55 protein-coding genes and 5 pseudogenes (1 of these 60 running past the window's edge) are annotated in these 57,671 nt (G+C 35.3%); 45 read left to right on the forward strand and 15 right to left on the reverse strand.

All coding sequences use genetic code 11. The features are described 5' to 3' along the window. Positions 1-167: 167 nt before the first annotated feature. Together rpsN and ACFW0C_RS00010 are read right to left on the reverse strand one after the other, a co-directional pair. Positions 168-437, reverse strand: coding sequence for a 30S ribosomal protein S14 (rpsN, locus tag ACFW0C_RS00005; RefSeq protein WP_378104266.1), 270 nt, complete (start codon positions 435-437; stop codon positions 168-170). 322 nt (positions 438-759) lie between these two features. Further along, positions 760-1,323 carry a TetR/AcrR family transcriptional regulator gene (locus tag ACFW0C_RS00010; protein ID WP_378104268.1) on the reverse strand — a complete coding sequence of 188 codons (564 nt, stop codon included), beginning with the start codon at positions 1,321-1,323 and terminating at the stop codon, positions 760-762. A 166-nt stretch (positions 1,324-1,489) separates the two neighbouring features. Here ACFW0C_RS00010 and ACFW0C_RS00015 point away from each other — a divergent pair, with 166 nt between their 5' ends. The 24 genes from ACFW0C_RS00015 (at position 1,490) to rfbC (ending at position 24,472) form a co-directional block, all read left to right on the forward strand. After that, complete coding sequence (locus ACFW0C_RS00015) at positions 1,490-2,995, forward strand: phytoene desaturase family protein (protein WP_378104269.1); 1,506 nt, start codon at positions 1,490-1,492, stop codon at positions 2,993-2,995. A gap of 22 nt (positions 2,996-3,017) precedes the next feature. Continuing rightward, positions 3,018-3,917: a phytoene/squalene synthase family protein gene (locus ACFW0C_RS00020; protein WP_378104271.1), complete on the forward strand. Its 900-nt coding sequence runs from the start codon at positions 3,018-3,020 to the stop codon at positions 3,915-3,917. A gap of 218 nt (positions 3,918-4,135) precedes the next feature. Beyond that, positions 4,136-5,251 (forward strand): ABC transporter permease, encoded by a 1,116-nt coding sequence (locus ACFW0C_RS00025; protein WP_378104273.1) that lies wholly within the window; start codon positions 4,136-4,138, stop codon positions 5,249-5,251. A gap of 9 nt (positions 5,252-5,260) precedes the next feature. Continuing rightward, entirely contained in the window at positions 5,261-5,956 is a 696-nt protein-coding gene (locus ACFW0C_RS00030) for an ABC transporter ATP-binding protein (protein WP_378104275.1), read from the forward strand. Positions 5,957-6,235: 279 nt separating this feature from the next. After that, positions 6,236-6,340, forward strand: a complete 105-nt coding sequence (locus ACFW0C_RS00035) for a putative metal homeostasis protein (protein WP_149314769.1) — start codon at positions 6,236-6,238, stop codon at positions 6,338-6,340. A 339-nt stretch (positions 6,341-6,679) separates the two neighbouring features. After that, positions 6,680-7,174 carry a hypothetical protein gene (locus ACFW0C_RS00040; RefSeq protein WP_378104277.1) on the forward strand — a complete coding sequence of 165 codons (495 nt, stop codon included), beginning with the start codon at positions 6,680-6,682 and terminating at the stop codon, positions 7,172-7,174. A gap of 195 nt (positions 7,175-7,369) precedes the next feature. Then, positions 7,370-7,969: a hypothetical protein gene (locus ACFW0C_RS00045; protein WP_378104280.1), complete on the forward strand. Its 600-nt coding sequence runs from the start codon at positions 7,370-7,372 to the stop codon at positions 7,967-7,969. 43 nt (positions 7,970-8,012) lie between these two features. Then, entirely contained in the window at positions 8,013-8,522 is a 510-nt protein-coding gene (locus ACFW0C_RS00050; RefSeq protein WP_378104282.1) for a methylated-DNA--[protein]-cysteine S-methyltransferase, read from the forward strand. Positions 8,523-9,070: 548 nt separating this feature from the next. Then, the gene (locus ACFW0C_RS00055) at positions 9,071-10,189 is read left to right on the forward strand and encodes a galactokinase (RefSeq protein ID WP_378104285.1); all 1,119 of its coding nucleotides are present in this window, start codon (positions 9,071-9,073) and stop codon (positions 10,187-10,189) included. After that, entirely contained in the window at positions 10,189-10,932 is a 744-nt protein-coding gene (locus ACFW0C_RS00060; RefSeq protein ID WP_378104287.1) for an NDP-sugar synthase, read from the forward strand. Before ACFW0C_RS00055 ends, ACFW0C_RS00060 begins: the two co-directional genes overlap by 1 nt. 37 nt (positions 10,933-10,969) lie before the next feature. Then, positions 10,970-12,079 (forward strand): DegT/DnrJ/EryC1/StrS family aminotransferase, encoded by a 1,110-nt coding sequence (locus ACFW0C_RS00065; RefSeq protein WP_378104289.1) that lies wholly within the window; start codon positions 10,970-10,972, stop codon positions 12,077-12,079. A 1-nt stretch (position 12,080) separates the two neighbouring features. Continuing rightward, on the forward strand, positions 12,081-12,701 hold the full coding sequence (locus tag ACFW0C_RS00070) for a sugar transferase (protein ID WP_378104292.1): 621 nt from the start codon (positions 12,081-12,083) through the stop codon (positions 12,699-12,701). Between the two features lie 17 nt (positions 12,702-12,718). Then, positions 12,719-13,339, forward strand: a complete 621-nt coding sequence (locus ACFW0C_RS00075; protein ID WP_378104293.1) for an acetyltransferase — start codon at positions 12,719-12,721, stop codon at positions 13,337-13,339. A gap of 14 nt (positions 13,340-13,353) precedes the next feature. Continuing rightward, positions 13,354-14,475: a glycosyltransferase gene (locus ACFW0C_RS00080; protein WP_378104295.1), complete on the forward strand. Its 1,122-nt coding sequence runs from the start codon at positions 13,354-13,356 to the stop codon at positions 14,473-14,475. 11 nt (positions 14,476-14,486) lie between these two features. After that, on the forward strand, positions 14,487-15,386 hold the full coding sequence (locus ACFW0C_RS00085; RefSeq protein ID WP_378104299.1) for a glycosyltransferase: 900 nt from the start codon (positions 14,487-14,489) through the stop codon (positions 15,384-15,386). Between the two features lie 12 nt (positions 15,387-15,398). After that, on the forward strand, positions 15,399-16,250 hold the full coding sequence (locus ACFW0C_RS00090; RefSeq protein WP_378104300.1) for a glycosyltransferase family 2 protein: 852 nt from the start codon (positions 15,399-15,401) through the stop codon (positions 16,248-16,250). Further along, positions 16,243-17,499 (forward strand): hypothetical protein, encoded by a 1,257-nt coding sequence (locus tag ACFW0C_RS00095; protein ID WP_378104302.1) that lies wholly within the window; start codon positions 16,243-16,245, stop codon positions 17,497-17,499. Before ACFW0C_RS00090 ends, ACFW0C_RS00095 begins: the two co-directional genes overlap by 8 nt. A gap of 7 nt (positions 17,500-17,506) precedes the next feature. Further along, positions 17,507-18,406, forward strand: coding sequence for a glycosyltransferase (locus ACFW0C_RS00100; RefSeq protein ID WP_378104305.1), 900 nt, complete (start codon positions 17,507-17,509; stop codon positions 18,404-18,406). 14 nt (positions 18,407-18,420) lie between these two features. After that, on the forward strand, positions 18,421-19,824 hold the full coding sequence (locus ACFW0C_RS00105; protein ID WP_378104308.1) for a lipopolysaccharide biosynthesis protein: 1,404 nt from the start codon (positions 18,421-18,423) through the stop codon (positions 19,822-19,824). A gap of 11 nt (positions 19,825-19,835) precedes the next feature. After that, positions 19,836-21,035, forward strand: coding sequence for a polysaccharide pyruvyl transferase family protein (locus tag ACFW0C_RS00110; RefSeq protein ID WP_378104309.1), 1,200 nt, complete (start codon positions 19,836-19,838; stop codon positions 21,033-21,035). A 4-nt stretch (positions 21,036-21,039) separates the two neighbouring features. Further along, positions 21,040-21,912: a glucose-1-phosphate thymidylyltransferase RfbA gene (gene rfbA, locus ACFW0C_RS00115; RefSeq protein ID WP_378104311.1), complete on the forward strand. Its 873-nt coding sequence runs from the start codon at positions 21,040-21,042 to the stop codon at positions 21,910-21,912. 12 nt (positions 21,913-21,924) lie between these two features. Continuing rightward, entirely contained in the window at positions 21,925-22,944 is a 1,020-nt protein-coding gene (gene rfbB, locus ACFW0C_RS00120; protein WP_378104313.1) for a dTDP-glucose 4,6-dehydratase, read from the forward strand. 14 nt (positions 22,945-22,958) lie between these two features. After that, positions 22,959-23,882 carry a dTDP-4-dehydrorhamnose reductase gene (gene rfbD / locus ACFW0C_RS00125; RefSeq protein ID WP_378104314.1) on the forward strand — a complete coding sequence of 308 codons (924 nt, stop codon included), beginning with the start codon at positions 22,959-22,961 and terminating at the stop codon, positions 23,880-23,882. Further along, entirely contained in the window at positions 23,882-24,472 is a 591-nt protein-coding gene (gene rfbC, locus ACFW0C_RS00130; protein ID WP_378104316.1) for a dTDP-4-dehydrorhamnose 3,5-epimerase, read from the forward strand. Before rfbD ends, rfbC begins: the two co-directional genes overlap by 1 nt. Before the next feature lie 83 nt (positions 24,473-24,555). Here the strand turns inward: rfbC and ACFW0C_RS00135 are convergent. Then, a pseudogene (locus tag ACFW0C_RS00135) lies at positions 24,556-25,556 on the reverse strand (IS30 family transposase). Between the two features lie 154 nt (positions 25,557-25,710). Here ACFW0C_RS00135 and rbsC point away from each other — a divergent pair. The 4 genes and pseudogenes from rbsC to ACFW0C_RS00155 all read left to right on the forward strand — a co-directional run. Further along, positions 25,711-26,289 (forward strand): annotated as a pseudogene (gene rbsC / locus ACFW0C_RS00140) (ribose ABC transporter permease); the annotation flags it as partial. A 47-nt stretch (positions 26,290-26,336) separates the two neighbouring features. After that, positions 26,337-27,227: pseudogene (locus tag ACFW0C_RS00145) on the forward strand (substrate-binding domain-containing protein). 994 nt (positions 27,228-28,221) lie between these two features. Next, positions 28,222-28,743, forward strand: coding sequence for a hypothetical protein (locus ACFW0C_RS00150; protein WP_378104319.1), 522 nt, complete (start codon positions 28,222-28,224; stop codon positions 28,741-28,743). Positions 28,744-28,827: 84 nt separating this feature from the next. Further along, on the forward strand, positions 28,828-29,415 hold the full coding sequence (locus tag ACFW0C_RS00155) for a YdcF family protein (RefSeq protein WP_378104320.1): 588 nt from the start codon (positions 28,828-28,830) through the stop codon (positions 29,413-29,415). Positions 29,416-29,681: 266 nt separating this feature from the next. On the opposite strand, the pseudogene ACFW0C_RS00160 reads toward ACFW0C_RS00155, so the two are convergent. The 7 genes and pseudogenes from ACFW0C_RS00160 to ACFW0C_RS00190 form a co-directional block, all read right to left on the reverse strand. Continuing rightward, a pseudogene (locus tag ACFW0C_RS00160) lies at positions 29,682-29,888 on the reverse strand (ATP-binding protein); the annotation flags it as partial. Positions 29,889-29,937: 49 nt separating this feature from the next. Beyond that, positions 29,938-30,432, reverse strand: a complete 495-nt coding sequence (locus tag ACFW0C_RS00165; protein ID WP_378104322.1) for an ATP-binding protein — start codon at positions 30,430-30,432, stop codon at positions 29,938-29,940. A gap of 4 nt (positions 30,433-30,436) precedes the next feature. Then, positions 30,437-30,685 (reverse strand): hypothetical protein, encoded by a 249-nt coding sequence (locus tag ACFW0C_RS00170; protein ID WP_378104323.1) that lies wholly within the window; start codon positions 30,683-30,685, stop codon positions 30,437-30,439. Between the two features lie 58 nt (positions 30,686-30,743). Further along, positions 30,744-30,920, reverse strand: a pseudogene (locus ACFW0C_RS00175) (hypothetical protein); the annotation flags it as partial. A 90-nt stretch (positions 30,921-31,010) separates the two neighbouring features. Next, the gene (locus ACFW0C_RS00180; RefSeq protein ID WP_378104325.1) at positions 31,011-31,310 is read right to left on the reverse strand and encodes a helix-turn-helix domain-containing protein; all 300 of its coding nucleotides are present in this window, start codon (positions 31,308-31,310) and stop codon (positions 31,011-31,013) included. A 210-nt stretch (positions 31,311-31,520) separates the two neighbouring features. Continuing rightward, positions 31,521-33,506 (reverse strand): DUF438 domain-containing protein, encoded by a 1,986-nt coding sequence (locus ACFW0C_RS00185; protein ID WP_378104326.1) that lies wholly within the window; start codon positions 33,504-33,506, stop codon positions 31,521-31,523. Then, positions 33,499-33,741, reverse strand: coding sequence for a DUF1858 domain-containing protein (locus ACFW0C_RS00190; protein ID WP_003142510.1), 243 nt, complete (start codon positions 33,739-33,741; stop codon positions 33,499-33,501). The genes ACFW0C_RS00185 and ACFW0C_RS00190 overlap by 8 nt, the downstream gene beginning before the upstream one ends. 146 nt (positions 33,742-33,887) lie before the next feature. On the opposite strand from ACFW0C_RS00190, the gene ACFW0C_RS00195 reads away from it, so the two are divergent. From ACFW0C_RS00195 to ACFW0C_RS00220, 6 genes are all read left to right on the forward strand, one after another. Continuing rightward, a complete protein-coding gene (locus ACFW0C_RS00195) occupies positions 33,888-34,247 on the forward strand; it encodes a metal-sulfur cluster assembly factor (protein WP_378104328.1) in 360 nt (119 codons plus the stop codon). 189 nt (positions 34,248-34,436) lie between these two features. After that, positions 34,437-36,695: a formate C-acetyltransferase gene (gene pflB / locus ACFW0C_RS00200; RefSeq protein ID WP_378104329.1), complete on the forward strand. Its 2,259-nt coding sequence runs from the start codon at positions 34,437-34,439 to the stop codon at positions 36,693-36,695. A 41-nt stretch (positions 36,696-36,736) separates the two neighbouring features. Continuing rightward, a complete protein-coding gene (pflA, locus tag ACFW0C_RS00205; protein ID WP_197558085.1) occupies positions 36,737-37,507 on the forward strand; it encodes a pyruvate formate-lyase-activating protein in 771 nt (256 codons plus the stop codon). A gap of 320 nt (positions 37,508-37,827) precedes the next feature. Further along, positions 37,828-40,470 carry a bifunctional acetaldehyde-CoA/alcohol dehydrogenase gene (adhE, locus tag ACFW0C_RS00210; protein ID WP_378104331.1) on the forward strand — a complete coding sequence of 881 codons (2,643 nt, stop codon included), beginning with the start codon at positions 37,828-37,830 and terminating at the stop codon, positions 40,468-40,470. Between the two features lie 503 nt (positions 40,471-40,973). Continuing rightward, complete coding sequence (locus ACFW0C_RS00215; protein WP_269104572.1) at positions 40,974-41,324, forward strand: hypothetical protein; 351 nt, start codon at positions 40,974-40,976, stop codon at positions 41,322-41,324. Beyond that, positions 41,321-41,578 carry a hypothetical protein gene (locus ACFW0C_RS00220; protein ID WP_378104333.1) on the forward strand — a complete coding sequence of 86 codons (258 nt, stop codon included), beginning with the start codon at positions 41,321-41,323 and terminating at the stop codon, positions 41,576-41,578. Before ACFW0C_RS00215 ends, ACFW0C_RS00220 begins: the two co-directional genes overlap by 4 nt. 39 nt (positions 41,579-41,617) lie before the next feature. Here ACFW0C_RS00220 and ACFW0C_RS00225 read toward each other — a convergent pair whose 3' ends face one another. Continuing rightward, positions 41,618-42,334, reverse strand: coding sequence for a GntR family transcriptional regulator (locus tag ACFW0C_RS00225; RefSeq protein ID WP_378104334.1), 717 nt, complete (start codon positions 42,332-42,334; stop codon positions 41,618-41,620). Between the two features lie 148 nt (positions 42,335-42,482). Between ACFW0C_RS00225 and ACFW0C_RS00230 the strand changes: the two genes are divergently transcribed. The 8 genes from ACFW0C_RS00230 to ACFW0C_RS00265 all read left to right on the forward strand — a co-directional run bounded on the left by ACFW0C_RS00230 (position 42,483) and on the right by ACFW0C_RS00265 (position 52,397). Then, entirely contained in the window at positions 42,483-43,859 is a 1,377-nt protein-coding gene (locus ACFW0C_RS00230; protein WP_378104719.1) for a glycoside hydrolase family 1 protein, read from the forward strand. 15 nt (positions 43,860-43,874) lie between these two features. Then, positions 43,875-45,242, forward strand: a complete 1,368-nt coding sequence (locus ACFW0C_RS00235; RefSeq protein ID WP_378104336.1) for a PTS sugar transporter subunit IIC — start codon at positions 43,875-43,877, stop codon at positions 45,240-45,242. Between the two features lie 136 nt (positions 45,243-45,378). Further along, positions 45,379-46,113, forward strand: a complete 735-nt coding sequence (locus ACFW0C_RS00240) for a MurR/RpiR family transcriptional regulator (RefSeq protein WP_378104338.1) — start codon at positions 45,379-45,381, stop codon at positions 46,111-46,113. A 149-nt stretch (positions 46,114-46,262) separates the two neighbouring features. Next, entirely contained in the window at positions 46,263-47,876 is a 1,614-nt protein-coding gene (locus ACFW0C_RS00245; RefSeq protein WP_378104340.1) for a PTS transporter subunit EIIC, read from the forward strand. Positions 47,877-47,914: 38 nt separating this feature from the next. Beyond that, the gene (locus ACFW0C_RS00250; RefSeq protein WP_378104342.1) at positions 47,915-49,240 is read left to right on the forward strand and encodes a 6-phospho-alpha-glucosidase; all 1,326 of its coding nucleotides are present in this window, start codon (positions 47,915-47,917) and stop codon (positions 49,238-49,240) included. 9 nt (positions 49,241-49,249) lie between these two features. Continuing rightward, the gene (locus ACFW0C_RS00255; protein ID WP_378104344.1) at positions 49,250-50,140 is read left to right on the forward strand and encodes an NADP-dependent phosphogluconate dehydrogenase; all 891 of its coding nucleotides are present in this window, start codon (positions 49,250-49,252) and stop codon (positions 50,138-50,140) included. Next, the gene (locus ACFW0C_RS00260) at positions 50,137-51,489 is read left to right on the forward strand and encodes a gluconokinase (RefSeq protein ID WP_378104347.1); all 1,353 of its coding nucleotides are present in this window, start codon (positions 50,137-50,139) and stop codon (positions 51,487-51,489) included. Before ACFW0C_RS00255 ends, ACFW0C_RS00260 begins: the two co-directional genes overlap by 4 nt. Positions 51,490-51,569: 80 nt before the next feature. Continuing rightward, on the forward strand, positions 51,570-52,397 hold the full coding sequence (locus ACFW0C_RS00265; protein ID WP_378104349.1) for an exodeoxyribonuclease III: 828 nt from the start codon (positions 51,570-51,572) through the stop codon (positions 52,395-52,397). An 84-nt stretch (positions 52,398-52,481) separates the two neighbouring features. Here the strand turns inward: ACFW0C_RS00265 and ACFW0C_RS00270 are convergent, their stop codons facing one another. After that, positions 52,482-53,309: a hypothetical protein gene (locus ACFW0C_RS00270; RefSeq protein WP_378104350.1), complete on the reverse strand. Its 828-nt coding sequence runs from the start codon at positions 53,307-53,309 to the stop codon at positions 52,482-52,484. Between the two features lie 296 nt (positions 53,310-53,605). On the opposite strand from ACFW0C_RS00270, the gene ACFW0C_RS00275 reads away from it, so the two are divergent. Further along, positions 53,606-54,145: a hypothetical protein gene (locus ACFW0C_RS00275; protein ID WP_378104351.1), complete on the forward strand. Its 540-nt coding sequence runs from the start codon at positions 53,606-53,608 to the stop codon at positions 54,143-54,145. An 8-nt stretch (positions 54,146-54,153) separates the two neighbouring features. Further along, positions 54,154-54,732, forward strand: a complete 579-nt coding sequence (locus ACFW0C_RS00280; protein WP_378104353.1) for an N-acetylmuramoyl-L-alanine amidase — start codon at positions 54,154-54,156, stop codon at positions 54,730-54,732. A 283-nt stretch (positions 54,733-55,015) separates the two neighbouring features. Here ACFW0C_RS00280 and ACFW0C_RS00285 read toward each other — a convergent pair whose 3' ends face one another. The 3 genes from ACFW0C_RS00285 to ACFW0C_RS00295 form a co-directional block, all read right to left on the reverse strand. Beyond that, on the reverse strand, positions 55,016-55,597 hold the full coding sequence (locus ACFW0C_RS00285; protein ID WP_378104355.1) for a hypothetical protein: 582 nt from the start codon (positions 55,595-55,597) through the stop codon (positions 55,016-55,018). A 158-nt stretch (positions 55,598-55,755) separates the two neighbouring features. Beyond that, the gene (locus ACFW0C_RS00290) at positions 55,756-55,971 is read right to left on the reverse strand and encodes an IS3 family transposase (protein WP_378104357.1); all 216 of its coding nucleotides are present in this window, start codon (positions 55,969-55,971) and stop codon (positions 55,756-55,758) included. A 244-nt stretch (positions 55,972-56,215) separates the two neighbouring features. Further along, positions 56,216-57,037 carry a MetQ/NlpA family ABC transporter substrate-binding protein gene (locus tag ACFW0C_RS00295; protein ID WP_378104359.1) on the reverse strand — a complete coding sequence of 274 codons (822 nt, stop codon included), beginning with the start codon at positions 57,035-57,037 and terminating at the stop codon, positions 56,216-56,218. Between the two features lie 216 nt (positions 57,038-57,253). On the opposite strand from ACFW0C_RS00295, the gene ACFW0C_RS00300 reads away from it, so the two are divergent. Beyond that, on the forward strand, positions 57,254-57,671 hold the beginning of the coding sequence (locus ACFW0C_RS00300; protein WP_378104361.1) for an MsnO8 family LLM class oxidoreductase. Its footprint extends 590 nt past the window's final position; the window shows 418 of its 1,008 coding nt (coding positions 1-418); its start codon is at positions 57,254-57,256; the stop codon falls past the right edge of the window.

The following is a 57,671-nucleotide window of genomic DNA, read 5'->3' on the forward strand; positions in this document are numbered from 1 at the left end:
GGTTAACTTTATGATAATGGAGATTCCTCTTTTTTTGTAAAAAAATATAGAACCAATGACTTTTTCAAGTCATCAGTCCTATATATTGTAGAGCCTTTTAATATTGCAATATAAATGAACCCTAGATAACAAAAATGGCTACTAGGGTATTGATCTTACTTATTAATTTAGAAAGATGCTTTTTTCACACCAGGGATTTTTCCTTGGTGAGCTAATTCTCTAAAACGGATACGACTAACTCCAAATTTACGCATATAACCGTGTGGACGACCATCAATTCTGTCTCGATTGTGTATACGGGTAGGTGAGGCGTTACGTGGTAATTTGCTTAAACCTTCATAGTCACCAGCTGCTTTTAACGCGTCACGTTTTTCTCTATATTTTTCTACGGTTGCTAGTTGTTTTTGTGCTTTTTCAATCTTTGATTTCTTAGCCATAAATAATTCCTTTCTGTACCTTGTGTTGGGAAATGCTCTGAAAATAGTGAATATAACATTCCGAAAAACTAATCGTAATCATTACGATTCTAGCTACTTACTATTAGAAAGTCAAGTAGAAAGAAATATGGCAGAAAATATGAATTCGGCTAGTGCAGGTGCCAGATGAAAAAAACGAACCGTCAAATACGGCAATGTGCAAAAATGATATTAAAGTCTATAAACAAGTAAAAGTGAAAGAGTTGATTGAGATACATTTCAATCAACTCTTTTTTTTGACCCGATAGTCGGGAGGTATTTACATATGAAACACCCTATTCAATTAGATAATTCCATGCAGAAATAAATCAACCATTTCTTCCAAAGCAATCGTTTTGGTGATTGTGTGTTTAGAAGAAATATAAGGGGCTAGTGTCACAAAGAAATATGTGGCGATTTTATCTCCAGTGAGCTGAGGTTTTAATTGCTTTTCGTAATCATCAAATAATAAGATGAACGGCCGTTTATAATTTTCTTGAAAGATTTGATATAGGATACGTCTACTTTCAACGGAAATATCTGCTTGCATATCTTGCATCATAGTATAGATATCCATATCTTGGTTATCTTGTAGATAATAAGACATTTGTAAAAGTTTACCAGCTAGGTCAAGCTGGTCATTTTCAACAATGGCTAATAGGTCAGTGTACACTTCCCCACCTATTTCATCTAAAACCCCAAGATAAAGACTTTCCTTGTTTTTAAAATGATAATACAAGTTTGGCTGTGTAATCCCAACTTCTTTCGCAATCATTCTAGTAGAGGTAGCTTTATAACCGCTAGACATAAATTTATTCCGTGCAACTTCAATAATACGTCTTCTGCTTGAAGAATCTTTTAAGGACATGATGAGATGAACTCCTCTCTATTTATTATTATAGCTTGATTCCAAAAAAAAGCCATGCATAAATCCCATATACTTGATAAGTCATACCGTAAATGGTAATCTGTTATTAATAAAACTTATCAACTGATAAAATAATAAAATGGATCTATAAAAGGGGACCAATAACATGACAAGTAAAGAAAAAATCGCAATCATTGGGGCAGGGATAGGTGGCTTGTCTGCAGCTATCCGCTTGCAGCATGCAGGCTACCAAGTTGAAATTTTTGAGAAAGAATCGTTGCCGGGCGGTAAGATGAACCAGATGGCAGTGGATGGCTATACCTTCGATGTAGGTCCAACGATTGTTATGTGGCCAGAAGCATATAGAGAGCTTTTTACCTTAACTGGTCGGGACCCGGAAGATTACATCCCTATGCAGAAGCTAACCCCGATGTATGACGTATATTTTAAAGGAGACCCTTACCGCCACTATAGCGTGAGTAATGACTTGACTGATTTAATGGCTTTAATGGAATCTAAAGATCCTCAAACTGCACTTGGTTTTCTTCAATATCTTGCAGAGATGTACCAACGATATCAAGTGGCTATGGACCATTTTATTAGGCGCCCATTTAGACATAAATCGGATATTTACAATCCTTCTATGCTGATCAATGCGCTTAAATTAAAAACATTTGACAGTGCAGAACATATGATGGCGAAATTTATTCCAAATAAAGATATTCAGCAGTTAATGGCTTTTCAAACGCTTTATATAGGCGTTTCCCCTAAAAATGGGCCTTCACTTTATAATATGATTCCAATGATTGAACTACTATACGGCATTCATTATGTTAAAGGTGGCATGCACACCGTTGCTAAAGGCTTTGCTGAATTGTTTGAAGAGTTAGGTGGCGTCATTCACTATAACACACCAGTGGATAAGATTTTAATTGACGAACAACAAGTAAATGGTTTACAAGTTGGCGAACAATTTATTCCTAGTAAAAGAGTGATTTCAAATGCTGATTTCCCATATACGATGAAACATTTAATCGATGGCGATGTAAACCGGGGTAAATATACAGCCAAGAAGATAGACCAAATGGATTACTCTTGCTCTTGTTTAATCTTTTACTGGGGAGTGAACGGTACGTTTAAAGATTTGAAGACCCATAACTTTATCATCTCAGAGGATTTAGACGATAATATGGCACGGATTTTTGACGGACGTTTGATTGACAATCCATCAATATACCTTCACGTACCTTCCCAAGTTGATGAAACTCGTGCACCAGAAGGAAAAGCTAATTTCTATCTCCTGATGCCAGTGTCAGAATTAGGCACAGCACAGTATGCTTATGACCAATCCACAGTGCAATTTTATAAAGAGAAAGCCTTGGAAACATTGGCAGGTATACCTGGATTAGAAGACCTTGAAAGTCAAATTGAAGTAGAACGTGTATTTACGCCTAATGATTTTGAATCCCACTATAATGCATATCGCGGGGCTACTTTTGGTTTGCAACCAACCTTAATGCAAAGTAACCACTTCAGACCGCAAGCAAAAGCTGAAAATGTGTCGGGTTTATATTTCACGGGTTCCTCCACACATCCAGGTGCAGGGGTCCCTATAGTCATCGAGAGTGGCAAAATTTGTGCCGATGAGTTGATGTTAGATGACGAGGGTTAGAGTTAGAGAGGAAAGGGAGATTATGGCAAGAAATCGTTTGCTTAGCGCATCTTATAAAGCTTCTGAAAATACGATGGCAGAAGCATCAAAGAGTTTTTACCAAGCTTTTCGTTTGCTACCAAAAGAGGCATTTGAAGGTGTTGCAGCTTTATACGCCTACAATCGATATGTAGATGATATTGCAGATAGCGGAGACCTCACACAAGAAGAAGCTCTGGGAAAGTTAGATGTTTTAGAAGCACAAATTCTAAATATAGAAACGAGTGAAGAGGAACCATTTGCTTGGTGGTTGGCCTTCAAAGATACGGTATCCACCTATCAAGTGTCTACGGATGCTTTATTGAAACAAATCCAAGGACAACGAATGGATATTTTAGGCCATAAAGTAGTGGATATGGCAGATTTGGTGGCCTATTCATCTAATGTTGCAGGATCAGTTGGGGAAATGCTGCTACCCTTATTAGTTGATAAAGATACGCCTATAAGTGAAACACTGCGTCAAGCAGCTATAGATTTAGGTATTGGCATGCAATTAACCAATATTTTAAGGGATGTGGGGGAAGACTATCGGGATAGACAACGCATCTATTTACCTCAAACGCTACTTGATGCCTACAATGTAGATGAAGCAATGATCAAACAGTTGTCATATGAGGCTGGCACTATTCCGCAAAAATGGATTGATTTGTGGGAGCATCTAGCTCAGATTGCTGACCAGTACTACTATAGTATTGAACCCTTTCTAAAAGACTTTAGCCAAGCAGCACAACTACCCATCCTAACGTCTGCTTATATCTACCATGGCATTGGTGATGCTGTTAGGAAAGCGAATTACAATTGCTTTACTCAAAGAAATTATACCAGTAGCGTTGAACGGGCCCGCTTGATTTACCAAGCGAAGAAGGTGTTAAAAGACACATAAATCTAGTCGCAAAACCCCTTAATAACGCGGATGAGCCCTTATTTTAGCCTATTTTTTGGATGATTAGCGTGTCAAACATGCAAACTTATTAATAGGACTAAAACAAGAATAGGCCTGCGTTTTATAGACACTAGTCATCACATCTGGCTTACAAGAATAGCTGGATTTTTGACGATGAATAAATAGATGTAACAGATAGAGAGAGGAAGCAAGTAGGCATGTTTTTAGCCATTAAAGAAATATTATATGCAAAGAAAAAGTATAGTTTGGTTGTTGGTGTCATGTTTTTGATTGCCTTTTTAGTTTTTTTCTTAATTAGTTTGGCTTTTGGTCTAGCGATGGAGAATAGAATTGGGATTGACCAGTGGCAGGCTGACCAAATCATCTTGACAGAAGAAGCAGATGGGACAATTAGTCGCTCTAATATAAATGAAGCAGATTATGATGCGGTTGATGCAGATAGTAAAGCTTCAATATTACAGACGCCAACCAATATGCATTCAGATGATATCGAAAATGATGAACAACTATCTATTTCCCTATTTGGTATTGATTTTGATGACTTTATTGCGCCTAAAGTCACTGAAGGGCGTCAGGTAGACGCTGATAACGAAGCCTTAATTGATGATAGTCTAACTGAACAATATGGCCTAACAATAGGGGATACTGTAACGATTGAAGGACAAGCTTTTGAAGTTGTGGGATTAACGACAAATACGAAATATAGTATTGCGCCGATGGTTCATATCACACAAAATGCTTTTAGAAACATCCAAGATGCTTCTTTAAATACAACGAATACATCAGATAATAGCCAAATGCCTGAAGTTGAATCAGGGCAAGAAGCGACTAATCAAATGATTAATGCGATTGTTGTACATGGTGAAGCAACAAACCTACCTGACGATCTGAAAGTATGGTCAACGGCAGATTTTATCAATAATTTACCAGGATATAGCGCCCAGCTACTTACATTTATCTTCATGATTGGCTTTTTAATTATCATTGCTGCAGTGGTGATTGGTATCTTTATTTACGTCTTAACCATTCAAAAAATTGATGTATTCGGCGTGATGAAAGCTCAAGGTATTTCAACAGGCACAATTGGTCGTTCTGTAGTTGTGCAAACCTTTATCCTTACATTAATAGGTCTAGTATTCGGCGTTGCGGTGACCGTTTTGAGCATTTATTTCCTACCAGCTCAGGTGCCAACCCAAATCAATTGGCTATTCTTTATAGCAGTTGGCGGTTTGATTTTACTTTGTTCATTAATTGGTGCCTTATTCTCAGTGAAAACAATAGTGAACGTCGATCCAGCAAGAGCAATCGCCTAGGAGGTCAATATGAGTGTATTAACAATTGAAAATGTACAGAAAAAATTTAAAGATGGGGATACGGAAATTGTGGCCCTTGAAGAAACGTCATTTACAGCAGAGAAAGGTGAATTTATTGCTATTATCGGGCCATCCGGTTCAGGAAAAAGTACTTTTTTAAGTATTGCTGCCGGCTTACAGGAGCCAACACAAGGTAGGGTCATGATTAATGATAAACCCTTTAGTGAAAAGAAAGAAAAAGAGCGGGCGCGCATTCGTTTTGAAGAAGTAGGATTTATCCTACAAGCTTCAAACCTTATTCCATTCCTAAAAGTATCTGATCAATTAAAATTAGTCGATAAACTATCTAAAAAAGAGAAAAGCCAACTAGATTTACTGGAACTACTAGGTATTGAAAAATTAAAAAATAAATTTCCAGAGCAAATATCTGGGGGGGAAAAGCAGCGTGTAGCAATTGCGCGCGCCTTATATAATAATCCTTCAATTATATTTGCCGACGAACCAACAGCAAGCCTAGACTCTAAACGTGCGATGGATGTGGTGGATGTCTTGGCCAAAATGACCAAACAACAAAATAAAACAACTATCATGGTTACACACGATCTTCGTTTAATAGCCCAATGCGATAAAGTCTATGAAATGAATGATGGGGTCTTAACCTTAAGAGAAAATAATGATACGACTAAGGATGCACAGATGGTTTGAGATGGAAGCCTGGTTAGATAGATGGAGTGTAAGAGGATAGTTCAAATAGTGGAAAAAACATTTCCTAATCTATGTTTTTCTCTTACTAGGTCATATCTTTAGCTGTCTTAAAGAATCTATTAGAAGAGGAGACAAACACCTTGTGTTTGCTCTCCTTTTTTTAATCTTTTCTAACCCTAGTTGACAGACATATTGGCAACAAGTAAAATAAATGCATAATCTTAAATCGTAACTATTACGATTTAAGAAATTCAAATAAAATAACAAGGAGGCAGAAGGATGGCAGAAAAAATGGATCTAGCTAGTGCACGGCGCCGGATGAAAAGTCCCAATCGTAAGACACGACAACGGGCACAAAAGGTATTGAAGGCTATAAAGAAATAAAAATGAAAGAGTTGATTGATATCATGTGTCAATTAACTCTTTTTGCTTTCTTATTAGCCCGAGGCCATTTTTTGATTAATTTTTGTTACGTACTCTGATAACAATATATTCTTGCAGATCCATTTAAACCACTATGATAAATACTCTCACTGGGCGACCATCGTTAAATTTCTTTACACCGAAGGCCGACTACCGGATGTCCAGGATACCATAATCTCCTATACTTCTTATCCAATGGGGTCATCTTTGTTAGTATACTTTGCAACTTATCTTGCAGGTTATACAGATAGTGTTTTAATGATAGGGCAATTTGCATTAATACTCTCCTGTATTTACGCAATGTTTTCAGTAGTCAGAGATACTAGTCGGATCCTTATTCTAGCCATGTTATTTAACTTATTTGCAGCTTTTAACCACTTTAATAAGGCAATTCGTATGAACAACCTACTAGTTGATTTCTTATTGCCTTTACTCGCATTAGCTGGAATTGCCGGAATTTATAAAATGCGCCATAATCTAAAAGGCATGAGTATCTATACCTTACTGATTGTTTCAGCCTTAACTCTAGTCAAATCAAATGCTAGTTTCTTTGCAGCACTCATCTTGATTTACTATTTATATGAAAGCTTCAGAAACCTTTCTGGGAAAAAGAGCAAATTCAAATCAAGCTTACTAATCTTATCAACAAGTGTTTTATCCTTTATGCCTATTTGGCTTTGGAACATTCATGTAAAGGCTAATTTCCCTGTGACGAAGCATGAAGTTTCAGTTACCTCGTATCAAGAGGTATTCCAAGCAAAAGATGGGACAATTATTCACCAAATTACTGATTAATTCATTGATACGATTACAAGCCTATCAACTGTTTCTACCCAAGGGATGCTACTTGTACAAGTGATTATGATTGGTGCTTATATCATCATTCACTGGGTAATTGGAAAGAAGAATCCTATCCTATAGCAATTGGCTCTAATTAATATCATTACAATTATCTATTACATTGGTATATATGTGATGTTTCTATTCTCCATGCCAACAGAAGAAGCCTTGTACCCTGCTGGTTTTGACCGCTATGCATCAAGTATGGTCATTATGGCACTTGGACTAGCGGGGATGTTTCTTGCGAGACAAATAGACTATGCTTTATATGAACAACGTATCGAGTATCGTGACTTTAAATCTTATAAAACAATCAAAACGAGAAAACTTTATCAATATGCGACAGTATTGTTATTATTCTCGTCAGCATTATTGATTATGTCAGAATCAGGCGGGTTGTTATATAACGACGTCAATTATCAAACATCAGTTGCAGGTGAAATCACTAGCATAACAGGAAATCATATGACCTTAAATGATGACCGGTACCTGATTGTTTCAACAAATAAAAAAGAAGTCGATAACTATTTCGTTGGTTTCTTCGGTAAATACTGGTTATACTCTCCTGACGTTGATGGTAGAGAAGATTTTAATATGTCATTATCTGAATTTAATGATTTAATTGCATCCTATGTCAAAATTTTGATTTTAGAAGATCACTATACTTTTAATGAAATGACTAAATTAATAAATAATAAAACCTATCAACCTGGCATATATACCAGTAAGGATATTCTAGCCAGCAACTAGGATTCTGTTATAATGTAAAGAATCATATAAAAGGAGTCATTTCATGTTATATAAATATCCTTATACATCTGAATTAGGCATTATTACATTACTAGCAAACGACCATGGATTATTGGGCGCATGGTATGAGAATCAAGAAAATTATGGCGGGCGGTTTGATTTTGATAATGTTCAATTGCTTACAGACCTTCATCAATCAACCATTATTGGTCAAGCAATTAAATGGTTAGATAACTATTTTTCTAAGCAACCGATTGAAACGATTGATTTCCAATTAATGCCCCAAGGTACAGCCTTCCAGCAGGACGTGTGGGCGGAACTACAAAAAATTCCTTTCGGCCAAACTATCACTTTAGACCAGTTAGTAGAAAGAATAAAAGCTCGTCAAACAAAAGGGCTTGGAACAGCTAATGCGATAATTGGGGCAATTAACAGCAATCCAATAGCTATTATAATTCCAAGCCACCGCGTCTTGATACCAAGCGATCAAGCAGAGAATCTACTTGCCACAAATCTTATAGGGCCAGTACTAAGAGAATCTGAAAGAAGTTAATTAAAAAGCATCAAAACCAATTGAAGAATGGCTTTGATGCTTTTTTAGTATATTGATTATGCTTCGTTAGGGAAAACAGATGTTATGGTTCGTATATTTGACAATCCACTCAAAGTGTTCGGATTTTGGGCTAAGATATTATTGTTAGAGCTTTAGTTGAATCACTAGGAAATTCACTTACAATCAATCTCGTGAGTGAATACTTTTTATGATGATTGTCTCTCGGATTATTGGTACGTACACAATGTTCTAATACCTCATGTCGCGTACAGATTTCTAATAGTTTTATCTCTTAACGTTTATTTAACCAATATATATACTAAATTGGACTTATTTTTATTTATATTATAAATTTTTTAGAATAATTTAACAATTATTTAGCAAAAAATGATAGTTACGCCTAAAAAGTGATATTTCTTTGCTATAATAATGAAGAATAACCCAAAATAGATTGGAGGTTGAGAATTTATACCAAATTGTATGAAAAGATTTATGGATGAATATGACAACTCAAATGACTTAAAATTGGTAAAATCACCGCTTCGAATTTGTCCGATGGGGCACATTCAGACTACCAAGGTGGGGCTGTAACGGGGATGGCCCTGGATGCCAGCGTGGATTTGATTTATGCACCGCGGGAAGATCGCTATGTTGAAATTCAAAGTTTAGATTTTTCGGATACAGAATTATTTTCATTTGGCCATGATTTAGAGTATATCCCTGGATTCTGGGGCTCATATATTCGTGGTGCAGTCAAAGTCTTGCAAGCAGACCACGTCTTAAAAGTGGGCTTGAACGCTGTTGTCTCAGGTAAATTGCCTATCGGTGGTTTATCATCATCATCAGCAGTTACAACAGCTTATCTAATGGCCTTATGTGACGTTAACAATATTGAAGTTTCAAAAATGGATATTATTATGTATAGCCATTGGGTTGAATCCAAATTTATTTGTTTGAAAAATGGTATTCTTGATCAATCAGCTAATGTGTTTAGTATGAACAATCAATTGATGTGGATGGACTGCTTAACCAATAAATATGTAATGATTGATAAGGGGGCAGATTTTAAAGACTTTGAAGTAATTGTTGTCTGCTCAGGTATCTCTAAAAATCTTATGGGTACAGACTTCAACAACCGTGTTGAAGAAGTCCGTGTAGCCGGATGGTTATTACTTGAATTAGCAGGTCAACCACTACCAGTTTTAGAAGATGGGAAAGTACGAAATATTCCAATCGATATATATAACAAATACAAATATCAATTACCTAACCGCTTTAGAAAACGTGCAGCACATTTCTATACAGAACAAGAATGTGTCTTAAAAGGTGCAGAAGCATACGCAAATGGCGATATAGATACCTTTGGTCAATTGATGTTTGAATCTGGCAATTCCTCTTTCTACCAACAAGAAAATGGTATTCCAGAAATTAAATTGATTTTTGATATCTTACAAGAAATAGATGGCGTAAACGGAGCCCACCCATCAGGAGCAGGTTTCCGTGGGCCTGTTATCGGTTTAATTGACCCAAGTAAAAAAGAAGACATCAAAGCAAAAATTGATGTCGTTTATCCAGATAAATTCCCAGCCATTAAAGATGTTTACGAAGTCAACTTCTGTAAGACAGATGATGGTGCAAGATTTGTGAATGTGGAGGATCACTGCTAATGAAAGCAATAATTCTAGCAGCTGGTTATGCAACCAAACTTTACCTACTAACTAAAAATCGACCTAAGCCATTATTAAAAGTTGGTAACCAGACTATATTAGATTCCATTGTGGAAAAAATAGTTGCCGTTAAGGAATTAGATGAAATATTTATCGTTACTAATGATAAGTTTCATACTCACTTTGAAGAATGGGCAAAAGAAGCTACTTATGGCATTAAGTTAACAGTAATCAATGATGGTACTTTATCGAATGAAGATCGTTTAGGTGCTTTAGGTGATATTCACTTTGTAATTGAACAAGCAAAAGTTGAAGATGATTTGATGATTGCAGCCGGTGATAATCTATTTGGTTTTTCGCTTGTGGACCTAGTTAGCTTCTACAAGGCGCACGAAGGTAATGCTATATCCATCTACAAAAAAGATGACCTTAAACAACTAATACGTGGTGACACAGCCAATATTGATGAAAATTGCAAGATAATCGGATTTGAAGAAAAACCAACAAATGTAAATTATCCATACGCTGTACCAACTTTCTACATCATACAGAAAGAGGGTCTAACACTCTTCAATGATTATCGAAAAGAAGGATACAATATGGATGCTAACGGGACCTTTATCCCGTGCTTGTTGGATCACAGTACAGTATATGGCTACGTATTTGATGAATACCGCTACGATATCGGAACACTAGAAAGTTATGAGCAAGTCCAGAAACGATTTGCTAATATCAAAGATTAATTTTATGTTGCTGCACATTATAAAGGAGAAATGAATTATGGATAGAATTTTACTAGCGTCACCTCATATGAGTGACGAAGGATACGAACGTGATTATGTAAAAGATGCCTTTGACAAAAACTGGATTGCACCACTTGGTGAAAATGTAAATGAATTTGAAAACACACTAGCTAATATGGTTGGTATTGATCATGCATTGGCTTTGGATTCAGGAACATCAGCTATTCACTTAGCCTTGAAAGCAGTAGGAGTTGGACATGATGATATTGTATTCTGTCAAGATTTAACTTTCTCAGCAACTGCCAATCCTATTATGTATCAAGGAGCACAACCAGTATTCATTGATTCAGAAAGAAAATCTTGGAATATGGATCCAGATGCACTAGAAGAAGCATTTAAAAAGTACACACCTAAGGCTGTATTAGTTGTTCACTTATACGGCGTTTCAGCACAAATTGATAAAATCAAAGCTATTTGTGAAGCCCACAAGGTACCATTGATTGAAGATGCAGCGGAAAGTTTAGGGACTATTTATAGCGGTCAATGGACAGGTACATTTGGTGACTATGGCGTATATTCATTTAATGGGAATAAAATAATTACTACTTCTGGTGGAGGAATGTTAGTTTCTAACAATGAAGAAGGTATTCTAAAAGCTCGATTTTGGGCTACACAATCTAGGGAGCCAGTATTACATTATGAACATAAGGAAGTAGGCTATAATTACCGTCTAAGTAATATTTCTGCAGGAATTGGTCGTGGTCAATTGAAAGTATTAGAAGACCGTGTGGTAAAGAAAAATGTTATTTTTAATACTTATAAAGAAGCTTTCAAAGATATACCAGAAATTGTTATGCTCGATGATCCAGAAAATGAACGCTCTAACCATTGGTTAAGTCCATTACTAATCGAATCAGAAACTGTAACACCAAAGATGATGATTGATAAATTGAATGAAGCAAACATTGAATCTCGTCCAGTTTGGAAACCAATGCATTTACAACCAGTATTTGAAGGTACTGATTTTATTGGATCAGGTGTAAGTAATGAGTTATTCGATAAAGGAGTATGTTTGCCTAGTGATACAAAAATGACTAATGAACAACAACACCGAATAATTGAAGTGATTAAAGGATTGTTTAACTGAAATGAATTATAACAGCGTTTATACTAGATATATAAAACGATTTCTTGATATTTTGATTTCGTTGGTAGCTATCATTGTACTTAGTCCAGTATTAATAATTGTAGCAATATTAGTAAGAATAAAATTAGGTAGTCCGATTTTATTTAGACAACAACGCCCAGGAATGAATGAAAAAGTATTCGATATGATGAAATTTCGCTCAATGACGGATGAAACAGATGCGGAAGGAAATCTTCTACCAGATGATGTTCGTTTAACAACTTTTGGTAAAAAATTGCGAGCAACAAGTCTAGATGAGTTGCCTGAATTGTTTAACATTCTAAAAGGTGATATGAGTCTTATTGGACCTAGACCTTTATTAGTAAAATATCTCCCATTATACAATGATGAACAAAGCAAAAGACATTTAGTTAGACCAGGGTTAACCGGATTCGCACAAGTAAATGGACGTAATGCACAAACTTGGAAACAAAGATTTGCTTACGATGTTGAATACGTTGAAAAAGTAAGTTTCGTATTTGACATAGCGGTTCTTTTTAGAACTGTTATTACTGTATTAAGGCGCGAAGGTGTTTCTGAAGAAGGCATGGCTACTAAAGAGTCATTTAAAGGTAACAAGTAGAAAGTTGGAAATATTTAATGCATGATAAGCTTTTAATAATTGGAGCTGGTGGGCATGGAAAAGTTTGTGCAGACATTGCAATGAAAATGAAAAAATGGACAGAAATTTCCTTTTTAGATATGGACATGCCCAAAAAGGAAATATTAGGTTTAAAAATAATTGATATACCGGAAAATCTTAACCAATATGTTGACAACTATGATTTTTTTATTTCAATTGGAAATAATCATGTTAGAGAACACATTGCTAGTGAGATTGGTAATTCTAATGGAGAATTAGCCACTTTAATTCACCCATCAGCAAATATTGGAATAGATGTTAAAATTGGAAAAGGTACTGCAATTATGGCAGGAGTTTCAGTTAACTCAGGTACAACTTTAGGAGTTGGAGTAATTATAAATACAAATTCTAGTGTGGATCATGATTGTATCATAAAAAACTATACTCACGTTTCGCCAGGCGTAACAATTGCTGGAACTGTTAACATAGGGAATAATTGTTGGATTGGTACTGGAGCAAATCTAGTAAACTCAATTAACATACCCCCTTATACAATTATTGGTGCTGGTGGAGTGGTAATTAATAGTATTCCAGAACAAGGCACATATGTGGGAGTTCCGGTAAATAAAATTAAATAGATTGGAAGGTCACTATGAAAGTTTTGCTTGTTGCAACAGTTTCTACAACAATAAACACATTCTTAATTCCACATATAAAAAAAATACGCGAACAAGGACATAAAGTTGATATAGCATGTAATATTACAGATAACTTAGATTCTGAATTAGTCGAACTCATCGACAATGTTTATGATATTCCATTTCAAAGAACGATTTTTAATAAAGGTAATTATGATGCCTATAAAAAGGTAAATAAAATATTCAAATCAAATAACTATGATTATTTTATAACTAATACAGCTATAGCTTCTGCAATAACTAGGCTTGCTGGTATAAAATATAAAAAAAATTTGAAGTCTATTTATATTTGCCATGGATTTAATTTTTGTAAGGGATCTTCATTATCTTCCTGGATAAAATTTTATCCAATTGAAGCAATACTTGGGAAATTCACTAATCATATTATTACAATTAATCAAGAGGATTTTGAAAGGGCTAAAAAATTTAACAAATCTGTTTTTAAAGTTCATGGTGTTGGTGTAGATACTAGTAAGTATAAAAATCCAAACGCTGATATTGTAAAAAATTTAAAAGATGAATTTAAATCAGATTCAGAAGATAAACTAATTATATCAGTTGGTGAATTATCGGTTAGAAAAAATCATATTGCTATAATCAAAGCTATTTCTGAAATTAAGAATGATAAATTAAGATATATAATCTGCGGTACAGGTCCATTACAAGAAAAACTACAAAATTATATTGATTCAAAGGACTTACAAAATAAAATAACATTACTTGGATTTAGAAAAGATATTTCAGAACTGCTTAAAATCAGTGATATGTTTGCTTTTCCATCGTTATCTGAGGGGTTAGGTATGGCTGGAATCGAAGCGATGGCTGCTGGTGTTCCATTATTAACATCGGATAGACATGGAATAAAAGAGTATGCTATACATGATATCACGGCGTATACAGCTGATCCTTCCGATATAGAGTCAATCAAAATAGGTATAAATAAAATTCTTTTTAACTCTCAATATACGCAGATGTTGTCAGCTAATGGAATTAAAAAATCCGAAGAATTTTCATTATCAAACTCAATTAATGAATTTAGTGCTGTATTTGAAAAAATTTTTAATAAAGATTTTTAAAAGGGGAAAATATGATTGCAGTATTATTATCGACATATAATGGTGAAGAATATTTAAAAGAGCAAATTGAAAGTATAACTAAACAAAGGGATGTTGAGTGGAAGCTGTATATACGTGATGATGGATCGACAGATAAAACTAAGGATATTTTAAAATCGTATAGCTCTAATTCCAATATAGTAGTTGAATATGGTGAAAATTTAGGGTACATTCAAAGTTTTTTAAAATTATTAAATGATCATATTAATGATGCGGAATACTTTGCTTTTTGCGATCAAGATGACATTTGGCAGGAAAATAAACTGATTAAGGCATATGAGAGATTATCCAAATTGCCTAAAAATAAACCAAGCCTGTATCATTCTGATTTGAAAGCAGTTAATGAAAATTTGATTCAAATAGGTTATAAATCATTTAAAAATAGAAAAAAAAGCTTAGGAAGTTCAATCTCAAGAACTTTTGTATCAGGATGTACTTCTGTATTTAATAAGGAATTGGGTGAGTCGGTCATCAAAAATTATCAACTGGTAAAAATTGGGCATGATTCCTGGTTAGCCAATGTGGCATTTTCTGTTGGAGCTGTTGTTTATTACGATGATAATTCGTATATTCTTTTCAGAAGACATTCTAGTAATACATCAAATTATAAAGCAAATTTTTTAAAGAAATTAAAAGTGGAATATAAAATGAATTGGAAGAATAAAAATTCTAAATTGGTAAATGCCCAATTGTTATTAGAAAATTATAATGAACAAATTCCTGTAGATATTAAAGAAGTATTAATAAAAATCGCTACATATAAGAATACATATTTTAATCGCGTACAACTATTATTTAGCAGAAAAATTGATACGGGAGATTGGAAACTTAATTTAATAAACAAGTGGTTAATTTTGACGGGTATATATTAGAGAGGTAAAAATGTGGATAATGTAATTGCTGGTATAGTACTTTTTAATCCCAATTTGGATAAATTAAAAAATAATATCGAGGGGATTTACAATCAGGTTAACAAAATTATTCTGATTGATAATAATTCAGATAATTTTAATGAGGTTGAAAATCTTATATTAAATCATTATAAAAAACAGTGTGTAGTTATATCTAATTCGAAAAATAAGGGGATAGCATTTGCATTAAACCAAATTATGCATGAAGCAAACGACAATAATTATGATTGGTGTTTATTATTAGATCAAGATTCAGTTAGCCCCTTGAATCTTGTTAGTAAATTGTCTAAATATTCAGATATAAACGACGTGGGAATTATTAGTCCCTCGGTTCAGGATAAAAATTCTAATGAATTTCTCTCCCACGGTCAGGGGGAGGTCCAATTGGTAGACCAAGTTATTACTTCAGGCGCATTGTATAATACGAATATTTGGAACAAGATAGGTCGTTTTGACGATAATCTATTTATTGATTCAGTCGATTTTGAATATTGTTATAGAATAAAAGTAAATGGATTCAAAATTATTCAAGTTAATAATATTGTATTAGCTCATGAATTAGGTAATATGGAAGAAAGGCAGTTTTTCTTCTGGACAGTATCAGTTTTAAATCATTCAGCTTTCCGTAAGTATTATATCATTCGAAATGCCATCTATTTTTGGAAAAAACATCACCATCAATCTATTATTAAAGTATTATTGAGAATTGTAAAACAATATTTGATTGTCTTGTTATTTGAACAACAAAAAATAAGTAAATTCAAAGCAATGAATAAGGGTTTTTTCGACGGAATATTAATGAAAGTTGGTGGTATTCTTGAGTGAATTAAGAACTAATAGTATTAAATTTAAGTATGATAAAAAATTTAGCATAAATTTACTTTTATTCTTTATGTTAATTTATATGATGTTTCCCTCAAATTTTTCTGCTTTAAAATTATTCTTAAGTTTTGTACTATCTTTTATGGGTTTAGTTAATATAGTAAATACTAAATATCTTTATCGATCAAAATTATTTTTGGGTGTAATTGCTTTTTTGATCATTTCGACGTTATATTTTTTACTTGGATTAACTAATGGCTTCTCTTTAGATGGAGCGATACTCAGGGTTTATCTATTACAACCAATAGTTATTTATTTGATTAGTACTTTCATTACAGATACTGAAGGATTCAAGTACTTTTTTACAGGTATACAAAATATTACAACTATTATTTTGATTTATGATTTACTATTCATGTTAGGAAATATTGGTGTAATTCCTCAACTTATTTTTTGGGAAGAAGGATTAGCAATTGTTGATGAAAACTTCCTAAGTGTGAGGTTAGGAAACATGAACTCGTTAATGTTTCTTTTACCAATGGAAATATTTACTTTATTAAATTTCGATAATCACGGTAAGCAAACAACTTTTAACAATATTATTGGTTTTTTAGTAATACTATTGTCAGGAAGAAGGGCCTTACAAATAATATACATCCTGGCCTTATTAATTAGCTTAACCTATGCAATTCTAATAAAAAAAACAACAATCAAAAGTTTTTTAACATCTATATTAAAAGTACTCGGCATTTTAGGGGGACTTTTTGGGGCTATATATCTTCTAAATTCAATTTTAGGTTACGACAATATTTTTTCAGTGGTATTTAAAACAATTTCAGATGCTTTTGATTCGGGTTCTGTAGGAAAAGGTGTCCGGGATACACAAACAGAAGTGTTATTAAAAGAATGGAAAAGTGCTCCTATTTTTGGAAAAGGATTGCAAGCATTCGTACCTTATTATTTAAGATCTCATACAACTAAGTGGTCGTATGAAAATTTCTACTATGCATTCTTATATCAAACAGGTATTGTAGGTTTTACATTCTACGGTATATATATAATAAATATTTTTAAGAACATATTTATTAATATAATGAAAACTACCAATTATAAAATGGAAGTTTCTTATATGAGTGTTGGATTAGGTTTTTTATCTTATTTACTAGCATCTTCCTCAAATCCAATGATGTTAAGTATTTGGCCATGGATTATTGTTGTAATAGCCTGTGATTTAAACTTAAAAGAAAGATAGGGAACAGATGGAAAAAATATTAATTTTAATGTCTACTTACAATGGAGAGAAGGATTTAGAAACATTATTAAATAGCCTTTATAATCAAAATGATGTTACAGCTTCATTATTAGTCAGAGACGATGGATCAACAGACAGAACTGTAGAAATATTGAAGTCATGGAGAAATAAGCTAGATATCAAAATATATAGTGGTGAAAATTTAAAACCTGCAAAAAGTTTCATAAATTTACTTTCAGAAGCAAAATCATTAAATTTTAAATATTACGCTTTTTGTGATCAAGATGATTTTTGGCTACCAAATAAATTAAAGACCGCTGTAAGTAAATTAAAAGGAAATTCTAAACCGTCTCTATATATTGGATCAGCAACCTTGGTAAATGATGAATTAAAAAAAATTGGGGAAAATACAGTGGGTGATATATTGACATTTGGAGCAGCATTATTTAGAAATAATGCTCAGGGTGCTACCATGGTATTTAATCAAGAATTATTGGCACTTGTGAACAAGTTCTTCCCTAGAGAATTATATATGCACGATTCATGGGTGTATCAAATAGCATTGGGTACAAATGCTAGGATATATAGCGATAATGATCCTTACATTTTATATAGGCAGCATACTCAGAATGTTGTAGGGGTTAAAATTAATTTATTGGATAAAATTCAATACCGGTTTCTTAAATTGGTCAATAAAGATGACAAGAAAAACCTTCAAGCTCAGGAGTTAAAAGAAGGGTATTCAAATTATTTAACTAAAGAGGATAATGAAATTCTAGAATGGTATATTAGTTATAAACACAATTTTAGATCAAAACTCAAATTACTATCCACAAAAACTATTTACCCCAAGAACATTTCAAAAAAAATCTTACTAATGTTCGATATATTATTTAATGCAATATAGATTGGAGTTGCAATATGGATAGATACAAAAAACTATTAAGCAATTCCTTTATTTTCACTATCGCAAATTTTGGTAGCAAGATAATTACTTTCCTGATGGTACCGTTATATACTAATTATCTTAATCCAAATCAATACGGATCAGTTGACTTGATAACTACCACGGTTAGTCTGTTGGTTCCGTTGTTGAGTATGGAAATAGGCCAGGCAATTATTCGATATAGCATAGAAAACACGGATTTTAGAAACAGGAAAAAAATATTTAATAACATGATTCTATTTTCGTTAGGACTTTTGTTATTTATTGTTTTTGCTGTTATTTCTTTAAAGGTTTTGAATGTAAAAATAAATTATTCTTTCTATTTTTCTTTATTGTTGTATAACTCAATTTTAAATTCACTGTTTTCACAGTTTGTCAGAGGAATCGGGCGTGTAAAACAATTTGCATTTAATGGTGTTATTACGACATTTGTAACAGTTATTTTGAATATAATATTTCTTGTATTCGGGGGATTAGAAGTTGCAGGATATCTTTTATCGATGATTCTTTCATTAGTAATTTCTAATATTTACCTACTAATTTCTGCAAAAGAATTTATAAATGTAAATAATTTAAAAGGTAGTAAAGCCCAATTAAAAGAAATGATTCATTTTTCTATACCACTAATACCAAATAGCTCAATGTGGTGGCTTATCAATAGTTCAACAAGATATTTTATTTTGTATTTTGTAGGTACTGAAGGAAATGGCTTATTTGCAGTAGCTAATAAAATCCCATCTATAATTTCTTTGATAAATACAATTTTTTCTCAGGCTTGGCAAATATCGTCATTTGAAGAATATAATTCAAACGATAGAGAAAAATTTTACGGAAAAATATTCGAAATATATTCTTCAATTTTGTTTATTGCTTCTTCATTGTTATTGATTTTTATTAAACCAATAATGGATATTTTTGTAGCGGAAAACTATTACGAAAGTTGGATGATAATTCCGCCTCTACTTGTAGGTGTCATTTATCAAAGCTTGTCTACATTTCTTGGAATGAACTACACTGCTTCTAAACAAACTAAAGGAGCTTTTACTACATCAGTGTATGGGGCAATTTTTTCAGTGTTTTCTAGTTTAATATTTATACCAATATTTGGAACAATTGGCGCAGGGGTTAGTACGGCTTTTGGGTTTGGAGCAATGTTAATCTTACGTTTGTTTGACACAAGAAAAATAGTGAAAATTGATATTAACATTCAAAGATTTGTTTTTAATAATGTCTTAATTATAATTCAAGGATTTTCATTATTTTATTTAGAATCAATGTATGTATATATAGTTCAAACGTTAATTTTTCTTTGTATAGTTGTAATTAATAGAAGGTTATTAATAAATATTGTTAAATACTCAACAAGTTTTTTAAGATAAGGAGAAATTTTATGAAAAAAATTGGTCTCATTGGGGCATTTGATAGGGATAACTATGGGGATATTTTATTTCCAATTATTGTTGAAAAAGCTTTAAACTCTTTTACAAATAATTTTGAATATACATATTTTTCTTTAATAAATGCAAATTTAAAAGGAATTGGTGGCCTTGAAACACATTCAATTCGAGAAATGTACGAGAAAAATTTAGACACAAGTATTGTTGTGGGTGGTGAAATAATAGATGCAGATTGGATTGCAATGCATTTAAATTTGATAGATTCACAAAAAGAACAATATATATATAGATTTGCCTACAAAATTCTTGGAAGAAAATTTGGAAATAACTACTCTAGAAAAAAACTAAAAGGTAAAAGTAAATTCCCTTGGATTATTGATAAAAACTTGGTGAAGAACACTAAAATTATTTATAATTCGGTTGGAGGAAACACATTTACAAATAAAGATAGAAAAGATTTGGAATATATTACAGATATGTTGAATAATGCGGACTACGTTTCTGTTAGAGATAATTCAACGAAAAAGAATATTGAAGATATAGGTGTTAAAAATGTAATGCTTAGTCCAGATTCTGCTATTATTATGTCAAAATATTTTAATTCTGACAATTTTGAACATTATCTATCAAATGATTTTAGAATTAAACACGATAGCTATAAGAATGAAGAATATTTCTGTTTCCAAATTGGTAATTTTTTTGCACTAGGAAATGAAGAAATAATAGCTAAACAACTGATACAAATTAGTAAGAAATACAATAAAAAAATTATACTGTTACCATTAGGAATAGCCGCTGGACATGATGATTTAGTTGCATTAGAAAAAATTTATAACTTGATAAAAAATAAAGTTGAAACTGAAAATATAATTGACAGAAATATATACGATATTATGTTTATCATTTCAAATTCAGATATGTTTATCGGTACAAGTTTGCATGGAAACATTACTGCATTATCATATGGTATTAGAACTATTGGTTTGGATAATAGGGTAAATAAATTATCTAGTTTTTTGAGAACTTTCTCTGTATCAGATCAATTATATGCAGTGGACTATGATAATATAGAAGAGGCAGTTGAGAAAACATTTTCAATTTCTGAGAAGGAGTTAAGTGATAATACCGATATTTTACAAAACAAAGTTTTAACCAATTTTAAAGAAATTTATAAAATAATAGAGGAGTTGTAGCAGTATGAAAGGAATTATTTTAGCAGGGGGAAGCGGTACTCGCTTGTATCCTTTAACACGTTCTGTATCCAAACAATTATTACCTGTATATGATAAACCAATGATTTACTACCCATTATCACTTCTTATGTTGGCAGGTATTAATGAAATTTTAATTATTTCAACTCCTCAAGACACACAAAGGTTTGAACAGTTATTAGGGGATGGTAGTGACCTAGGTATTCGATTTGAATATAAAGTTCAAGATGAACCTAATGGTTTAGCAGAAGCATTTATCATAGGCGAAGATTTTATTGGTGATGACTCTGTAGCGTTAGTTCTAGGAGATAATATTTTTTACGGTAGCGGTCTATCTGCGATGGTTCAAGATGCGGCTTCCAAAGAAAATGGAGCCACGGTATTTGGATACCATGTTACTGACCCTGAACGTTTTGGAGTTGTAGATTTTAATGAAAGTATGAAAGCAATTTCAATTGAAGAAAAACCAGATCATCCGAAGAGTAATTATGCAGTTACAGGCCTTTATTTTTACGATAATAAAGTTGTTGACCTTGCTAAAAAAATCAAACCTTCAGCTAGAGGAGAACTTGAAATTACAGATTTAAACAATGAATATTTGAAGTTAGGAACATTAGAAGTTAAAATTATGGATCGAGGTTTTGCATGGTTAGATACAGGAACTCATGAGTCTCTATTAGAAGCTAGTACATTTATTGAAACAATTGAAAAACGTCAAAATTTAAAAGTTGCTTGTCTAGAAGAAATTTCATATAGAATGGGTTATATTGATAAGGAACAATTGATTTCTTTAGCTCAACCATTAAAGAAAAATGCTTATGGTCAATATTTATTAAGAATTGCAGAAGAATTGAAATAGGAGAGTTTGAATATGAAAATTATTGTTACAGGTGGAGCAGGGTTTATTGGTTCTAATTTTGTTTACCATATGTTAAATAAATATCCAGATTATGAAATTGTTTGCGTAGATAACTTAACTTATGCTGGTAACTTAAGTACATTAGAAGAAGCTTTTAAAAATGATAAATTTTCTTTTCATAAAGTAGATATTTCGGACCGAAAGGCAGTATTTGCTTTATTTGAAAAAATTCATCCGGATATTGTAGTGAATTTTGCAGCAGAAAGCCACGTCGATCGATCAATTGAAAATCCAGAAATTTTTGTTGATACTAATGTTTCTGGAACATTAGTTTTGATGGATGCAAGTATTAAATATAATGTAAAAAGATACCATCAAGTATCGACTGATGAAGTATATGGCGACTTACCATTGGATCAACCAGAATTACTTTTTACAGAGGAAACCCCACTGAAAACTAGTTCACCTTATAGTAGTTCAAAAGCATCTGCAGACCTATTTGTGCATGCTTATAATCGAACATTTGGGTTGCCAGTTACAATTAGTAGATGTTCGAATAATTATGGCCCTTATCATTTTCCAGAAAAATTAATTCCTTTAATGATTATTAACGCATTAAATGATAAACCCCTACCAGTATATGGTGATGGACAAAATGTCCGTGACTGGTTGTATGTGGAAGACCATTGTGAAGCTATTGATTTAATTATTCACAATGGTGAAGTTGGTGAGGTTTACAACGTTGGTGGTCATAATGAAATGGCGAATATTGATATTGTAAAATTAATTTGTAAAACTTTAGACAAACCTGAAAGCTTAATAACTTATGTTAATGATAGAAAAGGACATGATAGGCGATACGCTATTGACCCAACTAAAATCCATAATGAACTAGGTTGGTTACCTAAAACTAACTTTGAAACAGGAATACAAAAAACAATACAGTGGTATTTGGATAACCAAGATTGGTGGGAAGAAATAATTTCTGGCGAATATCAAAACTATTATAAAGAAATGTATAGTAGTCATTAATACGGAGGTAATTTATGAAGGTTTTGGTAACAGGTGTAACTGGTCAACTAGGATTTGATGTGATGAAATCTTTGATTAAACAAGGATTTGAAGCTATTGGAACTGGACGTAGAACTAAATTTGAAAGTTTAATTGTTGATGAAGAAGTAACCAATGCCCCTTATATCTCAATGGATATAAGTGACGAATATGAAGTAAATAAAATAGTGCAAGCACTAAAACCGGATGCTATTATACATTGTGCTGCATGGACTGCTGTGGATGCTGCTGAGGATAATAAAGAAGAGGTTTTTAAAATAAATGAAAAAGGAACTAAAAATCTAACTAGTGCGGCTAAATTTGTAGATGCTAAATTTGTATATATTAGTACTGATTATGTATTTGATGGGATGGGAGTAGAGCCTTATTATCCTGATAATAAAAGTTATGCTCCGACAAGCGTTTATGGCGCTAGCAAGCTTGCAGGTGAAAAAATAGTAAGAGAAACACTTGAAAAATATTTCATTGTTCGTATATCTTGGGTTTTTGGAATTAATGGTTCTAACTTCGTTAAGACAATGCTAAGGGTAGGAAAAAATCACAAAAAAGTTACAGTTGTTAACGATCAAATTGGTTCCCCAACGTATACTTTTGATCTTGCAAAATTACTTGTAGATATGATTAAGAGTGAAAAATATGGTACATATCATGCAAGAAATGAAGGAGATTTTATTTCTTGGTACGAATTTACTAAAGAGATATATAAAATAGCTGATATTTCAGTAGAGGTTGTTCCTGTAACGACTGAAGAGTATGGTGTTTCTAAAGCTGCTAGACCACTTAATAGTCGTTTAGATACATCTAAATTAACTGAAAATAATTTTAACACCTTACCTGTTTGGCAAGATGCTTTAAAACGATATTTAAATGATTTAAAACATGTTGAAGGAGAATTGTAATGGGAAAAATTAAAGTAACAGAAAGTCCTATAAAAGGTTTATATGTAATTGAGCCAGCAGTGTTTGGTGATGATAGAGGTTATTTTGTAGAAACTTATAATCAACAAGATATGCATGAAGCCGGGTTAGATATGGTATTTGTCCAAGATAATCAATCTAAAAGTTCCAAAGGAGTTTTACGTGGTCTTCATTTTCAAAAGGAATTTCCACAAGGTAAACTTGTACGTGTTACTAAAGGAAAGGTTTTTGATGTAGCGGTTGATTTAAGACCAGGTAGTGATACGTATGGTAAATGGTTTGGTATTGAATTAACGGAAGATAACTTCAAACAATTCTATATTTCCGAAGGCTTTGCACATGGATTTTTGGTGTTAAGTGATGAAGCTGTATTTCAATATAAAGTTACTGACTTTTATCATCCTGGCGATGAAGGCGGGTTGGCTTGGAATGATCCAACTATTGGAGTTGAATGGCCTGAAGTAGTTGGTAATTATCCTGGTGATGCTAATGCTTCTAAGTATAAAATGTTAGACGGCACCCTATTAAATTTATCTGAGAAAGATCAAAAGTGGAAAAATATTCAAAAATAAAGTGTTAAGGAAGAATTTTATTAGAATTATTTTGAATTAAATCAAAATAATTCTTACTTTTGTTTTTTTTATAGCTTAAATTGTCAAATTAAGTGCAACACAGTTTTATAAAAGATTTCATAAGGGGTTTTCCAATTCAAACATTTTTTGGGACGTGTATTTAATTTCGTTGCCCAACCTTGTATCTCTTCATCAGTTGCATCTGTCAAATCAACACCTTTCGGTGAGTACTCTCTAAGGAGTCCATTTGTATTCTCTTTAGATCCTCTAGGCAAGGGGCATGAGGATCTGGAAAATAAATTTGCGTATTATTTAATCCCTCAGTCAATCGGGCGTGTTGACTGAATTCTTTACCACGGTAAGGTGTATTGGTTTTACAAAAATTAGAATCAATACCTTGTAGTAATTTAATTATTTGGTCAACTACCGGCTTAGAAGCTTTCTTCTCAGATTTACCGATTAGTAATAACCTAGATTTTCTATCAACTAGCGTTACTAAGCACGCTTTACCAGTTTGACCTGCAACTGTATCTGCTTCCCAATGACCAATCTCAGTTCGTTCATTAGCGCTATCTGGTCGTTCATGAGTCGTATTGGAGATAGGGATCTTTCCTCTTCTCTCTACGTGATTTTTAGAAGGGCGTGTTTTACCTCTGTATCTTAATTTACGGATAGCGCCTCGATTACCGGTTGATAAACTAGGCTCATCGAAGTCGCCACGATAAATTGCACGATAGATAGTATTATAACTGATTTTATTTTTGGAATTTTCAAGGTTCAAACGACCAGAAATTTGCTCTGGAGACCATTGTTCGTTGATAAATAGTCTTTTGACCAACTGGAAAATAGAGTCTTTATCTAGCGTACGATGTCTGCCACATAGTTGTTTTCTACGGTTATACTCTCCTTGAGTAGTTGACGGTGAATAACTGCCATCCATGTTTGAATTACGAGGTAATTCTCTTGAGATAGTCGATTTAGAACGGTCCAGGGTCTCGGATATATGCACGATAGTTTCGTCTTGTTCATACATTAGGAAGATTGTTTCTAGCTCATTCATGGTAAGATGTGTGTATGGATTCATAGCTTTCTCCTTCTAATAGTTGGTTGGTACATCTATTTTATAGGAAAACTATGGATCTTTTTTTATTTTATTATTGTTATTGCACTTAAATTGTAAATTCGTCGTACACAAAAATAGTGCCGATGAGACTCAATTGAATCTCACCAACACTATTTATTATATAACCCTAGCAACGATGACTATTTCCCGGGGGGCCACTTTAGTGCTGACCGATGGTAAACCGATTATCGGGTTAGATGAGACTTTTATTTTCTAATTTATGGGTAGAAGGTACTTCTTCGGTATTCCATTCCCAATTGTGATTACCTTAGTCGTGTTTGCGCTTTTATTTGTGTTACTGCATAAAATGAGCTTTGGACGTAAAACGGTTGCGATTGGTGGTAATGAGAAAGCATCATTTATTGCCAGTGTGAAGAGCAATAAAATTAGAATCTTTGTTTATAGTATTTCAGTTGTCTTAGCTTCACTTGCAGGGATTAATTTAACCTCGCGATTAAATTCAGCACAACCTACTGCGGGTGAATCTTACGAGATGGATGCTATTGCTTCTGTTGTTTCAGGTGGTAGTAGTATGTCTGGTGGTAAGGGACGAATTTTTGGGACCTTGATTGGTGCTTTAATTATTGGGACATTAAAGAATGGTCTAAACCTTTTGGGGCTTTCAACTTTCTACCAACAAATTGTGAAAGGTATTGTTATTATCATCGCTGTGTTAATTGACCGTCGTAAATAAAGGAGTCGAAATCAATGAAGAAAGTAGTTTTAACATTAATTTTATAAATACTACTACTGGTAGGTTGTGCGCCAGCTTTTTCACTAGAAGCGCCGGGTGGTGCAGATGAGGCAGTGGTTGAAAATATGGAGCCAGCTGAAATTACTGTGGGACTGTCAGTTTCAACATTGTCCAACCCATTTTTCGTGTCATTGGAAGATGGGGTAAATACACTGGCAACTGAAAATGGGACCCAGGTCATCTCAGTTGATGCGCAAGATTGTTCCGCTAAACAATCCAATGGTGTGGATGATTTAATCCAACAGGGTTTTGATGTGTTATTAATCAACCCAGTAGATTCTGCTGCTATTACGCCAGCTGTTGAAGCTGCTAATAGTGTGGGCATTCCAGTTATTATGGTCGACCGGGCAACTGACGCAGGTGAGTATGTGACTTTAGTAGCTTCAGATGACGTTGCTAGTGGCGAGATAGCAGCACAATACATCGTAGACCAGGTTGGCGAGAATGCAAGTACATTGCAATTAGAAGGTGTGCCTGGCGCTTCAGCTACGAATGAACGTGGTGAAGGGTTTATGAATGTTGCTGAAACCAGTTTGAATGTATTAGATAGTCAAACGGCTAATTTTGACCGAGCTGAAGGGTTAACTGTAATGGAAAATATGCTACAAGGAAATAGCGATGTCCAAGCTCTATTTGCACAGAATGATGAGATGGCATTAGGGGCAATTGAAGCGATCCAAGGTGCTGGATTATAAAATCAAATTACAGTTGTCAGTTTTGATGGGACTGAAGGTGGTATTAAAGCAGTTGAAGATGGTTAATTAGCAGCTACAATTGCGCAACAGCCGGATGAAATGGGGCGATTAGCATTACAAGCAGCCTATGACTTCTATGCAGGGCAAGAAATTCCTGAGAAAATTGATTCACCGTTGAATTAGTAACTAAGGATTAAGAAATATATGAATGTAAAATAAAAGACAAAGCAACAAAAAGCTTTGTCTTTTATTTGTGCTTACTATGAAATAATGTCATATATTGATACAATTAAATTTTTAAGATTAAATAGGTGATATAAGATAGACATAAATAAGACTGTATAGATTATAGTGAATTTTTACATATTTATTTAAATAATTTTGATTGTCAGTAAAGATGTACTTCATATAATGCTCCATGCGGAAATAGTGGTTACATCAAGGTATCATGCACTGGTGTTATCTATTACGAATAAAGTGCAAATCCTTTCCGTGATGAAGGATGGAATGGGAGGCATAAGATACTATTACAATAAAAATGGGGGGCTCATTCAACAAGTTTTTAAGAGGTTAAAAAGGGATCAGACCCGATTAACGATAAGAACCTTCACAGATACTTTTGTATTAGTGAAAGAAAATTTTATCTACTTAGTTTCCGAACACCAAATTACTATACATCACAAGATTTCCAAAAAACATAATTGTATTGAATAAATTATGTATAGATTATATTAACCCCACATTGACAACTAATCTTTGATGAATATGAAAAATCTTACCTTTTTAGTCTTATCTACGTATATAATGAAAGGGGATACAAAGTTTATTTAGCAATATAAATTGATCAAGAAACACAATATAATATATAATTGCTAGCAAATTTGTATCTTTATATTCTAAACTGAGGGAGGATTTCCAAATAAAATATGTAATCTCGTTTTGCCAATGTTTGTGTGAATAACTTTTTTCAAATATCTGTCTTACATTCACGGTTATGAAGAGAAAAAGCGCAAAAGGTATGTTATTGTTATTTTGTATTTTTAGTCAGGATACATTCTATGGGATGTTGTTTTAATATTTATTGAAATACAGAACATGATTGTAGATTTATTGATATGAAGATCAGTAACAGTTGGTGAGTGACATTTATTTTTATAAGGAAATTTTGGTGGAGAAAATGGATAAAGTAGCGATTATCGGTGCAACGAACGAGATTGGCCGTCAGGCGGTAGAACAATTTTCTATGGCGGGCTATGAAGTTCTCGCTGCACATTATGAAGATGTTGAAGTTCCAAACTTACCCGGTGTGGAATATATTTTTATTCAACCGGGGGATACGGTGATTGTTGAAGATATCTTGGAACAAGCGCGAATTGTGATATTACCGGTGATTACAAAAATTTGTGATATACCAAAACTTCTCAATTATGAAGAACGGTTATTAAACATTATTGATATCTGTGAAGACCTGCCAATTGATGAATTTTGCTATGCAGTTGCGAGTGCTGAGCATCCTGATGAAATCGATTTTGAAATGAAGCAAGTACAAAAACGGCTAAAAGCATATATTGAAGACGCTGACCTGAATCAACAGCCAATCGATATGTTTAAATTTGAGGACCAATTTACTGAAATCATTCAAAGGGATATTACCTCTCTAGCTAGGAAACATAAAAATACGATTATATTTGATTTTTGAAAATGACGCCTTTCTTTTCATTCGATGATTTCCATATGGTAAGATAAGACAAAAGGAAAATGCTTATCAAAATGGGGAATGTAGATGAAAGGAAATAATCTTGTTCGACTTGCAAGCTTTTTTGCCGGCATGGGTATCGCTGTAGGTTTAGTGTGTGTGATTACCATCAGTAACCTCATTGTTGATGAGGAACCGAAAGTATCGGATATTATTGTTGTACCAGAAGGTGCTAGTGAGCGAGCTGGTGAAGCAGTTGATTTGCTTGAAGCTGGCTATTCACGGTCAGGAAAAATTATCGTAAGTCCACTAACCCAGTCAAACTTTACTTTTTACGTGGGGGCGGGCGCACCAAGTGATGCTTTAATTAACGAAGCAAATGCAACGTCCACCTATACCAACGCACGAAACACCTTGAAGATGATGCAAGAAATGGGTTATGATTCAGCCATTGTTACTTCATCTGACTACCATATGTTACGGACAAAAATGATTTACGAACGGCAAAATCGCCATTACGGATTCGACTTAACATACGTCGCTACCTATCATGATGTTGGCGGCGAGGAAGTGACTTGGTGGCAAGCCAATCGTCAAGCTGGATTTAAAGAAATTAAAAAATTTTGGGGCTACATGTTCTTCCTATATCACTGGGTAGATGAAGAGCCCGAATAGCAAGTCATCCGGCTAGGGTGGCTTTTTTGATATTTGAAATTATTTACCAACACTATTTGTAAAAGAACCCAAATAAGTTACAGGAGGTTATTTTTATGATCAATTATCATAAGATTCTTGAAATGCATCTACAAGGGATTTCTCAACGAACAATCTCTTCCAGTACGGGGCATTCAAGAGACAAAATTAGAGAGGTGGTGAATCTGTAAATGTCAACTGAAAAATGGTCCACCTTGCTATTCAAAAATGGACCACTCTACGGCAATTTATCCTTGAGTCATGGAATCAATCCATGAGCTCGTTTGTTTAATGCGGTAACTTTCTCCTCTCATATTAATGACATTCGCTTGATAGGCTAATCGGTCCACGAGAGCGTCGGTTAAAGTGGCATCTTTAAAACATTCCGGCCATCGATCAAAGGCTAAGTTAGTGGTGATCATAATCGATCCTTCATCGTTCCGGTTCGATAGTAAATTGAATAAGAGCTAAGCGTCCCGCTTCATCAAAAGACAAGTAGCCTAATTAATCGATAATAACCAAATCAACACTTTCAAAACGGCGTTTAAAACGGACAAACTGACTCTGGTTGACCGCTTCTTTCAATTGAATCACTAAGTTAGGCGCATTAACGAACTGAACACTCATACCTTGTAAACAGGCTTCTATACCAATCCCAATACTAAAATGCGTCTTGCCGGTGCCTTGATTCCCAATTAAGATCGCATTTTCTTTCCGTTTAATAAATTCCAGTGAGGTTAACTCACGTAGCTGCTTGCGCGGCTGTTCTTCAAATACGCTGTCATCAAAATCTGCTAGATACTTCTTCTGATAAAACTTCGCCTGGTTGATTCGGCGTTGATGACTCCGCTCACGTCGTTGCGTGACCTCTTCCCACAATAATTCTTTTAAGGCTTCATCTAAGTTTAATCTTTGCTGGTTGGCTTCTTTTAGGTAACTTTGGGAATGTTCACAAATATAGGCCAATTTTAATTCTCTAGCTGCTTCTTCAATCGTCATTACTTCACACGCTCCAATCCGCTTCAATGGCCTCTGTAATGGCTTCGGCTTCTTGAGAAAGGGAAGCCGACTTTCGATCCGGGACATTCTGGGAAAGCTGTTCCATTAATTGCTCCTTGGGCAAGGCTTGGTACTGGTCTAATTTATCTAGGAATTCACGAGGATTTTCTTTATAATATAAGGCATAGTGGGCTTTCAAATCGGGCGAGTGTTTGAGCACCAAGGAGTGTTTTAACGCTCCCGGTTTTTTCATCAGCGTCTTGAGGTAGTGGTATATGTCAAGCTGATACTGATGAGAACCCTCTATTTTTTTATGCCGACAGACTTCCTCGTGGTTGGCAGAAAACCACAAAATACTCCGGATACACTTTTAATTGCACGGTATGCCCCACCAAATAATCGGGGACCGAATAAGCATTGGTTTCATACTGGATAATACTATATTTATTGACGCGGCATTGAACCATTTCGGCTAATTCAAAGGGCGGACGGTACGGTAACCAATGGGATGACCTTCTTCAGCGAGAAGCTCATGCACAGCGATCGCGGTTAATGCTTGTTTATGCGGGCCTAACCGTTTATTCTTTTTCAATTCTTGTTGATATAATTCTTTCATCCGTGCTTCTACTGCAGGAGTATACGCCCGTGCTCTTCGCTTGGAACTTGTCATACGACCGAGTTAAAACAAGCTGTTCGGTTGCTTCTTCCACTTCTTGTTCACTCTTACTGGAATTCAAAGCGTTAATGCCTTTCTTATATCGATCACAAATGGCCTTCACCGTCTTGCGATAGATTCCTAACTCTCTTGCGATATGCCGATAGGACTCACCTTGGCGATATCTTGAGATAACATCAAATTGTTTCATTCTCCTAATCACTCCTTCTGCCTCCATCCATTTAATCATGTATGGTAAGCATAAAAATAAGTGGCCCCATTTTCAACGGCAACTTGCTGAATAATGGACCACTTTTAGAATACAACAAACAATGTGTATTACGATGAAGTAGAACAGTTGATAAAAAACAAACGTCGGCTGAGTTTGAATAGAAAAAATCGGTTATTACATTTTTTGTAATAACCGATTTTTTTAATACAATCGTTTCTCTGTTCCGTCCAATTCAACATACATTGAAGCATCCTGAACGGTCTCCACAATACCATGATAATTATCATTTTGATCTTGCGCACCAATATACAAGATATAAATAAGTTTATTCCCAGGTGAGAACCACATAGGTTCAATAAAACGACGTTGTGCTTGAAGGTCTTCAGATAAGCGTTTAACCTTTGGCCAAACTCTAGCTGGGTGACAATATTCTAAGTCACGTCCAATTTCTAAAGGTGATCTTTGGAAGAACATCTCGTCATAAGGACCGATATTATTAAAGTATTTAAACTTATGATCGCCGTCAACGTAAGTAATCTCAAAGGGCATTGAATCCAAAATGAGTCTCACTTGCTTTAAACTTAAATATCCTTCGCCGATACTAATCAATTGCTCACTAGAAAAATCCTTTGGATCATTGACTACTGTCTCATTGCTTACAGACCAGTTGAATTCCAACTGTCCTTTACCAAATTGAAGTACTTGTGATTCTGCTTGAAACTGATGTTTGTGATTAACCTGAGTTAAATTAGCTGGATCCTTAAGTGTTAAATCAACCTTACTTTGAGGGAGTAAATTACGCCATTTATCCGTTTGAATATCTAAGATAGGTTGGATGTTTTGTATTATTTCAACGAACCCTTGATATAGCCCGGATTCATTAAAGAGTGCTTTATACGAAATATATAAAAATTCTGATTCATGTTCAAACCAAAAGCTTTCTTCAGTTAATGTGTTATCTTTGAAAGCTTGAACAATGGGTTCTAATGTATCCCAGACTGCTTCTGGATAGACATCTTCTACCCTAGCACCGATGTTTTCAGCGTGTCGTGGTAATATTGATGACTCCTTCTTGTGATTGAAGTATTGTACGATATCATTTTGATCAACAAAAGTAACTTTCACTGGGATGTAATCAAAGATGACTTTGATTTGTTCTAAGCTCAAGTAACCATCACCAATCGAAAGAGGCACTGTTGGGTTCATGATTTGGTTACTGCTTGAGTCAAGCGTCTCATCTGGTTCCCAAAGAACGGTAAATTGACCGCCATTAACGGTAATTTTTCGTGTTTCGATTGTTTTACTTTCCACTGTATTCATTGTTTTTTGAACTGACTTAGTTGGTGTAGGTACTTCTTGAATTGTTAATTCTTCAGCTTTTTTCGTATCTTCTTCGAGTAAGTCTGCCAGGTTTTCTGGTTCCCAAGTTTCGCGAGGAGGAATAATTGCATAGCCGTAATTATCGCTTTGCAGGGCGATGTTGTACCAATCCAATTGATTGAAACTTTCAAGTAAGATATTAATTAATATAGCTTCTTCTTTAAAAATCATTTCATTGAATTCAAATTGGAAAGCTTCATACGTATCTCTTACTTTTGAAAATTTAATATCGGGAAATTTTTCCATGGCTTTATAGGCGCGTTTGAATAAGTCACGGATCTCATCATCTTTTGCCCACATAACTTTTGGTGGAGCGTCGTGGCCGTAACTTTCCATAACCGGGAAGAATAAATGTTCTTTCCGGTTGTAATGGTTATCAAATTGCCCGATGATATCATATTGACGTTTAAGTCCTTTAATCATTCCATCAGACAATTCTTCAACCGGCATTTCTTCAAAGGTATCCAGAATATTGTTAATCCGTAGCAGGGCAGATCGTAACGCCATATTCTCTTCTTTGAATACTGTTACGGGGTGTCCGGGGTGATCAGCATCGGGGGCTTTACCATCTTCAATCGTACCTTTGAACAGATTCGCGTGAACATTACATAGCTTAAGAACATCTTGAAACGTAATCACACTATCCCCATACATTAATTGATGCTCCATCATGGAGATTTCAATGGCACTCACACCCGTGAAATGCTCATTAAATTCATCCTGAACTGATTCAGGATTTGCTCCATGATGCAGTTTAAGAAGAATACCTTCTAATATATCTATGCGATTGTCTGTATTATTACTCATTCACGTCACCTCCGATGACAGTATAGCCGTTCCATTGTAGTTCATTCACTAATTGTTCCAAAGGAAGGTTGATTAATTTGCAGCCTTGTTTTAGTGTGACAACTTTTCCAACCGATTGTCTCATGGCTGGATTAGCTAAAGGTTTAAAGCCTAAATCGACAAGAATGTCGAGAAGTTCAGGGTGTGAATCAAGGACTTGTTTCACAGGTCTATTAAGGTCTACTTGATTTTCCATTTTCTTACCCCTTATAAAATTCGATTGATATTAAATCTATTTATGTATAAACTAAACGTACTATATTACATAATACTAGCGAACAAAAACTTCATAAGCAATATTCATAAAATAAATATATTATTTAAACGAAAGGAACATCTTTTATGAATGAAGAATTTGGTATTCTATTCAAAAACGAAGCATTAAAGTACGAAGAAGAGTTACTAGAGCAATTAACAGGAGTCATCGATCCAGAGTTAGGCATAGATATTGCGAACTTAGGCCTAATATATGAAGTAGATATGGATGAAGCAGGGAAGGTTGAAGTCATAATGACTTTAACAACTGCCGGTTGTCCCTTAGCAGACTTCATTGATAGTGACGTGAGATATCAATTAGCTAACTTTGATAAAATTACTGAAATCGATATAAAAGTTGTCTTTAAACCGCATTGGGATTTATCTCGCATCTCAAGCTTTGCTCGTATTGCTTTAGGTATTCCGAGTGATTTTATTCCGAATTAAATTAATATTTAAAAGTCCTGTCTAACGATGGGGCTATTTTTGTACAATGTTCTAAAATTCACATAAATAATTGTTATATCCTATTGCTTATTGTTATATCCTATTGCTTTAGGTATAAAAATAGTTTATCATATGTGTAATTAATCACAAGTTTAGATGTTTGCTTCGAATTTATATGGGGGGGATACCATGGAAAAATTAAAAAACGAAAAAATGAATGTTAATCCTTGGGAAGGTTTTACAGGGACTAAATGGCAAGAGTCAATTGATGTTAGAGATTTTATTCAAGAGAATTATACTTTATACGAAGGTGATGATTCATTCTTAGAAGGTGCAACGATTGAAACTTTCCAATTATGGGATCAAGTAATGGAACTAACAAAAGCAGAACGTGATGCTGGTGGCATTCTAGATATGGATACTAAAGTTGTATCAACAATTACGTCACATGATGCGGGTTACCTGAACAAAGACGTTGAAAAAGTTGTGGGTGTTCAAACTGACAAACCTTTCAAACGTAGTTTACAACCATTCGGTGGAATCCGCATGTCTGTTCTATCTGCAGAAGCATATGGCTACAAGATTGATCCAGAAATTGAACATATCTTTACAGAGTACCGCAAAACTCATAACCAAGGTGTATTTGATGTATACACACCTGAGATGCGTGCTGCTCGTCGTTCAGGAGTAATTACAGGACTTCCAGATGCTTACGGTCGTGGACGTATTATCGGAGATTACCGTCGTGTTGCATTATACGGAGTAAACCGTTTAATGGAAGAGAAACAAAAAGACTTCGCAAATATTGGTAACGGACAAATGAACGAAGAAGTTATGCGTCTACGTGAAGAAGTTAGTGAACAATACCGTGCCTTACAAGATTTAATTGAATTAGGTAATATTTACGGCTTTGATTTAACTCGTCCAGCTGAAACAGCGCAAGAAGCATTCCAATGGTTATACTTAGGATACTTAGCGGCAATTAAAGATCAAAATGGGGCAGCAATGTCATTAGGTCGTACATCTACATTCCTAGATATCTATATTGAACGTGATCTTGCTACAGGTGTGCTTTCAGAAAAAGATGCGCAAGAATTAGTTGACCATTTCGTTATGAAATTACGTCTAGTTAAATTCTCACGTACACCTGATTACAACCAATTATTCTCAGGAGATCCAACTTGGGTCACTGAAGCAATCGGTGGTGTTGGGATAGATGGACGTCCACTAGTAACTAAAAACTCATTTAGATTCTTACATACATTATCAAACTTAGGACCAGCACCAGAACCAAACTTAACTGTGTTATGGTCACCAAGCTTACCAACTCATTTCAAACGATTTGTTGCGAAGATGTCTATTGACACATCAGCCATTCAATATGAAAATGACGACATTATGCGTCCAGTTTACGGTGATGACTATGCCATCGCATGTTGTGTGTCAGCGATGGAAGTTGGTAAACAAATGCAATTCTTCGGTGCGCGCGCGAACTTAGCAAAAGCATTATTATATGCAATCAACGGTGGTGTCGACGAAATGTCGAAAGCACAAGTTGGACCAAGCTATCGAGCAATTACTTCAGAATACTTAGAATATGATGAAGTGATGGAACGTTATGATGACATGTTAGAATGGTTAGCAGGATTGTATATCAATTCATTAAACGTTATCCACTACATGCACGATAAATACAGCTATGAAAGTATTGAAATGGCTTTACATGATACAAATGTAAAACGTACGATGGCTACAGGTATTGCTGGATTCTCAGTTGCAATTGATGCTTTATCAGCAATCAAATATGCAAAAGTTAAAACAATCCGTGATGAAAATGGTCTAGTTGTCGATTATGAAATCGAAGGTGAATTCCCACAATACGGTAATAACGATAAACGTGCCGATGAGATCGGTGTTGATTTACTTAAAGCATTCATGACTAAAGTTAAGAAACATCCAACATACCGTGATGCTATCCATACAACATCAATCTTAACTATTACATCAAACGTTGTTTACGGTAAGAAAACTGGTAACACGCCAGACGGTCGTCGTGAAGGAGAGCCATTTGCTCCTGGAGCGAACCCGATGCACGGACGTGATACTCATGGGGCGTTAGCAAGTTTACTTTCAGTTGCTAAGATGCCTTACGAATATGCTTTAGATGGAATTTCAAATACATTCTCAATCATTCCAAAAGCATTAGGTAAAGATGAAGAAATTCAAAAAGATAACTTAGTGAATATGTTAGACGGATATATTAAAGAAGGTGGACACCACTTAAACGTTAACGTGTTTAACCGTGAAACGTTATTAGATGCGATGGATCACCCAGAAGAATATCCACAATTAACTATCCGTGTATCTGGTTATGCTGTAAACTTCATCAAATTAACTAGAGAGCAACAAATGGATGTTATTAACCGTACAATGCACAGTTCAATGTAATCACTTAAGTTTTAGATATCTTGTTGAAAGGGGGATATATCTTGTCAGAAGTTAAAACACCAATTATTGGGAACGTCCACTCGACTGAAAGTTTCGGATCAGTTGACGGACCAGGGATACGATTCATCTCTTTTATGCAAGGATGTCGTCTACGCTGTCAGTTTTGTCATAATCCGGATACTTGGAATAGGCGTGGGGGAACACCTTATACTCCGCAAGAATTATTCGATGAAGCCATACAATACCGATCTTTTTGGGGTAATAGCGGCGGAGTAACTGTAAGTGGGGGAGAACCTTTACTTCAAATCGAATTTCTGATTGAATATTTCAAAATTTGTAAAGCACATGGTGTCCACACAACGATTGATACGTGTGGCGCGCCCTTTACTTTAGAGGAACCATTCCGCTCACAATTTGAAGAACTGATGAAGTATACTGATCTGTTCTTATTTGATATTAAGCATATTGATCCAAAAGGTCATGTAAAATTAACAGGCGTGCGCAATGAGAATATCATGCAGATGGCTGAATTACTTTCAGAGTTGAATATACCTGTTTGGATTCGTCACGTACTTGTTCCAACGCGTACGGATTACGATGAGTATCTGATTCGATTAGGCGATTATGTTGAAACTTTATCAAATGTTCGCAAGTTCGAGGTGCTTCCATATCATAAACTAGGTGTCTACAAATATGAGGCACTTGGAATTAAATACCGTTTGGAAGGAGTCGAACCACCGACTGCAGAACGGGTCGAGAATGCTAAAAGATTGTTGAGAACAGAACGCTACAAAGGATATTTAGATGATTAAATAAAGCGACATAATTAAAGCGTAACACTTTAAAACAGTGTTGCGCTTTTTTATGTATTTCTAGCAAATATTAGCAGTTAAAGAATGGAAATATCAGTATCAATATCAATAAAACAATATCAATATTGTTATATAACAGAATCTTAAGTATGTTCATTTAATCACATAAATTGATTTACCATTGAATGAAACAGCATAGATAACTGTTACAACACCTGATAAAAATCTATTATATTAACATTTTTAACAAAAAACTTCTTTACTTTCGTTTGTGAAAAGAGTAACATGTAATCAAAGATAAAGAAAAGGGGAGCATAACAATGACGGAATTAATTGAAAAAGATGTTATCGGAAATGTTAATTACATGATTAATGGTTTAGTAGAAAAAGGTTTGGTTGCTTTAGAGGAATTCGATTATTTTAATCAAGAGCAAATTGATCACATTGTAGCGAAAGCTTCAGTTGCAGCTTTAGATCAACATGGTACTTTAGCAAGACATGCGGTTGAAGAAACTGGCCGTGGTGTATTTGAAGACAAGGCGACAAAGAACTTATTTGCTTGTGAGCACGTTGTAAATTACATGCGAGATATGAAGACAGTTGGTGTTATCAGTGATGATGAAGTGACGGGGATCACAGAAATTGCTGAACCTGTTGGAGTTATTTGCGCCATCACTCCGACAACGAATCCGACGTCGACAACTATTTTCAAAGCGCTCATCGCATTAAAAACTCGTAACCCAATCATTTTTTCATTTCACCCGGCAGCACTTGAGTCATCGGCTCACGCTGCTCAAATCGTTCGAGATGCAGCGATTGAAGCAGGTGCACCAGAAAACTGTGTACAGTGGATTACAGAACCATCGTTAGATGCAACGAATGCATTAATGAATCACGATGGGGTTGCGACAATCTTAGCCACTGGTGGAAATGCCATGGTTAAATCAGCTTACTCATGTGGTAAGCCAGCGTTAGGAGTTGGGGCAGGAAATGTGCCAGCTTACGTTGAAAAGACAGCAAACGTTAAGCAAGCAGCTTATGACATCGTATTAAGTAAATCATTCGATAACGGAATGGTATGTGCTTCTGAACAAGCCGCAATTGTTGATAAAGAAATCTATAAAGAATTTAAAGATGAATTAGTAAGCTATCATGCTTATATCGTAAATTCAAAAGAGAAAGCACTATTAGAGGAATTTTGTTTCGGTTCTAAAGCATTCAGTGAAAACTGTGCTGGCGCAAAATTAAATAGTGAAATTGTTGGGAAACCAGCGACATGGATTGCAGAACAAGCAGGTTTCACCGTTCCGGAAGAAACAAATATTCTAGTAGCAGAGGTGTCAGAAGTTGGACCAAACGAACCATTAACACGCGAAAAACTATCTCCAGTCTTAGCCTTATTGAAGTCAGAAACAACTGAAGATGGAATTCAAAAAGCTGCACAAATGGTTGAGTTCTTTGGATTAGGTCACTCAGCTGCGATTCATACACATAATCAAGAATTAGCGAATGAATTCGGCCGTCAAGTTAAAGCCATTCGAGTTATTTGGAACTCTCCTTCAACATTCGGGGGAATCGGAGATGTATACAATGCCTTCATCCCTTCATTAACTCTAGGTTGTGGATCATACGGACGCAACTCAGTTGGTGGAAACGTCGGAGCATTGAATTTACTTAACATTAAAACAGTAGGGAGACGACGCAATAACATGCAATGGTTTAAAGTACCTTCAAAAATTTATTTCGAACGTGACTCAATCAAATATTTAAAAACAATGGCTGATGTTGAACGCGTCATGATTGTTACGGATGAATCTATGATGAAACTCGGCTTTACGCAAAGAATTATCGACCAGCTTGAGGCACGTCAAAATAAAGTAAATTACCAAATCTTCCATAACGTTGAACCAGATCCAGATATAACAACCGTTAGAAGTGGTGCTGAAGCCATGGCTCAATTCCAACCCGATACAATTATCGCACTAGGTGGGGGATCTGTTATGGATGCAGCTAAAGTCATGTGGTTATTCTACGAACAACCAGAAGTAGACTTTAGAGATTTAGTTCAAAAATTCCTAGACATCCGTAAAAGAGCGGTTAAGTTCCCAGAACTTGGGTCTAAAGCGAAGTATGTAGGTATTCCAACGACATCAGGAACAGGATCTGAAGTGACACCATTTGCGGTTATCTCTGATAAGAAAAATAATATGAAATACCCATTAGCGGACTATTCATTACTACCAACAGTCGCAATTGTAGATCCTGCTTTAGTTGAGACTGTACCAGATTTTGTTACAGCTGATACAGGGATGGACGTGTTAACACACGCGATCGAAGCGTATGTATCAGTGATGGCTAACGACTTTACTGATGGACTGGCTTTACAAGCAATTAAGATTGTATTCGAAAACTTAGAAGCTTCAGTAAAATATAATGATCCAGAAGCACGTGAAAGAATGCATAACGCTTCAACTATGGCGGGTATGGCATTTGGTAATGCCTTCTTAGGAATTAACCACTCAATGGCTCATAAGATTGGTGGAGTTTTCCATACAGTTCACGGTCGAACAAATGCGATTTTACTTCCATTCGTTATTCGCTATAACGGAACCCGACCAGCGAAACAGGCGAACTGGCCAAAATACAATTACTACAAAGCAGATGTAAAATACCAAGACATCGCTAAATTAATCGGACTTGATGCAAAAACTCCAGAAGAAGGAGTAAAAAACTTAGCACAAGCTGTGTTCGAACTTGGAGAACGTGTTGGAATTCAAATGAGTCTAAAAGACCAGGGCGTTGATGAATCTGCCTTCATGGATAAAACAGAAGATATCGCCTACTTAGCCTTTGAGGACCAATGTACACCAGTGAATCCACGCTTAGCTTTAGTAAATGAAATGCAAGAAATCCTTGAAGATGCATATTATGGATATAAAGAAAGACAAGCAAACTACAATTAATAGTATCCGACGCATCAAGTAATACCTAAATTTGATCCCCTTTTATACACGTATATGCCTTACTTGCGCAAGTAAGGCATATACGTTTTTTGGTTTTGAGTTGTACCTAGCTAGAAGAATAAAAATAAATTGTTCTAGCTGAGGTGATTAACTGGAAGAATAAAAACCAATTGTTCCAGCTGAGGCGATTAATCGGAAGAATAAAAACCAATTGTTCCAGCTGAGGTGATTAACTTGAAGAATAAATACCAATTGTTCCAGCTGAGGTGATTAACTGGAAGAATAAAAATAAATTGTTCCAGCTGAGGCGCTTAACTAGAAGAATAAAAACTAATTGTTCCAGCTGAGGCGCTTAACTGGAAGAATATAAACTAATTCTTCCACTTGTTGAGGTAAGCTTATTCACGCTTGTCTTTGAAATCAAGCATTTTCTCCTTTTAGTATGGACTTATATATATATTAAGATAGTAATATAAAGTGAAGAAAATGAAGGAGAGGGTATTATGTCACACGCTTTACCTAATATTGGAAAAGTTGCTACCAAAGCACTTCAAACTATTGATGTCACACAACTTGAGGAAGTGGCTGCTCGTGACCAAATGTATTCAAAAATTTGGTTTGATCAATTGGCTACCCATCATGAAGTGACCTTTATTCCGGATGATTTGTTATTCATTCAACCTGAATTGCGAGAACTATCACCTACGATTCAGTTAGATTTAGACCGGTACATTTTAATTGAAACCTATCAGCCAATAGAGGTTATCCAAGAGGAAATAGATGCTTATAAACAGTTTGTTAAATACATGAACACTGAGTATGATGTGGATGTGGTTTTCCTACCATACAAATGATGGCAGATTTAGGCTACGACTCAGCAATTATTACATCATCTGATTATCATATGTTACGTACCAAAATGATTTATGAACGACAAAACCGTCATTACGGTTTTGACTTAACCTATGTGGCTTCATATCGTGAAATTGATGGTAAAAACGTGCAATGGAATGAGGGGCCTAGTTATTTAAAAGCTGGCGGTTTCCGTGAAATTAAGAAGTTTTGGGGCTACATGTTCTTCCTTTACCATTGGGTAGATGAAGACTGATAAGCTAGTCAAAAGTCATCCAGCTAGGGTGGCTTTTTTCTATCGATATAATTCTACATAAATAATACGCCCTTTGTTATATAAGTGACGAGTTTGGGAATATTCAAAGGGTATATCATTTTTTAGAAAAGCGACTTGTTCGATTTCTAGGATTGGTTTTCCTATTTCCGTTTGTAAATATTGGCTATCAAATGCATCTGCTTCATCTGCTGATATGATACGAAAAGATTTGCCTAAATCAAGATTTAAAGTGTGTTGGATATAGGTATAGATAGAATCACTTAATATCTCCATTGTAATATTAGGGATCACTTTTACTGGCATTATCGTATATTCGATAATAAATGGCTGACCATTTAAGTTTCTCACGCGGATGATATCATACACTTCATCCGTTTTTTTGATATGTAGTTTTTGCTGCTCAAAGTCTACAGGTAATCGTTGTTCGAAGGAGACTATGGTAGAAGTTAGCTGACCCTTGCCGCCGTAGTTATAACTAGCGCCAGATGGGGTATTAATCATATGGTCAAAGAACTGATTCTCTGTATTGATTCGATTAATCTTTGTACCGCCACCAAATTCAGTAGATACTAAGCCTTCCAGCTGCAAAATACCAATGGCGCGAGAAATTGTTACTCTACTTGTATGGTATAAGTCAGCCAGGTCTGCTTGCTTGGGTAATTTATCTGAATCTTTATATTTTCCTATGAGTATTTGATCGCGTAAATCATCAGCTATGCTTGTATATTTTGACAAATGAATCACCTCAAATAAATTATAGAATTCGCTTACATCTTTGTAAACTGATACATTTACAAAGATTGTGAGAAGTCTTTCTCTCATTGGAAATTTGTTTTAATATATATTTATAAATGTAAACGCTTACTATGTTTTAAGGAGGAGTATTATGAAATTCTTTTGGGGCAATTCTGTTTCAAGTATGCAAACTGAAGGTGGCTGGAATGAAGGCGGCAAGTCTTTATCAGTATATGATGTCAGAGAGGCAAGTGAGTTTGCGAGTGACTGGCATTTTGCGAATGATAATTACCATCACTTTGAGGAAGATTTTGATTATATTCAAGATTTAGGGATGAATATGTATCGGTTCCAAATTTCCTGGTCACGTGTAGTAAAGGATGGCGACGGTGATTTTAATCAAGAAGGTATCGACTATTATCATCGTATTGTAGACGCATTAATTGCACGTGGTATTGAACCGATGATTTGTTTATACCACTTTGATATTCCACTTCACCTTGCTGAACAATATAATGGCTTTACTTCAAAACATGTGAAAGAAGCATTTGTTCGTTATGGTCAAAAGATGGTAGATGAGTTTTCAAATAAGGTGAAGTATTGGATTATCTTTAATGAGCAAAATCTATATTCTGAACCGAATATTAGTTATTTGATTGCTGGGGCCGAAAATGGCAAGAAAGATGTCCATGAGTTATATCAAATCATGCATAATGTGATGGCTAGTCATGCAGAAATCACCAACTATTTGCATGAAAATTCTGATGCGAAGATGGGTGGTATGTTGGCTTATAGTGAGGTGTATCCAGCTACGTCAAAACCTGAAGATATCTTGGCTGCTCGTAAATGGGATGAATTCATTAATTATAATTTATTAGATGCATATGCAAAAGGACAATACTCAAATGAAGTGTTGACCTATATTAAAAATAAACAAATTGACTGGCAAGCAACAGATGAAGAACTTGCTGCAATTGCAAATCACTATAATGATTATTTGAGTTTTTCATATTACGCTTCAACAACCATTTCGGCAGAAAAAATTCCGGTAGATACTGAACCTAACTGGTACTTAGTTGAAGGTAAAGTGGATAATCCGCATCTTGAGACAACTGAGTGGAATTGGCAAATTGATCCCCTAGGTTTCCGCGATGTAATGAATAAAATGTATCAAAGATATCAGCTGCCAGTCTTCCCAATTGAAAATGGTATTGGTGTACAGGAAGAATGGGACGGAGAAAATCCAATTCAAGACGATTATCGTATTGCTTATCATGAAGCACATATGGAAGCGATGTTTGATGCCATTCATGAAGACGGAGTGGAAATCATGGGTTACCTAGGTTGGGGATTAATTGATATTTTATCCTCTCAAGGTGACATGCGAAAACGTTACGGTCTAGTATATGTCAACCGTACCAATCATGATTTGAGAGATATGAAACGGGTACCGAAGAAATCCTACCAATGGTTTAAGGAAACTATTCAGGAATACAATGAAAAATATGGTTTGAATAAAGAATAGAGAGGGGCAAAAGAGATGGCTCAAAATAAAGTTCAGAACAATGTTTTTATTGAAAAATTTACGAATTTCTCTGTTAAGATTGGAAATCAAGTTCATCTGCGAAGTTTGCGAGACGCTTTTGCGAATATTATGCCTATGTTTATTCTAGCTGGGCTTGCCGTCTTGGTGAATAATGTGATTTTCCCGATATTTTTGAGTGGTGAAACACTGGCCAATTTTCAAAATTTTGGGAATGTAATCACAAATGGTACTTTGAATATCGCTGGTCTTTTGATTGCACCAATGATTGCTTTTTCATTGGCTACCAATAAAAACTTTTCAAGTCCAATTTCAGCGACTTCTGTTGCGACTGCTTCTTTATTTATTATGATGTCTATTTCTAGATTGGCAACACCGATTGATGGTAGCGATCCGGTAGAGGTTTCGGGGGTAGTATCTTTTAATGAATTAGGTACTCAAGGGATGTTTGCTGGGATTATCATGGGGTTATTAGCTACAGAAGTTTTCATGAAACTAGCTAACAATAAAAAATTAAGCATTAACTTAGGTGATCAGGTACCACCAGCAGTTGGTCAAGGTTTTTCAACAATGATTCCAACAATTGTGACCTTATCATTCTTTGCGATTATTTCTGCACTATTAAGTGTTGTTTTTCATACAGACCTGGTGACCTTAATTTCAACACTTATCCAAGAACCATTACGTGCGGTCAATTCTTCTATATTCGGCTATTTGTTGATTTATTCAACCGGTAATTTCTTATTTACATTAGGTATTCATCAAACAGTAATTAATGGGGTATTAACAGAACCATTACTTCTTGTGAATATGAACGAGAATATGAATGCTGTAGCCAATGGACAGGAACCAATAAATATCATCAATACTTCATTCCAAGCGGTTTACGCACAAATGGGTGGTACGGGCGGCACATTAGCTTTAATCATTGCGGTATTTTTAGTAAGTAAGTACCAACCTTATCGGGAAGTTTCGAAACTTTCCATTGCGCCTGGTTTATTTGAAATTAATGAACCGATGATTTTTGGTTTACCAATCATTTTCAATATACCGATGATGATTCCATTCGTACTATCTCCAGTAATTGGGGCTTTAATTGGTTATCTAGCGACTGTGGTTGGTTTTGTAGAACCATTAATTGTGCTGGTTCCTTGGACAACGCCACCATTAATTTCAGGATTCCTAGCGAGTGGTGGTGACTTGAAGGTGGTCTTACTACAAATTATTATTTTAGCTGTGACAACTTTATTCTACATCCCATTCCTTAAGATCTCTGAGCGCGTGGCGATAAAACAAGCAGAGATTGAACAAGCTAAGAATGAAGGTAATCAAGTTGAAGATGACGACATGGATTGGACAGTTTAGGTAAGGCAATTGTTGAAAGAATCTCTAGTTGAAGCTGGGGATTCTTTTTTCAAAATTTTGGTCAAGCGCTTACTTCAAGGTATAATAAAGGGGATGAGGATAGGAAGAAATTTTCTAAGTAGTTAAAGGGGTATATATGGTAAAAGAATTTTATACATCGGATAAATCTTTTTCAGAAATGGAAAATTTAGTTTTAGAATATTTAAAGTTACATAAAAGTAATCTTAAGCAACTAACTATTCAAAAATTAGCTGATGAGACTTACACGTCAAAGTCGACTATTTTTCGTTTAAGTAAGAAGCTAGGCTTTGACGGGTTTACAGATATGATTTACCACTTGAGTAAGCAAGAAGTGAATGTAGAAAATAGTAACCTTGATACTTATATAAATGGTATCTCTGAAGATGTCAGAAAGATTTTCGTGCAAAATGAAAAAGCACTTACCCAATTTGGTCAAATTATTAACGATAATGAAAATGCCTTGTATGTGATTGGAACGGGTTATTCAGGTATTTTGGGAGAATACTTTTATAAAAAGGTGCTTGGGAAAGGTGAACTCGTTTATTATTCTAATGGTGCTGATTCAAATACATTATTTTTAAACAATCTCCATCGTATTTCACACATTATCTGTATCTCTAAAAGTGGTGAAACAGAAATGGTCAATAATAAGGCGATGATTGCCAAAGAACATGGTAAAGGTGTGATTTCTTTCACGCATTCCTATGATAATACGTTGGCTAAGCAGTCAGACATTGCTTTTATAGTAGATGATAACCAGTTTTTAGACCGCAATAATATCTATTCAACTCACTTTTATTCATTATTGTTGCTTTATTTAGAATACGTCATTGAACAGTCATTTAAATAACGATTTAAGCGTAGCTACTGTAATTGTTGGTAGTTACGCTTTTTTGCGGAAAATGTTTCATATTAAAGGGAAAATGTTCAAAAATATTGAGAATAAACATTTGTAAGCGTTTTAATGGTAAAGTGGTTTTATTCAAAGGAGGTTCGAATATGAACAAGAGTCAAAATTTAATGGATGTTATGCAGCGATTTTCCAAGGCGATGTTTATTCCAGTTTTAATTCTCCCGATTGCGGGTTTATTAATTGCGATTGGTAATATACTGGTAAATCCTAATCTATTAGCCGCTATGCCATTTTTAGATAATCCAGTTTTAACTAGTTTTGGTAGTATCCTAACAGGATCACTGGTAACGATTCTACAAAACTTAGGATTGATATTTTGTGTGGGTATTTCAGTTGGTTTAGCTAACAAGAAAAAAGGTGAAGCTGGTTTTACTGCTATGCTAGCTTTTCTTGTTTTTATTAATGCGATGAACCGTTTTATGGACTTGCGCGGTATGTTGGTAGATCCTGAAGCCTTACAAGGTAGCGGACAAACAATGGTGTTAGGCGTACAAGTGTTAGACATGGGTGTATTTGCTGGGATTATGCTAGGTTTAATCATTGCGCTTATTTTCAATAAATATGCTGAGATTGAATTTAATAATGCCTTTAATATTTATGGTGGTACGCGGTTTGCCTTTATTGTCTTGATTCCTGTAGTTGTGATCTTTGCGATCGGTATGACCTTTATCTGGCCATTCTTCCAAGCAGGCATTAATTCTTTAGGGGGATGGATTCAGCAAGCAGGTAATTTTGGGATTTTCGTTTATGGTGCATTAGAACGTTTATTAATCCCAACAGGTTTACACCATTTAGTGTACACGCCATTCCTATATACATCACTAGGTGGGATTGAAACTATTGGTGATGTGGTCTATGAAGGATCAAGAAACATTTACTATGCAGAAATGGTCGATCCAGCTATCCAACAGTTATCACAAAGTGTGATTTGGGATGCGCGTGGTATTTCTAAAATGTTTGGTTTAATTGGTGCATGTTTGGCGATGTATGTCACAGCGACACCAGAAAAGAAACAACAAGCGAAAGCTATTCTAATCCCAGCAGCTTTTACATCATTTGTAGCCGGTGTGACAGAGCCGATTGAATTCTCATTTATGTTTATTGCACCAATTTTATATGTTGTACATGCAGCTTTAAGTGGCTTAAGTATGGTCGTTTTAAATGTGTTAAACGTACGCTCAATTGGTCCAAATGGTTTTATAGACTTCTTATTAATGAATGTACCATTAGGAATTGAGAAGACTGGTTGGCCAATGTATATCTTGGTGGGGTTAGTATTCTTTGTTATTTACTTTGTTGTCTTTAGAGTATTAATTCAATTAATGAATCTAAAAACAATTGGTCGAGAAGAGGACGGGAATGAAACCAAACTCTATTCTAAGCAAGACTATATGGAGAAAAAATCTACCGGACAAACACAAATGGTAAGTGAAACAACTAGTGAACGCGCTGGTATAGGGTTGACTGTCGTTGAATTATTAGGTGGTAAGGACAATATTGAATCTGTTACGAATTGTTATTCAAGATTAAGAACGATTTTAAAAGATCCAGATTTAGTGGATGAAGTTGGTTTGAAAAATGAAACCCAGGCTAGTGGCGTGGTCAAGAAGGGCAATAATGTGCAGGTAGTTTACGGGGTTCAAGTGGGCTCTATCAGAAAAGCAGTTGACCAAGTACTAGGATTCGAATCAGAAGATTAAATAAAATAATGAAAGACATAAACGAGGAGCGAATTAAAATGAAAAAATTTTCAGTTGTTATTGCAGGTGGCGGAAGCACATTTACACCAGGTATCGTGAGAATGTTGGTGGATAATCTTGACCGATTTCCATTAGAAAGACTTTACTTATATGACAATGATCAAGAGCGTCAAGCAATTCTTGGTGAAGCGATTGAGATCATGCTAAAAGAAGAAGCACCAGAAATTGAATTTGCTTACACAGATGATCCAAAGCTTGCCTTTACTGGTATGGATTTCTGTATGGCCCACATCCGTGTTGGGAAATATGCCATGCGTGAATTAGATGAGAAAATCCCATTAAAACATGATTTAGTGGGTCAAGAAACTTGTGGACCTGGTGGTATGGCTTATGGTATGCGCTCTATTGGTGGCATGATGGACTTGATTGATTTGATGGAAGAATATGCACCTGATTGTTGGATGTTGAACTATTCAAATCCTGCATCAATCGTTGCTGAGGCTTGTAGAGTATTACGTCCGACGTCTAAAGTATTGAATATCTGTGACATGCCCGTTGGTACATTACGCCGGATGTCACAAATCTTAGGGATGACACCAGATGACCTTGAAGTCGATTACTTTGGTTTAAACCACTTTGGTTGGTGGACTTCTATTCGAGGTAAGGATGGTACTGACTACACCGAAAAAGTAAAAGCGTATGTAAAGGAAAATGGTTACCTTAATCAAGTGGAGATTGATACCCAGCATACAGATCCATCTTGGCAAGAAACCCATAAAAAAGCGAAAGACTTATTTGCAGTTGAACCACGCTTTTTACCAAATACCTATTTACAATATTACTTATTCCCAGAGGATATGGTAGCACACGCTGATAAAGACTATACCCGCGCTAATGAGGTAATGGATGGCCGTGAGAAAGAAGTATTTGATACGGCAAGAAATATTATTAAAAATGGTACAGCTAAAGAAAATAATTTCCATATTGATAGTCATGCATCATTTATTGTTGATTTAGCACGTGCAATTGCTTTTAATACGCATGAAAGAATGATTATGATTGTTGAAAATAATGGGGCAATTGCCAACTTCCCTGATGATGCAATGGTTGAAGTACCATGTATTATTGGTAGTAAAGGGCCTGAGGCAATCACACAAGGTAAAATTCCACAATTTGAACAAGCCTTAATGTTCCAACAATTAACATCTGAGAAGTTGTTAGTGGAAGGCTTTATTGAAGGTAGCTACCAAAAAGTATGGCAAGCCTATACATTATCTAGAACCATTCCGACAGCGACTAAAGCGCGAGAAGTGTTAGATGACTTAATTGAAGCAAATGGCGAATTTTGGCCAGAATTAAAATAGGAGTCATTTATGAAGATAACTGTAATTGGATTAGGCAAAATGGGTTTAGCTTTAGCTAAGCAACTAATGAAACAAGGACAGCATATTAACGGATTCGACTTGAATCCGTTAATTGTTGACCAATTAGATACAGATAAATGTCAGCTATTACCTGATTTAGCTGTCTTAGCGGATAATGCAGATAAGAATGTAGTGTTTTCTTTGCTGCCTTCTGGTGAACCAACCAAATCTACTATGCAAAATTTAAAAGATATCCTACACCCGAATGATATTGTTATTGATTTCTCAAATTCTTTTTATAAGGATTCTTTGGATAACTATGCTTTGTTTAAAGAGCAGGGTATTCTATATTATGATTGCGGAATTTCAGGAGGTGTTGAAGGCGCATTATCTGGTGCTTGCATGATGGTAGGTGGACTTGGACCTTTGGATAAGCAAGTGAATAATATACTGGAATCCCTTTGTGTGCCAGGTGGTTACCGTTTTTACCCTGAGCCGGGAAGTGGACACTATTTAAAAATGGTTCATAATGGGATTGAATATGGGATGATGCAGGCAATTGCTGAAGGTCTTCATTTACTAAATGCGCAAAGTCATTTTGCCTTTAAATTGGATGATGTAGTTGGTAATTGGTCTAGGGGATCTATTATTGAATCAGCCTTATTAGACAATATTTATGATGAATTGAATCAAGATGCCTTATTAGGCAATTTCCAACATAAAGTTGCTGCTTCCGGTGAAGCGAAGTGGATGGTTAATGAAGCTTTGAGTGAGGAAGTCCCAACACCTGTCATCGCCTTATCATTGATGAACCGGAATGCGAGTCTACACGAAGTTTCCTTTTCAAATCAAGTGATATCAGCTATGCGTTATCGATTTGGGGGGCATAAAGAATATTGATTACTTACATCGTGAGTATTGATGTTGGCACAACAAATACTAAAATCAATCTATTTAACCATAATTACCAATTAATCGATACTTTTAAAGCTGGTTATCAGAAAATAAATAACCAGAACGATTTACATGAAATGGATTTTGAAGAAATTTGGCAAATTGTAAAAGATGGATTAAGATTTTTAATCAACCAATATGAAATAGAAGAATTGGAAATCATCCTAACAACAGCTATGCATAGCGTGCAATTGTTGGATCAAGACTTTAATTTATTTGGACAGACGATTACCTGGGCGGATAGAAGAGGGTGTGAGTTGTTACCGCAATTATCCAAATCAGAAAAGGAAAGGGTCTATCAACGAACAGGGACACCGATACATTCGATGAATCCTTATGTCAAGTTATTATCTATTCATAAATCGAATATGAAAATTGCTTCCATAAAAGATTTATTATTCTACCGGCTAACAGGCGAATGGTCTATTGATTTAAGTAACGCTTCAAGTTCAGGCTTACTGAATTTGGCTAGATTAGATTGGGATCAGGAAATATTAACACAGTTAAGATTAAGTGTGGAAGATTTACCAAAGATTCGACCAGTCAATTATGCAGTGATGACTTTTCATCAATCATTACAGATTCCTATCAAAGTTGTTATAGGTACATCTGATGGTGTTTCGTCTAACTATATTTTTAACGACTTAGACCATCATGCTGTACTTTCCATAGGTACTAGCCACGCAGTTCGTGTAGTGGCTGATTCACCATCGACCGATACTAGCTTAAATAATTTTTCCTATGCTATAGATGCTAATCACTATCTTATTGGGTTAGCGAGTAATAATGGGGCGGATATTTTAGCTTGGGCATGTGATATTTTCAAGACGAGTTTTGATGAATTAAATCAGATCTGTCTCGATAGATCTGTTGACCAAGTAGTATTTGTCCCCTATATTAACGGGGAACGAGCGCCTATTTGGCAAGATTCAGCTAGAGGTAGCTTGTTGAATTTGACTAGAAATGCTAGCCGAGAATCCATTTTATATGCCATTATATTAGGAATGTTATTCAATATAAAGGTGAATGTAACTAATTTAGGAGACTTGGTATTCTTCGATAAACTTGGTTTAGTTGGTGGCGTTACAAAAATGACTGGTTTAACACAGTTAATTGCCGATGTTTTGAATAAGGATTTATATATTCCACAAATTGAAAATGCTGAAACTATGGGGACAATACATTTAGTGCATGATGTGTTATCTAAAGGAAAATATACAGTGGTACAGCCCAATGTGGAAGCTACAAAGTTATTAGAATCTTTATTTGCGCAGTATTTAAAAGAATTGAATTAATCTACAACCATTTATCTCATTTCGGTTATGTTTGTGATTATGCTAAAATATAGTCATAAAATGAGTAAAGGGGTTTAATAATGAAGTTAATTTCATGGAATATTGATTCTTTAAATGCGGCCTTAACTGGGGCATCTCCGCGTGCAGAATTATCACGTGAGGTTTTAAAGATGATTCGTGAACATCAACCAGATGTGATTGCGATTCAAGAAACGAAACTATCGGCAAAGGGTCCTACGAAAAAGCACCTTGAGATATTAGAAGCGAATGTGCCAGATTATGAGATTCAGTGGGTGTCTAGTGTGGAGCCTGCCCGTAAAGGTTACGCTGGAACCATGTTCTTATATAAGAAAGACTATACGCCAGAAGTGACTTTCCCACAAATTGGGGCACCAACGACGATGGACCATGAAGGACGGATGATTACTTTAGAATTTCCTGATTTCTATGTGACCAATGTTTATACACCGAATGCGGGATCTGCTTTGGCACGTTTAGAAGACCGCCAAGCTTGGGATGTGCAGTATGCAGATTATTTAGCGGACCTAGATACTAAGAAGCCAGTGATAGCTTGTGGTGACTTTAATGTCGCCCATACGGAAATTGACTTGGCACACCCTAAAAATAATCATTTTTCTGCTGGTTTCACTGATGAAGAACGTGCTGGTTTTACTAACTTGTTAAACCGCGGTTTCACAGATACTTTCCGTCATATTCATGGCGACGTTGAAGGTGTTTATACTTGGTGGGCTCAACGGGTGAAAACAAGTAAAATCAATAATTCCGGATGGAGAATTGATTATTGGTTGGTGAGTGATCGGATTGCAGACAAGGTGCAAAAATCTGAAATGCTTGACTCTGGTCTGCGTCAAGACCATACACCAATTTTGTTAGAAATTGATATCTAGTTAAAGAAGATAATCAATCATGAGGCTGGGCTAATAATAGCTCAGCTTTTTTAATGTACACTTATCCTTGTCCGGCATTTGATCCTATTCTTTAATGCCTTTTTGAATTTTGCGTATCTTCTTTTGTGCGTTTTTACCAGCGATTTTCTTTAATTTTTCTGGGCCAAAAACATAGTAGAGAATATTGGCGAAAAGTTGGTACATACTATCTAGCTGGCCAAAGTCTATATAGGCTTTAATGGGTTGATAGGCAGATTCGCTGACCATAAATTGTTGATTGTCAAAAAGATGCTCATCAGCATGATTGCTTAATGGTGGATGATGAGTGAAGTGGTTGAACTGACTATAAAAAGCCATTTGATTAAAGAATCGTAAGTGTTGTTGGCGGAAGGTGGCATAAAAACCCATTTTTTCTCTTAAATATTGATTTTTTAGATTGATTTTATATTTGAAGTGGTTGTCTACTTCAATCCAGGTAGCCCTCTTGCACTGGGCGTCTGCATAGTAGACTTGGATATTGTGTAAGGCCAGGATGTGATTCATCTCCTTTTTGTCATCGAACCGTTGGAAGGCAAAATTTCCAAGGGTAATCGGTAACCGTTTATTACTATCCAAAATATCCGTATGTGTTTGATTGAAATAAGTCCCCGGGAAGGCGTATTGGTCATGCCAAGCTTTCAAGAGTGACATGGTGTCTAGGTGACTAATGCCAAAGGTTTGGTCGGTGAAAAGAATAATTGTCTTAAAAGGGAGTTTAAATGCTGACACATTATAGAGGAGGGACATGTTTTGAAGCAGTTGATTGAAGTGACGGGGATTTCCAGTGATGGCTTTTTCGATGATGGTGTTGAGATGGTCTTGCCAATTGAATTTTTCTGGGACTGTTTCAAGATTCCTGTTATCTATGCGCATGTTCTACCACCTTTATACTTTTTGTTATCTTATTTATAACATTGTATTTATTATTATGAAACCAAATAATTGCTAGGACTTGAAAATAGATTGTTTTATATTGAATAAGTGATGATTTGACGGAAATTAGCCGTTTTGATTTAATGTTTTTATCTTTTAGGTGATAATTGCAGTCAAAAATACCAGGTAATCAGCCTAGCGCGGGCTTGCCTTTTTCCGAGTATTAAACGTATTTTAAGGTACCTGCAGGTGATGACAAGATACTTTAGGCTCGTTTAGGGGAGGAATTTGCGTTTATGTTTGATCAGTATCGGTATCCGGAGTTGTTGGACCAGTATCATGGCGTGATTGTGCATGTCTTAAAGCGGTATCGTGTGGATGTGTATAAGGCTTATTACGATGATGTTTATCAGTTAGCTCAGATTGCTTTATATCAGGCCGCGGAGGAGTTTGATGGGGATCCGCTGAATGAGGCTGATCGTTACCGGTTTGTAGCGTATGTGAAGCGGGTGATGGCTTGGCGGGTGTTGGATGAATTACGTAAGCATACACGTTTGGGTGGTCAGGAGTTTTCGACAGCGGATGACTGGGTATTTGAGGCTGGTTTGGGTGCTGGGCATACGATTGAAATAACGGCTGATATTCAGCATTTCTTAGCTGAAGCGGCGAAGATATTGCGCTACCGTGATTTGGATTTTCTCTATCAGGTGATTGCTTGTCAGGGTAAGACCAAGTTATTGCTTGAAATTTACCCGATTTCTCGCCAAGCGATTTACAATAAGAAACGCAATTTGATGGATAAACTACAATCTATTCGCCATTTATTGGTGGGTTAGGAGACAAGATGAAATCAACAACATTTAAAGAATATAAAGGCCTATTAATTGCATTTGGACATGGAAATGGGGACCCAGGTGCTGTTTCTGGGCAATTTACTGAGGTAGAAATGGTGCGGAAGTTAAAACCCTATATTGAAAAATGGGCTAAAGCAGCTGGCATCAAAGTGGCTTTCTATATGGACAATCTTTACCAACATGCAACAGATATGAAGACCTATGCGGATTGGGTGGTAGTTGAAGTACATATGGACGCGGCGGCTAAACCGCAAAATGGGGGGCATGTGATTATTCATTCGGACTATGTGACAGATGCCATAGATGATAACTTGATTGCGATGATTCAAAAGCATTTTGGCTTAGTCACTAGAAATGGTTTAGGCTTATCAAAAAGAGGGGACTTGTTGAATTGTAACAATGCCCGCCGTTGGGGAATCAATTACCGCTTATTAGAATTATTCTTCTTAGCAGATGCAACTGACCGTAATTATTACTTGTCTAATCTAGACTTAGTGGCTAAAAATATGGTGGAAGCTGTAGTCGGCTTCCAAATTGCTGATGATAAAGTATGCCAGTGTACGCGTTAAGTTAATTCTTTGTAACAGCAGCAAGTACAATCATTGTCATGACAAAATATAAAATTAATGCTTTTGGGAAAATCCTATTCCCTTTTTAGCAGAAATAGAAGTTGATTAAAGCAAAGGGCGCACTTAGACACCATACGTTAGGTAATGACTATGGTGTTTGCGAAAGACCCCCATGAATTTGATATCATGGGGGTTTTTATTTATGTGAAATTTTATGACGAAAAATAAAGGAGGCGCAATGAATAAAATAGGAGAATATATTTTTTGGATTCGCATATTTGGACTAATAGCTATCGATAGTATCAAATGTCAGTTCATATAAATTTTTATCATCCAAATTAAGGAATTTCTCAATATTGACTCGGTACATAATATTATTTTGCTTTTTAGAGAGTTGATTATAGTAGCTTATATTAATAAGCATATGGGTTTTATAACCATTATTTTTAACTGTATCTTGAAATTCTTCAAGCGCATTTTTGCCAATGGGCATTAAATAATATTTATCACTAGGTAAAACATTAAGGTGTTTTTCTTGTATAACTTCGTTTTCATTTAAATAGACTTTTATATCTATATTTTTAGCAGTTCCCCCACCTAAATTTTGTAGTTTAAAAGCAGTATTTACATAGTCAGAATCCGTTTCAGTTATATTTCTTAACTTTAAATTTTTTCCTTCTTGTTCTATAATAATTTGATCGAAAGTCAAGAATGGGATGAAAGAAATTTTAATTTGTTTGATTTGTACCATTACCGAAATGAGATATAACAGTGCCATAATAAATGTGCCGATTGAACCAACTGCTTGTATAATATTTATCATCCAATTCTCCTTTTGAAATAAGTAATCTTTTAATGCTACCATACACCTTTAGTTTAAACTGTTCAATCAATTCATGGTCATGCGCTGATACCACCCCATAATTGATTAACCATTCAGTGTGTTCTGGTTATCAAGTAAATAGATAGCCAGTTACAGGGTTTGAACCCCTACCAATAACCTGAACGAATAAAAAAAGAACACTATACTGCCCACAGAAGATGGTCCCGATAAGCAGTTGGGGTCATCTTTTTTAATTTTTTCTGATAACGATGATTGTTGTAAAATTCAATATACACTTCGACAGCATAGCAAAGGTCTTGTAGTGTTTCTCTTCTTTCGGATAATACTACATCCTTCCTATGGCCGAAAAATGATGCCATTGGTGAATTGTCATAACAATTCTCTTTTCTAGACATATCCAAATTGTTGATAGCTATCAACCCATCTTATTACAATAGAATCTTGAATATTATATTTCTTGCTACCGCTAGGTAACCACCGTCTTTCCCCAGATAATGTTTTATAATTTCCAATTTAAATTCTAGTGAATATTTTGCTATAAAAATAAACCCCCAAAAGTTAGATTTTTGGTCTAACTTTTGTGGGCCTCTACATAATACTTTCTTCGATGGCTTTTTGTCTTTTGTATAAGTCTATAATCTATTGATTTTCTTCAGGGATAAGCCAAAATTCAGTACCAATTTCTTCGTTGCGGTCAAGGACTGCCTGATTAAAATCATCTGATTGATAGATAGCTTTGATATCTTCAACCCAAGGCTGGTCCATTTTATCCGCAGTGGTAATGGCTTCAAGTAGTAGGCCTTCGATTGGTTGTTCTGTGACCAAACGAGAATCTAAGTCCATACCTGCATCATAAGCGATTGATCCAGCAACTAAGGCATAAGAAACGTCTTGGATTGCAGGTGGGATAGCAGCACTTTGCATTTCGACAATTTCAATGCCTACATGATTTTCTTCGATATCGTCAGCAGTCACTTTGGCTGCTTCAACATCCGGGTTTAAAGTGATCCACCCAAGATCTTCCATGAGTAATAAACCACGCATCATGGAAACCGTTCCAGTACCGATAGCGATGGTATCACCTGCTTCAACATCATCAAGACTGTCTTTTTGTCCTGGATAAATGGCAGCAGGTACAGTTGGGACACGGACAATTTGCTCAAAACTAGCACCCAGAGTATCATTGTAACTTTCAGTGCTCAAACGGTTACCATCTACATTGATATCCGCTTCACCCTCATCAACGGCAATCATTGCTTGGCGATATTCGGAAAACTGAATTTCTTCAACGGTGTAGCCTTGTTCTTCTAATCGTGGGGCCACTTCTTCCATAAATAAAATAGAATACGGGCCAGGTGAGGTGGCCACTTTGATGGTTTGTGTGTCACTGGTACTTTGTCCGCAAGCTGCAAGCACCAAGGCAACCAGTGCTAACCCAATATATTGTAAGAATCTTTTCATTTTTCTACCTCCCAAAGGTGTTTTATTCATTCACTTAAACTTATCATAGATTGTTAGGAATAAAGACACAATATGCTTGTGTGGGGTTACTGGAATTCGATCATTGTTGACAGTGATTGATGTATATTTCATTTTCTACACATACAAATGGGCAGTTTATTCTTTTTCTACATATGGTAAAATAGAGTTATTGAAATCAGTAAGAGGAGTGACAAAATGACTTTAGGGATAGGTATTTTAGATTTTATACCTCGGGATAAAAATACATCGGTATTAGAGTCCTTTGAGCAGTCAATAGAATTAGCTAAATTGGCGGATGAAAAGGGCTTGGACCGGTACTGGTTAACAGAACACCATTCAACGCCAGCTGTCTTATCATCAACTCCACAGTTATTATTGGCCCGTTACGGTGCAGCAACAAAGCAGATTAAATTGGGTACGGGTGCGGTGATTATGAATAATTCCACTGCTTATCAAATTGCAGAAAACTATATGGTGCTTGAAGCCATGTATCCTGGGCGTATTGAAGCAGGTGTTGGCCATTCTATGCCAAAAGAAGTCACCCGTCAGGAAACATTAGGCATGCAGATTAATCGTGGACTGGACTATGAAAAGACGATTTCACAAATTGCAG

It is taken from the genome of Aerococcus sp. NPDC058936 (assembly GCF_042741995.1).
Lineage (GTDB): Bacteria > Bacillota > Bacilli > Lactobacillales > Aerococcaceae > Aerococcus.

What these genes read in the sequence shown, in the direction of transcription:
- ACFW0C_RS00025 (WP_378104273.1), top strand. Translation starts at nt 4,136, where the DNA reads ATGTTTTTAGCCATTAAAGAAATATTATATGCAAAGAAAAAGTATAGT.
- rpsN (WP_378104266.1), bottom strand. Translation starts at nt 437, where the DNA reads ATGGCTAAGAAATCAAAGATTGAAAAAGCACAAAAACAACTAGCAACC.
- ACFW0C_RS00015 (WP_378104269.1), top strand. Translation starts at nt 1,490, where the DNA reads ATGACAAGTAAAGAAAAAATCGCAATCATTGGGGCAGGGATAGGTGGC.
- ACFW0C_RS00165 (WP_378104322.1), bottom strand. Translation starts at nt 30,432, where the DNA reads ATGACGATTGAAGAAGCAGCTAGAGAATTAAAATTGGCCTATATTTGT.
- ACFW0C_RS00265 (WP_378104349.1), top strand. Translation starts at nt 51,570, where the DNA reads ATGAAGTTAATTTCATGGAATATTGATTCTTTAAATGCGGCCTTAACT.
- ACFW0C_RS00185 (WP_378104326.1), bottom strand. Translation starts at nt 33,506, where the DNA reads ATGAGTAATAATACAGACAATCGCATAGATATATTAGAAGGTATTCTT.
- ACFW0C_RS00080 (WP_378104295.1), top strand. Translation starts at nt 13,354, where the DNA reads ATGAAAGTTTTGCTTGTTGCAACAGTTTCTACAACAATAAACACATTC.
- ACFW0C_RS00190 (WP_003142510.1), bottom strand. Translation starts at nt 33,741, where the DNA reads ATGGAAAATCAAGTAGACCTTAATAGACCTGTGAAACAAGTCCTTGAT.
- ACFW0C_RS00250 (WP_378104342.1), top strand. Translation starts at nt 47,915, where the DNA reads ATGAAAAAATTTTCAGTTGTTATTGCAGGTGGCGGAAGCACATTTACA.
- ACFW0C_RS00290 (WP_378104357.1), bottom strand. Translation starts at nt 55,971, where the DNA reads ATGTCTAGAAAAGAGAATTGTTATGACAATTCACCAATGGCATCATTT.
- ACFW0C_RS00270 (WP_378104350.1), bottom strand. Translation starts at nt 53,309, where the DNA reads ATGCGCATAGATAACAGGAATCTTGAAACAGTCCCAGAAAAATTCAAT.
- ACFW0C_RS00295 (WP_378104359.1), bottom strand. Translation starts at nt 57,037, where the DNA reads ATGAAAAGATTCTTACAATATATTGGGTTAGCACTGGTTGCCTTGGTG.
- ACFW0C_RS00240 (WP_378104338.1), top strand. Translation starts at nt 45,379, where the DNA reads ATGGTAAAAGAATTTTATACATCGGATAAATCTTTTTCAGAAATGGAA.
- ACFW0C_RS00030 (WP_378104275.1), top strand. Translation starts at nt 5,261, where the DNA reads ATGAGTGTATTAACAATTGAAAATGTACAGAAAAAATTTAAAGATGGG.
- ACFW0C_RS00280 (WP_378104353.1), top strand. Translation starts at nt 54,154, where the DNA reads ATGAAATCAACAACATTTAAAGAATATAAAGGCCTATTAATTGCATTT.
- rfbD (WP_378104314.1), top strand. Translation starts at nt 22,959, where the DNA reads ATGAAGGTTTTGGTAACAGGTGTAACTGGTCAACTAGGATTTGATGTG.
- ACFW0C_RS00010 (WP_378104268.1), bottom strand. Translation starts at nt 1,323, where the DNA reads ATGTCCTTAAAAGATTCTTCAAGCAGAAGACGTATTATTGAAGTTGCA.
- ACFW0C_RS00110 (WP_378104309.1), top strand. Translation starts at nt 19,836, where the DNA reads ATGAAAAAAATTGGTCTCATTGGGGCATTTGATAGGGATAACTATGGG.
- ACFW0C_RS00070 (WP_378104292.1), top strand. Translation starts at nt 12,081, where the DNA reads ATGAATTATAACAGCGTTTATACTAGATATATAAAACGATTTCTTGAT.
- rfbA (WP_378104311.1), top strand. Translation starts at nt 21,040, where the DNA reads ATGAAAGGAATTATTTTAGCAGGGGGAAGCGGTACTCGCTTGTATCCT.
- ACFW0C_RS00085 (WP_378104299.1), top strand. Translation starts at nt 14,487, where the DNA reads ATGATTGCAGTATTATTATCGACATATAATGGTGAAGAATATTTAAAA.
- ACFW0C_RS00105 (WP_378104308.1), top strand. Translation starts at nt 18,421, where the DNA reads ATGGATAGATACAAAAAACTATTAAGCAATTCCTTTATTTTCACTATC.
- ACFW0C_RS00150 (WP_378104319.1), top strand. Translation starts at nt 28,222, where the DNA reads ATGGATAAAGTAGCGATTATCGGTGCAACGAACGAGATTGGCCGTCAG.
- adhE (WP_378104331.1), top strand. Translation starts at nt 37,828, where the DNA reads ATGACGGAATTAATTGAAAAAGATGTTATCGGAAATGTTAATTACATG.
- rfbC (WP_378104316.1), top strand. Translation starts at nt 23,882, where the DNA reads ATGGGAAAAATTAAAGTAACAGAAAGTCCTATAAAAGGTTTATATGTA.
- ACFW0C_RS00155 (WP_378104320.1), top strand. Translation starts at nt 28,828, where the DNA reads ATGAAAGGAAATAATCTTGTTCGACTTGCAAGCTTTTTTGCCGGCATG.
- ACFW0C_RS00045 (WP_378104280.1), top strand. Translation starts at nt 7,370, where the DNA reads ATGCCAACAGAAGAAGCCTTGTACCCTGCTGGTTTTGACCGCTATGCA.
- ACFW0C_RS00075 (WP_378104293.1), top strand. Translation starts at nt 12,719, where the DNA reads ATGCATGATAAGCTTTTAATAATTGGAGCTGGTGGGCATGGAAAAGTT.
- ACFW0C_RS00020 (WP_378104271.1), top strand. Translation starts at nt 3,018, where the DNA reads ATGGCAAGAAATCGTTTGCTTAGCGCATCTTATAAAGCTTCTGAAAAT.
- ACFW0C_RS00215 (WP_269104572.1), top strand. Translation starts at nt 40,974, where the DNA reads ATGTCACACGCTTTACCTAATATTGGAAAAGTTGCTACCAAAGCACTT.
- ACFW0C_RS00040 (WP_378104277.1), top strand. Translation starts at nt 6,680, where the DNA reads ATGTTTTCAGTAGTCAGAGATACTAGTCGGATCCTTATTCTAGCCATG.
- ACFW0C_RS00255 (WP_378104344.1), top strand. Translation starts at nt 49,250, where the DNA reads ATGAAGATAACTGTAATTGGATTAGGCAAAATGGGTTTAGCTTTAGCT.
- ACFW0C_RS00170 (WP_378104323.1), bottom strand. Translation starts at nt 30,685, where the DNA reads ATGAAAAAACCGGGAGCGTTAAAACACTCCTTGGTGCTCAAACACTCG.
- ACFW0C_RS00285 (WP_378104355.1), bottom strand. Translation starts at nt 55,597, where the DNA reads ATGGTAGCATTAAAAGATTACTTATTTCAAAAGGAGAATTGGATGATA.
- ACFW0C_RS00220 (WP_378104333.1), top strand. Translation starts at nt 41,321, where the DNA reads ATGATGGCAGATTTAGGCTACGACTCAGCAATTATTACATCATCTGAT.
- rfbB (WP_378104313.1), top strand. Translation starts at nt 21,925, where the DNA reads ATGAAAATTATTGTTACAGGTGGAGCAGGGTTTATTGGTTCTAATTTT.
- ACFW0C_RS00035 (WP_149314769.1), top strand. Translation starts at nt 6,236, where the DNA reads ATGGCAGAAAAAATGGATCTAGCTAGTGCACGGCGCCGGATGAAAAGT.
- ACFW0C_RS00275 (WP_378104351.1), top strand. Translation starts at nt 53,606, where the DNA reads ATGTTTGATCAGTATCGGTATCCGGAGTTGTTGGACCAGTATCATGGC.
- ACFW0C_RS00100 (WP_378104305.1), top strand. Translation starts at nt 17,507, where the DNA reads ATGGAAAAAATATTAATTTTAATGTCTACTTACAATGGAGAGAAGGAT.
- ACFW0C_RS00235 (WP_378104336.1), top strand. Translation starts at nt 43,875, where the DNA reads ATGGCTCAAAATAAAGTTCAGAACAATGTTTTTATTGAAAAATTTACG.
- ACFW0C_RS00245 (WP_378104340.1), top strand. Translation starts at nt 46,263, where the DNA reads ATGAACAAGAGTCAAAATTTAATGGATGTTATGCAGCGATTTTCCAAG.
- ACFW0C_RS00060 (WP_378104287.1), top strand. Translation starts at nt 10,189, where the DNA reads ATGAAAGCAATAATTCTAGCAGCTGGTTATGCAACCAAACTTTACCTA.
- ACFW0C_RS00195 (WP_378104328.1), top strand. Translation starts at nt 33,888, where the DNA reads ATGAATGAAGAATTTGGTATTCTATTCAAAAACGAAGCATTAAAGTAC.
- pflB (WP_378104329.1), top strand. Translation starts at nt 34,437, where the DNA reads ATGGAAAAATTAAAAAACGAAAAAATGAATGTTAATCCTTGGGAAGGT.
- ACFW0C_RS00050 (WP_378104282.1), top strand. Translation starts at nt 8,013, where the DNA reads ATGTTATATAAATATCCTTATACATCTGAATTAGGCATTATTACATTA.
- ACFW0C_RS00065 (WP_378104289.1), top strand. Translation starts at nt 10,970, where the DNA reads ATGGATAGAATTTTACTAGCGTCACCTCATATGAGTGACGAAGGATAC.